Consider the following 55,177-nt stretch of genomic DNA (forward strand, 5'->3'; position numbering starts at 1 on the left):
TCGCGCGAGGTCAAACGGGCGCGGCGCAATGGCAGTTTGCTTGCTTGCACCGTGATCGACCTCGACCACTTCAAGGCCATCAATGACGCCTACGGCCACGACGTGGGCGACGAAGTGCTACGGCGCATGGCCGACGCGCTCAATCGCTGGTTCCGAAGTAGCGATACGGTGTGCCGCTATGGCGGCGAAGAGTTTGTGGTGATCATGCCCGAGCAGTCGGGTGACACAATCAGTGAACGCATGCAGGCACTGCAGGTGCACTTTGCCGACGAGGTGTTCCACGCCGGCTCACGGCGCTTTACGCGCTGCACCTTCTCAGTGGGTGTGGCAGTCGACTCCGGGGACGACATCGATGCCACCGCATTGCTCAAACTGGCCGACAACGCGCTGTACGCCGCCAAGGCCGCCGGCCGGAACCGGGTCGTCGTGGCGGACGATTGACTCGAAGCGCGTCGGCGCTAAGCGGCGTAGCGGTCAGTCGCGCGAATGAGCTGATCCAGAATGCCCGGCTCCGAATAGGCATGACCGGCGCCTTCAATGAGGTGAAAATCGGCTGCCGGCCACGCCTTGTGCAGCGCCCAGGCAGTGCGCAGCGGGCAAGGCATGTCGTATCGGCCGTGCACGATGGTGCCGGGGATACCGTGCAGCATGTGCGCGTCGCGCAGCAACTGGCCGTCTTCTAGCCAGGCCAGGTGCGAGAAATAGTGGTTTTCGATGCGCGCAAAGGCGAGCGCAAAGTGGTCTTCGCCAAAGCCAGCGGCAAAGTCCGCATCGGGCAGCAGTTTGATCGTGCTGCCCTCCCAGGTGCTCCACGCGCGTGCGGCGGCAATCTGCGCCACGGGGTCGTTCCCCGTCAGCCGCTTGCGATAGGCCGCCATCAGGTTGTCACGCTCCGGTTCGGGAATCGGGGCGATAAACGCCTCCCACTTGTCCGGATACATCTCCGAGACGCCGAAGTGGTAGTACCAGTCGAGCTCGGCCTGAGTCACCGTGTAGACGCCGCGCAACACCAGCTCGCTGACGCGATCCGGATGGGTCTCGGCATAGGCCAGCGCCAGCGACGAGCCCCACGATCCACCGAACACCAGCCATTTTTCGACGCCCGCCAATTCGCGCAAACCTTCGATGTCGGCCACCAGATGCCAGGTGGTGTTCGCCTCAAGGCAGGCATGCGGCGTCGACTGCCCGCAACCGCGCTGATCAAACAGCAGCACGTCGTAGCGCGCGGGGTCGAACAGCCGGCGATGATCCGCCGACATCCCCCCGCCTGGGCCCCCGTGCAGAAACACCGCCGGCTTCGCGCCCGGCGTGCCCACGCGCTCGTAGTAGATGCGGTGGCCATCGCCCACGTCGAGGTGGCCGGTGGCATAGGGTTCGATGGCGGGGTAGAGGGTGCGCAGCGAAGTCATGGCGGGACGAGGGCGTGGGTGATGGCGACATTATGTCGCGTGTGCCTGTGCCTGTGCCACCACCAGATAAGCCTGCGAACCGGCGCATTCGGCGCTAAAAATATAGATGAAGGAATCACTTTGCAGGAGGGGGGCCAGCCACCACCGCGCCCCCGTAAGGAGACTGTCATGAGCTTCATCGATTCACCGATCGGCCGCTGCGAGAAGGTGCGCGAAATGGTCTTGCTCGACGAGACTCAGCAGGAATGCGCTTACGAGCACGGCTGCCCACCGGGGCGGGACTGCCCGCTTGAAGGCTGCTTTGCGCGAGTCAGCGGCATGTCTGACGCCCACGCCGAAGCGGTGGCCGGGAAGAAAACCCGCGGATAAGCCGCCTGCGTCACGAGGGCAGACGGCATGTCGGCGCGGTAAAAGTGAACTAGCGGCGGAATTCGTCAAGCGTTTGCCAAACGCGAGGGTAGGGCGGATAAGCGAAGCGCATCCGCCATCGGTGCCGCGTCGGTGCCGAGTCGGGCGGACGCCCCGCGCTTATCTGCCTTGCATCAATTCGCCGGGACGTCGATCCCCCGCGCCCCCAGCCAGTGCCGGTCGATCTCCCATGCCACGGTCTTGACGCCCGGCTGCTTCATCACAATGTCGCGCGCCTCGAACTGCAGGCTTGCCAGTTCCTTTTGCGCCGCGATGAAGGCGGCGTCGTTGGTGTCGAGCACGTTGATGTTGGGGTAAAGCACCTTGATGACGCGGGTCACTGACACATCGCGGCTGCGCGGCGTGCTCATCACGGCTTTGCCGTCCTCAACCCGCAGCACGCGGAAGGGATAGGGGTAGGCCTTGAGCGCGGCGCTGCCTTCGGCCGCAATCGCCGCGTTGAGCGTGCGTGCCTGGCTGTCGGGGCGCTGGATGAACCAGTCGACCGCCCAGGCCACGACGATCGCGAGGGCGATCAACTGCCAGGTGCGGAGTTTGAAGCGTGTCTTCATGGGGCGTTTTCCTGCTCACACGGGGGGCTCGTTGGAGCGTGTATGGACCTGCGGTGTCGATGTGCGTTCATCCCGTCGCGGGTGGGCGCCGGTTTACGTTGCGCTACCACGGCTCGGCCGATGGCCGCACATCCTGTTCAAAAGTCCAGGCGCTGCGCGGCTGCCGGTGGAGCTGCCAGTAAACCTCGGCCAGATCGTCCGGCTTGACGACGCCGTCCTCGCCCTTGCTGGCGTAGAGCGCCGGCATGAGTTGGGCGGTGTTGGCGTTTTCAATCAAGCCATCGACCACCACATGCGCGACATGAATGCCTTGCGGCCCCAACTCACGCGCCATGCTCTGTGCCAGCGCGCGCAAGGCGTGCTTGCCGCCGGCAAAGGCCGCAAACCCAATGCCGCCGCGCAGGCTGGCCGAGGCGCCGGTAAAAAGAATCGTGCCGCGCTGGCGGCTCAGCATGCGCTTGGCCACTTCGCGCCCGACCAGAAAACCGGCAAAGGCGCACATCTCCCACACCTTGCGATAGACCTGCGCCGTGGTCTCGGCAATACCGAAGCGCACGTTGCCGCCCACGTTGAAAACGGTCACCGTAATGGGCCCCAGAGTGGCCTCCACGTGTTCGATGAGCTCAATCACCTGCTGCTCGTCGCGCGCGTCGGAGTGTATGGCGGTGGCGTCCGCGCCGAGCGCCTGAACGTCGCGCACCAGTGATTCCATGTCGCCCCGACGGCGAGTCGCCACAATGTCGTAGCCCTCGCGCGCAAAGCGCTTGGCTATCGCCGCGCCGAGGTGGTCACCCGCGCCGACGATGAGCGCGATGGGTCGGGTATTGCTTGCCATGCTCAGTCTCCTGTGTCTGCGTGCGTGTCGTGCGGCACGCCTGTCATACCGCAGACCTTACGCCGTTTCAGTTCACCATGCCGGCGGCCAGCTTCTCCTGATCAATCTCCGCGCGCGCCTGTCGCACCACACTGGTGGACGCGGTCAGTGCCAATCCGGCCACCACGGCCGCCACCAGCAAATCGGGCCAGGCCGAGCCGGTGCCGAACACGCCGAATGCGGCCAGCACGATGGCCACGTTCACGATCGCGTCATTGCGGCTGCACAGCCACACCGAGCGCATGTTCGCGTCGCCATCGCGGTAGGCGTAAAGCATGATCGCCACCAATACGTTGGCCGCCAGCGCCACCAACCCGATCACGCCCATGGTGATCGCCTCGGGCGGCACGCCTGCCATCGCCGCCCACAGCGTCTTGCCCAGCACGAACAGCCCGTAGGCGCCCATGGTGAATCCCTTCACCAGCGCCGCCCGCGCCCGCCACAGCAGGCCCATCGACAGCACGGCGAGCGAGATTCCGTAGTTGGCGGCATCGCCGGCAAAGTCCACCGCATCGGCCAGCAGCGACACCGAGCCCGAGCGCATTCCGCCAACGATCTCAACGATGAACATCAGCGCGTTGATCACCAGCGCAATCCACAAGGCCCGCCGGTAACGCGGCCCCACCATCGGCGCCGGTGACCCACACCCATCGTTGCAACAGCCCGCCATTGCCTTCACTCCAGTGTTTCAATATGCCTATTTGAAACCCTGAAGCCACTCCAGGGTCAACCGTCGCAAGCCAAACAAATCAGAGGACAGCCCGATGCGCATCGGAGAACTCGCCCAGTCCTGCTGCGTGGATGCAGACACCATCCGCTTCTATGAGAAACGGGGCCTGTTGCCACCGCCTCAAAGGCAAAGCAACGGCTACCGTAGCTTTGACACCCAGCACGTTGAACGCCTCGCCTTCATCCGCCATTGCCGCGCGCTCGACATGTCGCTGGCCGAGATCCAGCGCCTGCTCGACGCCGGCAGCCACCCCGATGCCGACTGCGGCGACATCAATGCCTTGATCGACAACCACCTCGACACGCTCCGCCAGCGCATCGCCAGCATGCAAGCGCTGGAGCAGCAATTACAGGCACTGCGAAGCCGCTGCGGCGAACATCGCGCGGTGGAGGCCTGTGGAATTCTGAATGAATTGACGGCGGTGGCCATCGGGTCGGTGAGTGATGGCGCGGGCGTCGAGATTGGCCCTGGTGCTGACGATGGCGCCGGAGAGCGATGAATGCCAGGGCGTGTTCCGCGGCGTGGGTGATCGAAAGTTGCAGATCGTCGAGTGTGCGGGTGACGAGGTCAGGTGAGAAGCGCTTGTCGCGCAGTGCGGCGAGCACGCCCCGATCCGTCAGCTCACCCGGACTTCGACCTCCATCCCCGCGAACGCATCTGCTGCGCCCACGTAGCTGCCAGACACCGGCATCAATTGACGGATGTCGCGGGCCACGGCGACCGGCACCAGATTGAATCCGCCGATGCTGCGATTGGTGGGGTCGAAGTTGATCCAGCCCGCGCCAGGTACATACACCTCTGCCCATGCGTGGGTGGATCCGGAGCCCGCGGAACCGGTCGCCGTATTTTGCGGGTCGTACAGATAGCCGGAGACGATCCGGGCGCCCATGTCCAGACTGCGCACGGCTTCGGCGAACAGAACGGCGAAGTCGCGGCACGAACCCCGCCCGCGATCGAGCGATTCGATCGGCGTCTGGGTGCCTTCGCTTTCACGCACTTCGTAGAGCAATGATTCCGACACGCCGTGGCTGATCGCTTTCAGCAATTCGAGCGTGTCGGGCGCGGCGCCGTGCACGAATGATCGGGCCCACTTCTGGACGCGGCCCATCGGGTCAAGGTATTGCTGGATCGCGAGGCCGCCCAGATCTGCGCGATCATCGTTGGAATAGAAGAAGGGGTAGCTGAGGGCAGTCGCCGCGATATTGAAGATCGGCCAGGGGTTGGCGGTGAGATCCAGCGCGAGATTGCTTTCAATCCGCAATGCGTCGGTCTTGCCGGTGAACGATGCCGTCGCGACAGCATTGCCCGAGACATCGTGCGCCCAGGCGATTGTCGCGTCGGGAGACACCTGCACGGCGTGCGACATGAGTTGCAGTTCGCGGCTTTCTCTGGGGCGCAGCATCAGCCGGTGCGGATTCAGGCTGACCGGCGTGCGGTAGTGATAGACCGTTGTATGGCTGATTTGTATTCGAGTCACGGCGGTGCGGCGCTCCTTGTGAGCAAGCAGACTAACACTTTGGCTGCCGTCTCCCGGATGCGGCGATGCGCAATCCTGGGTTGGCGCTTGATTCCGACAGGTCCGGGTGGCGGCGCTGCGGGTCTTTTCCGGGTCACGACCGCCGCTGGCATCTGTGCGGCGGGTTGGGTGGGCGCTGCCGCCGACAATCAAGTGGACCGCGGTGACGGACCTTCGGTGAAATCAATGTCAGTTTTTGCGCTTTGTGTCGGCGGCTGACGGGCGTCCTGGAGTGGCGGCTGCAGGCCGCGCACGCGGATCCGGTGCATTGTCCCCCGCCGCCTGTATCCGCGATCGTAGTTCGTCGGCCGCGTGTTGCGCACGCGCCGACAGCGGCCACTCGGCCCGATGAATCAACCACAAGGTATCGACCACCGTCGGTTCGCCTGCGATGACCTGGATCGCCTCCGGCCGTGCGAAAGCCTGCCGTGCGTAGCGCGGGAGTACGGTGAAACCCAGCCCGAGAGCAACGGGTTCGGGGATGAGGGCGATCTGGTTGGTGAAGCCGGTGCAGCGTAGCGTGCGAATGCCGGGGGCGCCGGGGAAGCGGCGGGTGAGCAGGCGGCTGGCCATGGCGTGGCCGTCGGGGTGGTTGATGAAGCCGAGGGCGTCGAGGTCGGTCCAGGTGCGGGCGGGCACGCCAGCGGGGGCGATGAGTTCGAGCGGCTCTTCGGCGAAGCGGGTGACGGTGAGGCGTGGGTCGTCGGGCTTGAGCGTGACGAGGCCGAGCTCGAAGTGGTTGTCGAGCACCGCGGTGAGCACGTCGTGGTCGGGGGCGAAGCGGTGGCGAATACTGAGGCCGGGGTGGCGTTGCTGGAGGTCGAGTAAATGGGGGTAGAGGGCGAGGCCGATGCTGCCGGGGGTGATGAGGCTGATCTCGCCGCGGGTGGGGTCGTTGTCGCTGAGGCGCCGGTGCAGGCGCGCGTCGGCGGCGCCGACGTCGGTGCAGTAGTCGAGCAGGGCACGGCCGGCGGGGGTGAGTTCGATCTGGCGGGGGCGGCGGATGAGCAGCGGACCGAGCTGCGCTTCGAGCCGCTGTACATGCTGGCTGACGGCGGCCTGGGTGAGGTCGAGGCGCTCGGCGGTTCGGGTGAAGTTGCCCAATTCGGCGAGGGTGCTGAAGCTGCGCAGCCATTGCGGATTTAGCATAATGAACAGTTATCGAAATTATCAGTTATGACTCATTGTTGATTATCGCTGTGCACACCTAGACTGGCTACTGTTCATTCAAACGGAGTTGCCATCATGTCGCACACGTATCCGCGCAGTTTTTCCCACATTGGCCTGTCGGTGACGGATCTCGACGCCGCCGTGAAGTTCTACACTGAGGTGATGGGCTGGTACCTGATCATGCCGCCGACCACCATCACCGAAGACGATTCGGCCATCGGCGTGATGTGCACCGATGTGTTCGGCGCCGATTGGGGTTCGTTCCGCATCGCGCATCTGTCGACGGGCGATCGCATCGGGGTGGAGATTTTCGAATTCCGCAACGCGCAGAAGCCGGACAACAATTTTGAGTACTGGAAGAGCGGCGTCTTCCACTTCTGCGTGCAGGACCCGGACGTGGAAGGCTTGGCCGCGAAAGTGGTGGCGGCCGGCGGAAAGCAGCGCATGCCGGTGCGCGAGTACTTTCCGGGCGAGAAGCCCTACCGCATGGTGTACATGGAAGACCCGTTCGGCAACATCCTGGAGATCTACAGCCACAGCTATGAGCTGACGTATGCGGCCGGGGCGTATCAGAGGTAGGGCCGTGCTTTGGGTGGTGGGGCGGTGGCGGCGGATGACGCTGCGCTCATCCGCCCTACAGCATGAGCGAAGCGGAGGCGGTAACGCTACGCGCGAGTGCGGCGCGGGGCTTTGCGGGTTGGCTCGGCTTGTGTGTTGAAAATGCCCTGCGCGGCGGCCTTGAGGAGTTTCTGGAAGCTGGGGCAGGCGGCGTGGCTGGGGGCGGGGCAGGCGGCGGCGTGGCGCAGGCCGTTGCTGACGGCGCGCAGGCGCTTGATGAGGGCGTCGATCTCGTCCGCCTTGGCCGACAGTAATTGTCGGTCGATGTTGGGCTCGCCGTCCGGCGAGAGCATGGCGTGCACTTCGTCGAGCGATAGGCCGGCGGCCTGGCCGAGGGCGATGAGCGCGAGCTGGTCGAGCACGCCGGGCGCAAAGCGGCGGCGCAGGCCGTCGCGCCCGACCGAATGGATGAGCCCGCGCTTTTCGTAATAGCGCAGCGTCGAGGCGGGCACGCCGGTGCGTTTGGCGACTTCTGCAATGTCCATTCAAGACCCCTTGACTTGAAGTTGACTTCAACTTTTAGAGTGTTCTCTACAAGCCAGTTAGTCAACGATCAAGGAGGTTCTCATGTCACTGCTTCAAGACATTATCAAGGTGGTTTTCATTGGTGCCGGCGCGACCGTGGTCATGGACCTGTGGCTCGCGCTGTTGCGCCGCTTTGGCATCCAGGGGCTGAACTTTGCCCTGCTGGGGCGTTGGGCGGGGCATCTGGGGCGCGGCACGCTGGTGCATCCGGCCATTGCCAAGTCGGCGCCCATTGCGGGCGAGCGTGCGCTGGGCTGGGCGGTGCACTACGCCGTGGGCGTGGTGTTTGCCGCGGTGCTGGTGGCGGCCTTCGGCATGGCGTGGCTGCTGCGCCCAACCCTGTTGCCGGCGTTGCTGTTTGGCGTGGCGACGGTGGTGGCGCCGCTGTTTGTGATGCAGCCGGCCATGGGCGCGGGGTTTGCCGCGTCGAAAACCCCCACGCCGCTGAAGAACTGCGCGCGCAGCGTGGTGAACCATGCGGTGTTTGGCCTGGGCTTGTACCTTTCCGCCGTGCTCGTGGTCGCGCTTGCGCGCTGAGCCGGTGTTCTTCTGACGTTTTGGGAGTTTCCAACATGCATACGATTGCCATTGCCTATCACAGTGCCCACGGCCATACCGAGCATATTGCCCGGCACATTGCCGACGGCGCCCGCACGCTGGCGTGCATCCGGGCCGATCTGCTCCAGGCGGAGGCGCTGACCGCCGCGCCGGATGTGCTGACCGGCTACGACGGCGTGATCCTCGGCTCGCCCACCTATCTGGGCGGCGTATCGGGGCCCTTCAAGTCCTTCATGGACGCGACCGGCCGCCTGTGGCGCACGCAACGGCTGCGCGGCAAGCTCGCCGCTGGCTTTACGGTGTCGTCGCTGCCGGCGGGCGACAAGCAGTCGACGCTGATGTCGATGTTCGTGTTCTGCATGCAGCACGGCATGCTGTGGGCGGGAAACCCGGTGCTGCCCGAGCAGCACGATGGGGTGCCCTATGACGAGGCGGCGAATCGGCTGGGGTCGTGGTCGGGCTTGATGGCGCAGGCCGGGCATGGGGCGGCGGCTGATGCCTTCGTGCCCGGCGACATCAAATCGGCACGGCTGTTCGGGGTGCATTTTGCGCAGGCGCTGCAGCGCCTGGGGGGCACGGTTGGCGTGCGTTCGGAACAGGAGGTGTGCGCATGATTCCCGCAAAATTCGGATCGGCCCTGTTCAGCTTGATTCTGTCGGGCTTGATGTCGCTTATGGTGTCTGGCATCGCGACATTTCGCGCGACGGGCTTTTCGCCCGACTTTCTCGGCCTGTGGGTTGGCGCGTGGCTCACCGCGTGGCTGTTTGCCTTTCCGGCGGTGATGCTGGTGTCGCCGGTGGCGCGGCGGATGGTCGGGGCACTGGTGGCAAAGGCGTGAGACGCATCGCCGGCATGAAAAACCCCACGCGCCCTTGGCGGGCGGCGTGGGGTTGTTGCGTCAGGCTCAGGTGAATCAGGCCAGATCGAAACGGTCGGCGTTCATCACCTTGGTCCAGGCGGCGACAAAGTCCTGCACGAACTTCGCCTTGTTGTCGTCCTGGGCATACACCTCGGCGTAGGCGCGCAGGATCGAGTTGGAGCCGAAGACGAGGTCGACCCGGGTGGCCGTCCATTTGACGGCGCCGGTATTGCGGTCACGAATCTCATACTGATTCTTGCCGGTCGGCTTCCAGGTGTTGGCCATGTCGGTGAGATTGACGAAGAAGTCGTTCGTCAGTGTGCCGACGCGGTCGGTGAAGACGCCGTGCTGACTGCCGCCGTGGTTGGTGCCGAGCACGCGCATGCCGCCGACCAGCGCGGTCATTTCAACCGCGGTGAGGCCCATGAGCTGTGTGCGGTCGAGCAGCAGCTCTTCGGCGCTGACGACGTAGTCACTCTTGAGCCAGTTGCGGTAGCCGTCGTGCAGGGGTTCGAGCACGTCGAAGGATTCGGCGTCGGTCTGCGCGTCGGTGGCGTCGCCGCGGCCCGGAGAGAAGGGCACGCTGACGCTTACGCCGGCAGCCTTGGCGGCCTGCTCGATGCCCACATTGCCTGCCAGCACGATCACGTCGGCCACGCTGGCGCCGCTGCTCTTGGCGATGGGTTCGAGTACGGCCAGCACTTTGGCCAGCCGCGCCGGTTCGTTGCCTGCCCAGTCCTTCTGCGGGGCGAGGCGGATGCGTGCGCCGTTGGCCCCGCCGCGCATGTCAGAGCCGCGATAGGTGCGCGCGCTGTCCCAGGCGGTGGCAACCATGTCGCTGATGCTCAGGCCGCTGGCGGCGATTTTGGCCTTGACGGCGGCCACGTCGTAATCCGTGCTCCCGACCGGCACCGGGTCTTGCCAGATCAGGTCTTCAGCCGGCACTTCGGGGCCGATGTAGCGTGCCTTGGGGCCCATGTCGCGGTGGGTGAGCTTGAACCAGGCACGGGCGAACACGTCGTTGAAGTAGGCCGGGTCTTTATGGAAGCGCTCGGAGATGGCGCGGTAGGCCGGGTCCATCTTCATGGCCATGTCGGCGTCGGTCATGATCACGCGGCTGTGCTGCGCGGGGTCTTCGGCGTCGGGCGGTATGTCGCCTTCGGCGAGGTCGACCGGCTCCCACTGCCAGGCACCGGCGGGGCTCTTTTTCAGCTCCCACTCGTGGTTGAGCAGCATGTCGAAGTAGCCGTTGTCCCACTGGGTCGGGTGGGTGGTCCATGCGCCTTCAAGGCCGCTGGTGACCGCGTCGCGGCCGACGCCGCGGGTGCTGTGGTTCATCCAGCCGAAGCCTTGCTCCTCGACGTCGGCACCTTCCGGGGCGGGGCCGAGCAGCGCGGCGTCGCCGTTACCGTGGGCCTTACCGACCGTGTGACCGCCGGCGGTGAGGGCGACGGTTTCTTCATCGTTCATGGCCATGCGGGCGAAGGTCACGCGCACGTCGTGTGCGGTCTTGAGCGGGTCGGGCTTGCCGTCGACGCCTTCGGGGTTCACATAGATGAGGCCCATCATCACCGCGGCCAGCGGGTTTTCGAGGTCGCGCTCGCCAGAGTAGCGGCTGTTGGGGTTGTCGCTGGGGGCGAGCCATTCCTTTTCGGCGCCCCAGTAGGTGTCCATTTCCGGATGCCAGATGTCCTCGCGGCCAAAGCCGAAACCGAAGGTCTTGAACCCCATCGACTCGTAGGCCACGTTGCCGGCGAGCAGGATGAGGTCCGCCCAGCTGAGCTTGTTGCCGTACTTTTTCTTGATCGGCCAGAGCAGGCGGCGGGCCTTGTCGAGGTTGCCGTTGTCGGGCCAGGAGTTGAGCGGGGCGAAGCGCTGGTTGCCGGTGCCACCGCCCCCACGGCCGTCCGCCGTGCGGTAGGAGCCGGCCGAGTGCCAGGCCATGCGGATCATCAGGCCGCCGTAGTGGCCCCAGTCGGCCGGCCACCAGTCCTGGCTGTCGGTCATCAGCGCGGTGAGGTCGCGCTTGAGCGCGTCGAAATCGAGCGTTTTGACCGCTTCGCGGTAGTTGAAGTCCGCGCCGAGCGGATTGGTTTTGGTGTCGTGCTGGTGAAGAATGTCGAGGTTCAGCGCATTCGGCCACCAGGCCGTGTTGGAAGCCCCGGCGGCTGTTTGGCCGCCGTGCATGACCGGGCATTTGCCGGTTGATGTCGTGTTGTTTGCACTCATGTTCATCTCCTGTCGCGCGTTGTTGTTAGAGGTGCTTGGATGGCGTGCATGCTCGCAAACCATGCCATTCAGTCATGTCTTCAGCTTAGGCTTCTGCGTCTAGGATAAATAGCAATATGTCCTATTGGGTTTGGCTATGGCGGGATAGCAGCCAATAGAAACGTCCCCTGGTGCGGGGGGCGTTATTAGCGACCGTACTGCGGATGGATTCAGGGATGTAGGTTGGGTTGAGCAACGCGAAGCCCAACATACGATGTCCCGAGACGCGCGGATGTTGTGTTGGGCTTCGCTGCGCTCAACCCAACCTACGCACGGGTGCGTACGTCAATCTTTCGACGCGGCGCGCCTAATGAAAAACGCCCCGAAGGGCGTTTTTCATGGGCAATGCGCTGTGGGTATCAGCTCTCGTAGGCGTCCATCGGTACGCATGAGCAGAACAGGTTGCGGTCGCCGTATACATCGTCAATGCGATTGACGCTCGGCCAGAACTTGTTGTCGCCGACCCAGGGCAGCGGGAAGGCGGCCACCTCGCGGGTGTAGGGGCGGTCCCAGTCGCCGATGAGGTCGGCCTGGCTGTGCGGGGCGTGCTTGAGCGGGTTGTTTTCCGCATCCCACTGGCCAGCTTCGATCTTGGCGATTTCGGCGCGGATGCTGATCATGGCGTCGATGAAACGGTCCAGCTCGGCCTGGCTCTCGGATTCGGTCGGCTCGATCATGATCGTGCCGGCCACCGGGAAGCTCATGGTCGGGGCGTGGAAGCCGTAGTCCATCAGCCGCTTGGCGATGTCCACCTCGCTCACGCCGCAGGCGGCCTTGATGGGGCGGATGTCGATGATGCACTCGTGCGCCACGCGGCCGTTCTCGCCGCTGTACACCACCGGGTAGTGGCCCTTGAGGCGGGTGGCGATGTAGTTGGCGTTGAGGATGGCGATTTCGGTGGCGCGCTTGAGGCCGTCGCCGCCCATCATGGCGATGTACATCCAGCTGATCGGCAGGATGCTGGCCGAGCCGTAGGGCGCAGCGCTGACGGCGCTCTGGCCGGCGTGCGGGCCGTCGATTGGCTGCACCACATGGTTGGCCATGAAGGGCGCCAGGTGCGCGGCCAGACCGATGGGGCCCATGCCCGGGCCGCCGCCGCCGTGCGGGATGCAGAAGGTCTTGTGCAGGTTCATGTGGCTGACGTCGGCGCCGATGGTGGCGGGCGAGGTCAGGCCGACCTGGGCGTTCATGTTGGCGCCGTCCATGTACACCTGGCCGCCGTTGGCATGCACGGCATCGCAGATATCGCGGATGCCGGCTTCGAAGACGCCGTGGGTCGAGGGGTAGGTGATCATCAGGCAGGCGAGGTTGGCGCTGTGCTGCTCGGCCTTGGCCTTGAGGTCGGCGACGTCGACGTTGCCATTGTCGTCACACTCGACGGCGACCACTTTCATACGGCACATCTGTGCCGTGGCGGGGTTGGTGCCGTGGGCTGATTTGGGGATCAGGCAGATGTCGCGGTGCTGCTCGCCTCGGCTGTCGTGGTAGCGGCGGATGGCGAGCAGGCCGGCGTATTCGCCCTGCGCACCGGAGTTGGGCTGCATGGAGATGGCGGCAAAGCCGGTGATGGCGCGCAGGTAGGCGTCGAGCGAGCCAATCATTTCCAGATAGCCCTGCGCCTGGTCGATGGGTGCGAAGGGATGGATGTTGCCAAACTCGGGCCAGGTGACCGGGATCATCTCGGCGGTGGCGTTGAGTTTCATGGTGCACGAGCCGAGCGAGATCATCGAGTGATCGAGCGCGAGGTCCTTGTTTTGCAGGCGCTTGAGGTAGCGCAGCATCTCGTGTTCGGTGTGGTGGCTGTTGAATACCGGGTGCGACAGAATCGCGTCGGTGCGGCGCAGCGCATCGGGCAGGGCACCGGCACGGGCGGCCACGACGGCGTCGAGCGCGGCCACGTCGGCGGCTTGGCCGGTGAGCAGTTGCAGCAGGGCGGCGACATCGGCGGCGGTGTGGGTTTCGTCAAAGGCCAGGCCGATGGTGTTGGCGTCGACAAAGCGCAGGTTGTAACCCGCGGCGATGGCGGCGGACAGCACCCCGGCGGTGGCCTCGCCGGTGTTGACGGTCAGCGTGTCGAAGAAGGCACGGTTGAGCGGCGCCATGCCGGCCTGGGTCAGCCCTTCGGCCATGATCGCGGCGAGGCGGTGGATGCGCCCGGCGATGGTGCGCAGGCCGTCCGGGCCGTGATACACGGCGTAGAAGCCGGCCATGTTGGCCAGCAGGACCTGCGAGGTGCAGATGTTGGAGTTGGCCTTTTCGCGGCGGATGTGTTGCTCGCGGGTTTGCAGGGCCATGCGCAGCGCGGTCTTGCCACGGGCGTCGACCGACACGCCGATGATGCGGCCGGGCACCGAGCGCTTGTGCGCGTCGCGGGTGGCAAAGAAGGCGGCGTGCGGGCCACCGAAGCCCATGGGTACGCCGAGACGTTGGGCCGAACCGAGGGCGATGTCGGCACCCATTTCGCCGGGCGACTTGACCAGTACCTGGGCCATCAGATCGCAGGCCACGGCGACCACGGCGCCATTGGCCTTGAGCGCGCTGATGATGTCGGTCAGGTCGACGACTTCGCCGTTCTGGCCGGGGTTTTGCAGCAGCGCGCCGAAGACGTCGGCCTGGGCGGCGTCGGCCGCGGTGCCGAAGACCAGCTCGAAGCCGAACAGCGCGGCGCGGGTGCGCACCACGTCGACTGTCTGCGGCCAGGTGTTGGTGTCGACAAAGAAGGCGTTGCTCTTGCTGCGCGACACACGGCGCGCCATGGCCATGGCTTCGGCGGCGGCGGTGGCTTCGTCGAGCAGCGAGGCGTTTGCCAGTTCAAGCCCGGTGAGGTCGATGACCATCTGCTGGTAGTTGAGCAGGGCTTCGAGGCGGCCTTGGGCGATCTCGGCCTGGTAGGGCGTGTAGGCGGTGTACCAGCCCGGGTTTTCGAGCACGTTGCGCAGGATGACGTTGGGCGTCAGCGTGCCGTAGTAACCCATGCCGATCAGCGATTTCTTGATTACGTTCTTGTCGGCAATGGCCTTGAGCTCGGCCAGGGCAACATGTTCCGGCTTGGCGCTGGCCAGCGGCAGGGGCGCGGCCAGGCGGATGGCCGGCGGCACGGTCTGGCCGATGAGCGCGTCGACGCTGGCGGCGCCGACGGCGTCAAGCATGGACTGGGTTTCAGCCTCGCTCGGGCCGATGTGGCGGTGAATGAAGGCGTCGCGCTGCTCGAGCGTGGACAGGGGGGCAGAGAACGGTGTGATCGACATGGGGCTGGCTTCGCTGTTTTGGGGGGCGCAGGAGTCCATCAGGACTGCGGGCGTGGCGACGCGCTGGCGTGCCACACCCGGGGAGTGCCGGGCTTAGTCGGCAGCGACTTCGGCGTAGGCGGCAGCGTCGAGCAGGGCGTCGACATCCGCAGCGTTGGCGGGCTTGAGCTTGAACAGCCAGTTGGCGTAGGCGTCAGCATTGACCGACTCGGGCGCGTCGAGCGCTTCGTCGTTGGCGGCGACGATTTCGCCCGCGACCGGTGCGTAGATGTCGGAGGCGGCCTTGACCGACTCGACCACGGCGCACTCTTCGCCCGCGGCAACCACGCGACCGGCTTCGGGCAGGTCGAGGAAGACGATGTCACCGAGCGCTTCCTGGGCGTGGTCGGTGATGCCGATGGTGACGGTGCCGTCATCTTCGCGGCGAATCCATTCGTGGCTCTTGGTGTACTTCAGCTCGGCGGGGATGTTCATGGGAATGCGCTCCGGAGAGTTGGATGGGGTCGTGGCCCCCGCAGGGGCCGGGAAAACAAATCAGATGAGAGCCTGGCCGTTGCGGACAAAGGGCAGCTTGACGGTGCGCGCCTTGAGGCGCTTGCCGCGGATGTCGACTTCGACCGTGCTGCCCTCAGCCACGTCGAGCGGCAGGCGGGCAAAGGCGATGGCTTGCTGCAGGGTGGGCGAGAAGGTGCCGCTGGTGGTCTCGCCCTCGCCGGCGTCGGTGAACACCGTCTGGTGGGCGCGCAGCACGCCACGTTCGAGCAGCACCAGGCCGACCATCTTCTGGCTGGCGGGGTGGGTTTCGAGCGCCGCGCGGCCGATGAAGTTGCGGTCGATGTCTTTCATGTCGACGGTCCAGCTCAGGCCGGCGTTGAGCGGCGAGGTGGCGTCGTCCATGTCCTGGCCGTAGAGGTTCATGCCGGCTTCGAGGCGCAGGGTGTCCCGCGCGCCAAGCCCGCAGGGTGCGACGCCGGCGGCGGCAAGTGCATTCCAGAGATCGGCGGCCTGGCTGGCGGGCAGGGTGATCTCAAAGCCGTCTTCGCCGGTGTAGCCGGTGCGGGCGATCAGCATGTCGCCGACCTGGGCGGCGAAGAAGGGCTTGAGTCCGGCGCTGGCCGACTCGGAACCCGGAATGGCATGCCAGGTCTTGGTGCGGGCGTTGGGGCCTTGGACGGCGATCATGGCAAGGTCGCGATGGGCGTCGAGCGTGACATTGGCGCCGATACGGGCGATCTGCTTGCGCATCCAGGCCACGTCCTTGTCGGCGGTGCCGGCGTTGACCACGATGCGGAAGTGGTCGGCGGCAAAGTAATAGACGATGAGGTCGTCAATCACGCCGCCTTCGGCGTTGAGCATGCAGCTGTAGAGCGCTTTGCCAGGCACGGTGAGCTTGGCCACGTCGTTGGCCAGCAGGGTGCGCAAGAAAGGGGTGGCGTCGGCGCCGGTGAGATCGAGTGCGAGCATGTGCGAGACATCGAACATGCCGGCATCGCTGCGCACAGCGTGGTGCTCTTCGATCTGGGAGCCGTAATTGACCGGCATGTCCCAGCCGGCGAAATCGACCATGCGGGCGCCAGCGGCGACGTGAACAGCGTGAAGCGGGGTGACTCGGGCCATGACGGAACTCCTCTTTACCACAGTGTAGGCGACAAAAAAGGGACGGCACACAAGGTGTGGCGTCCCCATCTGTCCGTTCTACCTGAGAGATTCCGCGCGTCTGGCGGGTGCCCCTTCGGTGGATGTGCTGGCTTGTCGGCCCACATCGCTCTCCAGATTCTTGAATTGTCGGCGGTCCATGTTGCCTGAGCGATTCCGGGGGGTTACGCCTTCGGCGGCTCGGCTGACCGAGCACTCTCCCGCACGACGGCGCAACGTTATCACCCGACCGAAAGCGGTGCAAGGCTTTGCTATGATGCCGCCCATGAAACCCAGTCGATTCACTCGCCCAACGCTGCGCGGCCTGCGCATGCATTGCACCCACTGGGGGCGTGACGATGCGCCCTTGTTGATCATGTTGCATGGTTGGGGCGATGCGGGGGCGAGCTTCCAGTTTGTGGTCGATGCATTGAAGGGCGACTGGCATGTGGTGGCGCCCGACTGGCGGGGCTTTGGTGGCAGTGAGTGGGCATCGGGCGGTTACTGGTTTCCCGATTATCTGGCGGATCTGGATGCGCTGGTGAGCGCGCTCTCACCCGAGGCGCCGGTGCATCTGGTAGGGCACAGCATGGGCGGCAACATCGCGTGTTTGTACGCGGGCATCCGCCCGCGGCGGGTGGCGAGCGTGGTGGCGATTGACGCGTTTGGCTTGGCCGACCGGCCGTCCGACGAGGCGCCTGGGCGTTACGAAAAGTGGCTGAACGGACTTGCGGTCACCTCGCCGTGGCGTCTGTATGACAGTTTTGATGCGCTGGCCGAGCGCTTGCGTCGGCGTAATCCACGTCTGGATGCGGGCAAGGCGAGGTTCTTGGCGGGCGTACTGGGGCGGACCTGTGACGATGGCCAAGTGAGTCTGGCGGCCGATCCGGCGCATCAGCGCGTCAATCCGGTGTTGTATCGTCGCGCCGAGGCGGAAGCTTGCTGGCGGCGGGCGAAGGCGCCGGTGATGTGGATCGAGCCGGAAGACGAGACGCTGCGTCAGGAATTGGGTGTGGATGCGGCGCAGATTGCCAACGCAAAAGCCTGTTTTTCAGATTTTAGGGAGCATTTGATCCCGAAAGCGGGTCATAACCTGCATCACGATGTGCCCGAGCAGGTCGCGCAATTGATTGAAAGCTTTGTGCTTGCGGCGCAGAACAGGAGCCCTGTCTGATGCATGCGATGCCCAAGAACCCCGATCTGCATTGCCATTCCACGGTCTCGGACGGCTGGTTGTCGCCGACCGATGTGGTTCGCCGCGCCGCCGCCAATGGCGTCGATTTTCTGGCGCTGACCGATCACGACGAAACCGGTGGTCTGGCCGAGGCACAGATCGCCGCGGCTGAGGCCGGTATCCGTCTGGTGCCGGGCGTGGAGGTGTCGGTGTCCTGGGGTGGCGAGACGATTCATGTCGTGGGCCTGGGCGTCGATGCAGACAATCCGGTGCTGCAAACTGGACTGTCTGGGCTGCGAGCCGGGCGCCATATCCGGGCGCAGCAGATGAGTGACGCGTTGGCCGCGCTGGGCATTCGCGGCGTGCTCGATGGCGCGCTGACATTTGCGCGCAACCCCGCGCTGGTGAGTCGCGCACACTTTGCGCGGCATCTGGTGGCGATCGGCTTGATGCCTAATGTGGATGCGGTGTTCAAGCATTATCTGGTGCGCGGAAAACCCGGGTTTGTTGAAACCCGATGGGCCGATCTGGCCGATGCCGTACAGTGGATTCGGGCCGCCGGTGGCGTGCCGGTGGTGGCACATCCGGGACGCTATCGGCTCTCGGATATCGAGATGGAGCGTCTGCTGGCGCGCTTTGTCGATGCCGGCGGGCAGGGCATCGAGGTGGTGTCGGGGTCGCATTCGGACGCGAAAGTGAGTAAATTCGCCCGCTATGCACGGCGGTTCAATCTGCTGGCATCGCGCGCGTCGGATTTTCACGGCGAGCAGGAAAGCCGGGTCGATCTCGGGCGCTGCGCACTATTGCCAGACGGCGTGGTGCCGGTCTGGTCGAGCTTGATTGATCGTTTTTAATGGAATGTCATGGCTCAGTTTTTTACCGTACACCCTGAACAACCACAGCCGCGCCTGATGCACCAGGCCGCGGAGATCATGCGTCGTGGCGGCCTGGTGGCCTTCCCGACCGATTCGGCCTACGCGCTTGGCGGGCACACGGGCGACGCCGGTTTGCTCGATCGTATTCGCCGTATCCGGAATGTGGACGAGCGCCATCACTTCACGCTGTTGTGCCGCGATCTGTCCGAGATCGGCACCTATGCACGTGTCGACAACGCGCAATACCGTCTGCTCAAGGCCACCACGCCGGGCCCCTACACCTTCATTCTTGAGGCGACCAAAGAACTGCCGCGTCGCTTGCTGCACCCCAAGCGCAAGACCATCGGTCTGCGCGTGCCGGAGCATCCCGTGGTGGCTGCGTTGCTCGAAGCGCTGGGCGAGCCGATTCTGTCGTCGACGCTGATTTTGCCCGGCGATGATCTGCCGATGACCGACGCCGAAGACATCCGCGACCGTCTGAGCAAAGTGGTCGATCTGGTGATCGACAGCGGTGGCTGTCCGGGCGACCCGACCTCGGTGATTGACCTGAGCAGCGGCTCGCCTGAACTGGTGCGCGCCGGTCGCGGCGACCTGTCACCGTTTGGCCTGGATGCCGGCTGAGGCGGTGCGCTCTGTTACAATCGCCCGTTTTCTGACGCCGTGAGCGCATGCAAGAGCTGATCTCCACTGTGGCCATCTGGGCGCTGCCCGTGATTCTGGCCATCACCTTGCACGAAGCCGCGCACGGTTATGTCGCCCGCTATTTTGGCGACCCGACGGCGGATCTCGCCGGCCGTATCAGCCTGAACCCCTTGCGTCATATCGACCCGGTCGGAACCATCCTCGTGCCGGGCGCGATTCTGTTGATGAGCACCCTGGCCGGTGCCGGTGGCATGCTGTTTGGCTGGGCCAAGCCGGTGCCGGTGAGCTTCGGCCGCCTGCGCAATCCCAAGGCCGACATGTTGTGGGTAGCCGCGGCCGGGCCGGGCGCCAACCTGCTCATGGCACTGGCCTGGGCGGCCTTGCTGAAAGTGGCGCTGGTCGCCCCGGCCTCGGCCTACACCTTGCCGATGGCGCAAATGGCCGACGCCGGCATCCAGATCAACCTGATTCTGATGTTGCTCAACCTGCTGCCGATCCCGCCACTCGACGGCGGGCGAATTGCGGTGAGCCTGCTGCCGGCCAACCTGGCATGGAAGTTTGCCCGGCTTGAGCCGTACGGTTTTCCCCTCCTTATCGTGTTGCTGATCTCCGGTGTGCTGGGTCGAATTCTTGGCCCCTTGATCGGTGTTTTCAGTTACTTTCTTGCTGTCATTTTTGGATTCTGAGTTCTCACATGTACGCAGAGCGCGTTCTTTCAGGTATGCGGCCGACCGGCCGACTTCATCTCGGCCACTATCACGGTGTGTTGAAAAACTGGGTCAAGCTGCAGTCCGAGTATCCCTGTCTGTTTTTCGTTGCCGACTGGCATGCCCTGACCACCAACTACGACAGCCCGTTGGTGATCGAAGAAAGTGTGTGGGACATGGTGATCGACTGGCTGGCCGCTGGCGTCGATCCGACCCAGGCCACCATCTTCATCCAGTCGCGCGTGCCCGAGCATGCCGAGTTGCATTTGCTGCTCTCGATGATGTGCCCGCTGGGCTGGCTGGAGCGTGTGCCGACCTATAAAGATCAGCAGGAAAAGCTGTCGGACAAGGATTTGTCCACCTACGGATTCCTCGGTTACCCCTTGTTGCAGTCGGCCGACATCCTGATCTACCGCGCCGACAAGGTGCCCGTGGGTGAAGACCAGGTCCCGCACGTTGAGTTGACCCGCGAGATCGCGCGCCGCTTCAATCACCTCTATGGCCGCGAGCCGGGCTTTGAAGACAAGGCACGCGAAGCGATTAAAAAGCTTGGGCGCAAACGCGCCAATCTCTACGACGAGCTGCGGACCCGCTTCTTGCAAGAAGGCGACACCGAGGCGCAAGAGCAGGCCGAAGCCCTGATTGATGACTCGCAAAGCCTGAGCCATGGCGACCGCGAGCGTTTGTATGGCTTCCTCGACGGTGGCGGCAAGATGATTCTGGCCGAGCCGGGCGCCTTGCTGACCGAAGCCGCGCGTATGCCGGGGCTGGATGGGCAGAAGATGTCCAAGTCTTACGGAAACACCATCTTTTTGCGTGAAGACGCCGAGTCGGTCACCAAAAAGATTCGCACCATGCAGACCGACCCGGCGCGTGTGCGCCGCACCGATCCGGGTGATCCGGAAAAATGCCCGGTCTGGCAGTTTCACAAGATTTACACCGACGCCAGCACGCACGATTGGGTGCAGAAAGGTTGCACGAGCGCGGGCATTGGTTGCCTCGACTGCAAGCAGCCGGTGCTCGAAGCGATCCAGAAAGAGCAGGACGTCATGCGTGAGCGTGCGCAGCCATACTTGGATGATCCGTCCCTGGTGCGCAATATTGTTGCGGATGGCAACGAGCGCGCACGCAAACTGGCGCAGGAAACCATGCGCGATGTTCGCGATGCCATGGGTCTGGGGTATAGCTAAGTTGCCGGGGTAGCCCGATGATTGACTCGGTGTTGCCCGTTGAAACGGCTGAACTACCGCTTGCGCCGGAGGAAACGCCAGCGCAGCGTGCTGCTGTTGCTCGCCTGTATGGCGAGCCCATGCTCAAACTGCCGGCCGATCTGTATATTCCGCCGGAGGCGCTCGAGGTGTTTCTCGACGCCTTCGAGGGGCCGCTGGATTTGCTGTTGTACCTGATCCGAAAAGCGAATATCGATGTCCTCGACATCCCGATGGCGCCGCTGACCGCCCAGTATCTGAAGTATGTTGAGGCGATGCGCCGGCACAATCTGGAGCTGGCCGCGGATTATTTGCTGATTGCGGCGATGCTGCTCGAGATCAAATCGCGGATGTTGTTGCCAAAATCACCACGGGTGATCGAAGAAGAAGACGATCCGCGTGCAGAATTGGTGCGGCGACTGCTAGACTACGAACAGATGAAGCTGGCTGCCCTGAAACTGGACGCCACGCCGCGGGTCGGCCGGGATATTGAATGGGTCGGCATTTTTGTCGCGGAGAAAGTCGTCGAGCGCTTGCCGGACGTTGGCTTGCACGACTTGCAACTGGCCTGGCTGCGGATCACGCGTCAAGCCAAACTGACCCAGCATCACCACATTCGCAAGGAAAGCCTGTCGGTGCGCGAGCACATGAGCCGCATCCTGCGTTGTCTGCACGGTGGTGAGTTTGTGGTTTTCGATACCTTGTTTGACCCGACCAAAGGCGCTGCGCATCTGGTGGTGAGTTTTTTGGCGATGCTCGAACTGGTCAAGGAAAGGCTGGTTCAGATCACGCAAACTGCCGGGTTTTCGCCGATATACGTAAAGCTGAACGATGCAGGAACCGAGCACGCCTGAGGAGTACACCCGGATTCTCGAAGCGGCCTTGCTGTCGGCGAGCGAACCGAGATCGGTTTCGGCCTTGCGACAGTTGTTTGCGGAGGACCCGGGCAGCGACATGGTGCGCCGTCTGCTTGAAGCCTTGCGCGAGCAGTGGCAGGGGCGCGGCGTTGAGCTGGTGCAGATCGCCTCGGGCTGGCGCTTCCAGACCCGGCCGGAGATTCAGGTCTTCCTGGATCGCTTGAAAGACGAAAAGCCGCCGAAATACTCACGGGCGGTGCTCGAGACGCTGGCCATCATTGCCTATCGCCAGCCAGTGACTCGGGGTGACATCGAAGATATTCGCGGCGTTGCGGCATCCACCAACGTTATCAAAACGCTTGAATCGCGTGGCTGGATTGATGCAGTGGGCTATCGGGACACCCCCGGTCGTCCGGCGCTTCTGGCGACGACCCGTCGATTTCTCGACGAGCTTGGGCTGCGAAGCCTGACGGAGTTGCCTCCGTTGACTGAAATTGAAAGGATGATGGATCTTGTCGAACTCCCAGAAACCCAACCCGCAACCGACGCAGAATAACGATTCGAGCAGTGCCGGCGATGCGCCCAAAGAAGGGCGCCGCAGGCGGCCTCGTGGTGAATCGCGCGCGACGGGAGACGGACAGCAAGCGCCGCAGGCGCAAGGTGGTGGTGATCGGCCCGAAGCCGACGGCAACCGGCCGCCGCGCGGCAAATCGCGCAATCGTTCTGGCGGTGGTCGTGGCCCGCGTGGCGACAAGAGCGCAGGAAATTCCGGCGAAGCTCAACAAGCCCCGCAAAGCGGTGGTGAGCGGCCTGAAGCCGACGGCAACCGGCCGCCGCGTGGCAAGTCGCGCAACCGTTCTGGCGGTGGCCGTGGCCCGCGTGGCGACAAGAGCGCGGGAAATTCCGGTGATGGTCAGCAAGCCCCGCGCGGCGGCGGTGACCGGCCCGAAGCCGACGGTAATCGGCCGCCGCGAGGCAACTCACGCAACCGTTCTGGCGGTGGTCGTGGGCCGCGGGGAGAGAAGGGGCAGGGCAATGTTGAAGGCCGGGAAGTGGACGGCAATCGAGAACAACGTGGCAATCAACGCCAGAATGCCGGCGGTGGTCGGGGTCGCCAGCGCTCCGGTGGTGCGTCGGCGGGCGGTGATGGCGCCGAGGTGAACGGCAATGTAGCGCCTCGCGGCGGTCCGCGTCAGCGGCCGTCAGGCGCCGGTGGTGGTCGCGGTGGCAGCGGTAGTCAGCACCGGTCAGGCCCGCAGGGCGAAGCCAACGGGAACGTTGTCGGAGCAGGCCATCAAGGCAAGCCGCGCGCAGCGGCTGGTCGGGGTGGGCAGAGCGCGAAAGGTCAGGGCGGGCGTCGTGTGCCAGAGCAGTTTGCCGTGCCTGAGCGACTGAACAAGGCGCTGGCCTCGATCGGCGTGGCTTCGCGTCGCGAGATTGAAGAAATGATCATCGCGGGGCGTATCTCGGTCAACGAAGAGCCTGCCGCCATTGGCCAGAAAGTGACGCCCACGGATCGTATCCGGGTCAATGGCAAGCTGGTGCAGCTGCGTTTCGAAACCAAGGTGCCTCGGGTGCTGATGTATCACAAACCCGAAGGCGAGATCGTCTCGCGGGACGACCCCGAAGGGCGAACGACGGTTTTCGAGCAATTGCCCAAGTTGCGCCACGGTCGCTGGGTTGCCGTGGGTCGCCTGGATTTCAATACCTCGGGTTTGCTGTTGTTTACTGATGATGGCGCCTTGGCCAATCGGCTGATGCACCCGCGCTACGAAATGGAGCGTGAATACGCCGTACGACTGCTCGGAACCTTGACCGATGAGCAGATCACCTTGCTCAAGAGCGGCATTGAGCTGGGCGACGGCACGGCGCGCTTCACCAGTGTGGTCGATCGCGGCGGCGAAGGCTCAAATCATTGGTATCACGTGGTCTTGTCCGAAGGGCGGAACCGCGAAGTGCGCCGCATGTTCGAAGCGCTTCAATTGACCGTCAGCCGATTGATGCGTGTGCGCTATGGCCCCGTGCTGATGCCCTCGCGTTTGAAGCGGGGTCAGGTCGAAAACCTGGAAGAGGCGCTGGTGTGCCAGCTGGCCGGCATTGAAGCACCCAAAGCGGTGCCGAGCAAAGGGCGCCGTTCGCGACGCTGAAATTGCTTGAGGACATGTAAGTGGTTATAATCGGAGAGTTTTGGTGGCTCCATGCCGCCAAAACACCGATTTCCAGTTGAAACGATGGGGATGGGCGTAAGCCCATTTTTTTATTTTTGGGCGCGAAAATGGATCTGGCAGGCTTTGTTGAACAGGTGGTTACGGGTTTGGGCTACGAGTTGGTTGACGTGGAAATGTCGCCTCGTGCCCGGCTGTTGCGCGTACTCATCGATGTGCCGCGAGGCATCACGGTGGACGATTGCGCCACCGTCAGCAATCAACTGACCCGGGTCTTTGAAGTCGAGAATATCGACTACGACCGTCTGGAAGTGTCTTCGCCCGGCCTGGATCGCCCGCTCAAGAAAGCGGCCGATTTCGAGCGCTTTGCGGGCGAGACCATCCAGTTGCGCACGCATCTGCCATTGAACAACGGGAATCAACGAAATTTTTCAGGCGTGCTGAAGGGCTTTGCTGACGGGAAGGTGTTGCTGGCGCAAGATGCTGGCGTGCTGGAAATCCCGCTCGAGGAAGTCGAGAAAGCACGTCTGGTGCCCCAATTTTGAGCTTCGGTCTGGAGGTTTGATTACATGAGCCGCGAAATTCTGCTGCTTGTCGACGCACTGGCGCGTGAAAAGAATGTTTCGAAGGACATCGTGTTCGCTGCGCTGGAGTTGGCGCTCGCCTCTGCCACCAAGAAACGCATTCACGATGATGCCGATGTGCGCGTGACGATCGACCGTGAGACGGGCGATTACGAGTCCTTCCGTCGCTGGGAGGTTCTGCCCGATGCAGAGGTAGAGAATGATGAGGCCCAGATGGGTCTGATCGATGCACGTGAAGAGGTCTCCGACATTGAAGTCGGCGAGTTCATCGAAGAGCCGCTGGAGCCGATCGACTTCGGCCGGATCGGCGCGCAGGCGGCCAAGCAGGTCATTCTGCAGAAGATCCGCGACGCCGAGCGTGAGCAAGTGCTCAACGACTTCCTTGAGCGCAAGGAATTCCTGGTCAGCGGCACGATCAAGCGGATGGAGCGCGGCAACGCGATCATCGAGGTCGGTCGTCTGGAGGCCTTGTTGCCGCGTGATCAGATGATTCAGAAGGAAAACCTGCGCATTGGTGATCGCGTCAAGGCCTACTTGCTGCGCATTGACCGCAATGCCCGCGGGCCGCAACTGATCCTGTCGCGCACCGCGCCGGAATTCCTGATGAAGCTGTTCGAACTTGAAGTGCCTGAGATCGAAGACGGCTTGCTGGAAACCAAGGCGTGTGCGCGTGACCCCGGGCTGCGTGCAAAAATCGCCGTTCAGGCGCACGATCAGCGGATCGATCCGATCGGCACTTGCGTCGGTTTGCGCGGTTCGCGCGTCACCGCAGTGCGTAACGAAATCGGCGGCGAGCAGATTGACATCATCGTCTGGTCGCCGGATCCGGCCCAGTTTGTGATTGCCGCGTTGCAACCGGCCGAAGTGAGTTCAATCGTCGTTGACGAAGAAACCCACGCCATGGATGTGGTGGTCGACGAAAACAATCTGGCGATCGCCATCGGCCGTAGTGGTCAGAACGTCAAGCTGGCGTCTGAACTCACTGGCTGGTCGATCAATCTGATGAGCGAGGAAGAGTCAGCGCAGCGTGCGGATGTCGAGCGCGGTGGCTTGCGTACCTTGTTCATGGAGCGTCTGGACGTGGACGAAGAAGTGGCTGACATTCTTATCGATGAAGGCTTTACTTCTCTGGAAGAGATTGCCTACGTGCCGCTGTCCGAGATGCTTGAAATTGAAGCGTTTGATGAAGATACGGTCAACGAATTGCGCAACCGTGCGCGAAACGTCCTGCTGACCGAAGCGATTGTGACTGAAGAGAAGCTGGAAACCGTTTCCGAAGACTTGATCGGCCTGGATGGCATGGACAAGGATCTGGCGGCGGCTCTGGCAAGCCATGGGGTGCGGACACGCGATGAACTCGCGGATCTGGCGACCGACGAACTGGTGGAGATGACCGGGATCGATGAGTCCCGTGCTGTTGCGCTGATTACCGTCGCGCGCGCGCACTGGTTCGAGTAAGGCAAGGGGGGAAGATGGAACAAATTACAGTGACACAGTTTGCCGGCGAGCTGAAAATGCCGGCAGCCTTGCTGCTCGAGCAGTTGAACAAGGCCGGTGTGAGTATTGCGGATGCAAATGGTCAGCTGACCGAGCAAGACAAGACCAAGCTGCTGGACTACCTGCGGCGTTCGCATGGCGAAGACAAGACCAAATCCAAGATCACGCTGACCCGCAAGGAAACCAGCGAAATCAAGGCAACGGACTCGACCGGTCGCGCACGCACGGTTCAAGTGGAAGTGCGTAAAAAGCGCGTTTTCGTGAAGCGTGATGAACTCGTGGCCGAAGCCGAGGCCCGCAAAGACACCGAGGCGGAAGTGGCGCCGGAAGTCGACGCTGATGCTGTTGCTGGTATCGAACCCCCCGTGCTTGAAGCCGAACCGACGAAAGTTGTCGAGCCGGTGGCTGCTGAGCCTGTCGTTGAAGTCGTCGAGCCCGTGGTTGAAGTGCCTGAGCCGGTTGTTGCCGCTGAAGAGGCGCCCGCCGCCGTCGAGGCAGAAAAGGCCCCTGAGCCTGCTGCGCCTGAGGCGCCGGTGAGTGAGTTGCCCGCTGCGGTCAAGAGCGAACCGGTCAAAGGCAAAACGGCCAAGGCGGACGAACCGGCTGATAAGGCTGCGCCCGCCACGACAACCAAGCGTCGCGTTCGCCGTGTTCAGATTTCTGAGCTGCTCGATCCCGCCGAAATCCAGGCTCGGGAGAACGAGTCTCGCCGGCATTCCGATCTGCTGGCTCGACAAGTGGCCGATCGTCAGGCGCGCGAAGAGCGCGAAGCGGCGGCACGTGCTTCTGCAGAGCGTGCCAAACTCGAAGCTGCCGAAGGTGCCAAGGCCAAAGCCAAAGGTGCGGATGCTCATACGCTGCATAAACCGCAGAAAGAAGAGGCCGGTCGCAAGGACGCCAACGCTGGCGAGGGCGCAAAGCGCCGCACGCTGAAAACACGTGGCGCCGACACGCCGGCAGGTACGACCAGCAACTGGCGTGGTGGCAAGCGCAGCGGCGGTGGTCGTAATTCCCGCAATCAGCGTGATCAGCAGCAGACCAGTACCAACTTCAAGGCGCCGGTGGATCCGGTGGTGCACGACGTGCATGTCCCCGAGACGATTTCCGTTGCCGACCTCGCGCACAAGATGGCGATCAAGGCGACGGAGGTTATCAAGGCGCTGATGAAGATGGGGTCGATGGTAACCATCAACCAGGTGCTTGATCAGGAAACGGCAATGATCATCGTCGAGGAAATGGGCCACAAGGCGCATGCCGCGAAGCTCGATGATCCTGACGCCTTCCTAGAAGAGTCCGAAGATCACAAAGACGTCCCGCTGGAGCCGCGTGCGCCGGTGGTGACCGTCATGGGTCACGTCGATCACGGTAAAACCTCCTTGCTTGACCGGATTCGTGTTGCCAAGGTCGCCTCGGGCGAAGCCGGTGGTATTACCCAGCACATCGGCGCCTACCACGTCGAAACTGATCGCGGCATGATCACTTTCCTGGATACCCCGGGTCACGAGGCCTTTACGGCGATGCGTGCACGTGGTGCCAAGGCGACCGATATCGTGGTCCTGGTGGTTGCCGCCGACGACGGCGTGATGCCGCAAACCAAGGAAGCGATTCACCACGCGCAAGCCGCCGGTGTGCCGCTGGTGGTAGCGGTCAACAAGATCGACAAGCCCGAAGCCAACCCCGAGCGTGTCAAGCAGGAACTGGTGGCAGAAGGCGTGGTGCCGGAAGAGTACGGCGGCGAGGCGATGTTCGTGTCCGTGTCGGCCAAGACCGGCATAGGTATCGACGCGCTGCTCGAAGCCATTTTGCTGCAGGCTGAAGTGCTTGAGCTGAATGCGCAGTACGAGGCGCCCGCCAAGGGTCTGATCGTTGAGGCGCGCCTGGATAAAGGCCGTGGTGCGGTGGCATCGCTGCTGGTGCAGTCAGGCACCTTGCGCAAGGGTGATGTGATGCTGGTCGGTGCGACCTTTGGTCGTATCCGCGCCATGCTGGATGAAAACGGTAAGCCGGTCGAATCGGCAGGTCCGTCGATTCCGGTGGAGATTCTCGGTCTGTCGGATGTGCCGGCCGCCGGCGACGAAGCCATTGTGCTCGCCGATGAACGCAAGGCGCGCGAAATTGCGTTGTTCCGTCAAGGCAAGTTCCGCGACGTCAAGCTGGCCAAGCAACAGGCGTCCAAGCTTGAAAACATGCTTGAGCAAATGTCCGAAGGCGAAGTCAAAACGCTGCCGCTCATCATCAAGGCAGACGTTCAAGGCTCGCAGGAAGCGCTGGTGCACGCCTTGCAGAAGTTGTCGACCGACGAAGTGCGCGTCAAGGTTATTCACGGTGCGGTCGGTGCCATTACCGAATCCGACGTGAACCTGGCACAGGCGTCCGGCGGCGTGATCATCGGCTTCAATACTCGTGCCGATGCCAAGGCGCGCAATCTGGCCGAGAATTTCGGTGTGGACCTGCGTTACTACAACATCATTTACGACGCTGTCGATGAAGTGAAGTCGGCGTTGTCGGGCATGTTGGCGCCGGAGAAGCGCGAAGAAGTGATCGGTATGGTCGAAGTCCGTCAGGTCTTCACCGTGTCGAAGGTCGGTACCATCGCGGGTTGCTATGTGCTCGAAGGTATCGTCAAGCGCGGCTCCAAAGTGCGTCTGCTCCGCAACAACGTGGTGGTTCACACCGGCGAACTGGAGTCGCTCAAGCGCTTCAAGGACGATGTGAAAGAAGTGAAGTCGGCGTTCGAGTGCGGTCTGTCGCTCAAGAACTTCAACGATCTTCAGGAAGGTGACCACCTGGAAATCTTCGAAGTGCGCGAAGTCGCGCGTTCGCTGTAATCCGGAGTTCGAATGGCGAAGGATTATTCACGGGCAATGCGGGTCGGCGAGCAGATGCGTCGCGAGCTGGCCGAGTTGCTGCGAATGGAGGTGAAAGATCCGAGGATCGGCTTCATCTCCCTGACCGAAGTGCATGTGACGCCGGATTTCGCGCACGCCAAGGTCTACTTCACATCGATGACCGGTGCCGAAGGCGTGGATGAAATCCTCGCCGGTTTGCGCCGTGCATCGGGCTTCCTGCGTCGCGAGCTTGCGCGCCGGATCCGGATTCACTCCTCGCCCGAGTTGCATTTTATTTATGACGCTTCCGTTGAACGTGGTGCGCAGTTGTCGGCCTTGATCGACAAGGCGGTGCACGAAGACGAAGCGCGTTCCAAGTCGTCGGATGAAGAAGACTGAACGGCCACCTCGTCGGCGCGATCCGGTCGATGGGGTGTTGTTGCTGGATAAGCCTCAGGGCATCAGTTCCAACGCCGCATTGCAGCGCGCCAGAAACGCGCTGGGTGCCGCAAAAGCCGGGCATACCGGCACGCTGGACCCGATGGCAACCGGCTTGCTGCCACTGGCCTTTGGCGAGTCGACAAAGTTCTCTCAGGCCTTGCTCGATGCCGACAAAGGCTACGAGGCGACTGTCAAACTCGGCGTGACCACCACCACGGGCGATGCCGAAGGCGAGCTCGTCATGTCTCAGGATGTGGCGTTCAGTGCTGAGCAGATCATCGCGGCAGCGATGGTGTTCATCGGTGAGATGGAGCAGTTGCCACCGATGTTTTCGGCGCTCAAGCATGCTGGCAAGCCGCTATATGCCTACGCTCGCGAAGGCATCGACATCGAGCGAAAGCGTCGGCGTATCGTGATTTATTCGCTTGATTGCGAGCCGACGGCGCCCGATGTGTTTGTGATGCGTGTGCGTTGCAGCAAAGGGACTTATATTCGCACTTTGGCGGAAGATATCGGCGCCAGCCTGGGATGTGGCGCACATTTGACGGCCTTGCGGCGTACTTCGATTGGTGCATTTTCTATCGAAAACGCGGTGTCGCTGGATGCCGTGGAGGCGGAGAGTATTGAGTCCGCTCGTGCGATGCTGCAGCCAATTGATTGCCTGATCGGTGAGCTTCCGTGTTTGCCGTTGGACGCGGCGCAGGCGCGCCAGCTTTGCCATGGGCAGACGGTCGCACTGGAGCACCGTGTGGCGGGGTCTTACCGGGTCTATCAATCAGCACGCTTTCTGGGCCTCGGCGAGGTCGATGAAGGTGGTGTTCTATCGTCGCGGCGCTTGGTCGTCACGGCGTGATCGTGTATCTTCGACGATCAAAACCGTCGTAGAAACTTGAACTTACGGTGGGGCATCGTTATAATCCCCGCTTTTCCGAAAACCAGAATTCAACCAAAGAGTAACGTTACATGGCTCTCGATACAGCACAGACAGCGCAGATTGTTGGTGATTTCCAGCGCGCACCGGGCGATACGGGGTCTCCTGAAGTTCAGGTGGCACTGCTGACTGCCCGCATCAATGGCCTGACCGGCCACTTCAAAGCGAACGCAAAGGATCATCACTCCCGCCGCGGTCTGCTCAAGATGGTGAGCTTGCGTCGTAAGCTGCTTGATTACCTGAAGCGCACGAATGCCGATGCATACCGTGCTCTGATTGAGCGCCTCGGTCTGCGTAAGTAAGCGGATGGTGCCCATGGCGACTGCGTCAGCAGCGTCTGCCAGCCGCATTGAAAGCCGGTGTGAGCCTTGCGGCCGCGCCGGCTTTTGTCATTGTCTCTCCCGATTTCACTCAAAGCGCAAAGAAACCCGGCAGTTGTCGCCTGCTGCCTAACTTGAAAGGAAAGTGCCTTGCCTAACGCAATCAAGAAATCATTCGCGTACGGTGCTCATACCGTCACGCTCGAAACGGGCGAAGTCGCTCGTCAAGCCGGCGGTGCAGTCATCGTCAATATCGATGACACCGTGGTGCTCGCCACTGTTGTCGCCGCCAAGTCGGCCCGTCCGGGTCAGGACTTTTTCCCGCTGACCGTCGACTATCAGGAAAAGACCTATTCTGCCGGCAAGATCCCCGGTGGCTTTTTCAAGCGCGAGGGTCGTCCCTCCGAGAAAGAGATCCTGACCTGCCGTCTGGTTGATCGTCCGATCCGTCCGCTGTTCCCGGAAGGCTTCTACAATGAAGTTCAGGTCATCCTGACCGTGCTCTCGCTGAACCCGGAAGTTGATCCGGACATCCCGGCAATGATCGGCGCGTCCGCCGCGCTGGCGATTTCCGGCGTGCCCTTCAATGGCCCGATCGGCGCCTGCCGCGTCGGCTACATCGACGGTCAGTACATCCTGAACCCGACCACGACACAGTTGGCCGAGAGCAAGCTGAATCTCGTGGTCGCCGGCACCCAGGCCGCCGTACTGATGGTTGAATCCGAAGCCCAGCAGCTGTCCGAAGAAGTCATGCTCGGCGCTGTGGTGTTTGGTCACGAGCAGATGGCAGCGGCCATCAACGCCATCAACGAGCTGGTTGAAGTCGCTGGTAAGCCCGCCTGGGATTGGCAGGCGCCGCCGGCCAACGAGGCTCTGATCGCACGCTTGAACGAAGCCGTGCAAGCCGACATTGATGCCGCATTCAACGTGACCGACAAGCAGGCACGGACCGCTCAGATCAACGACGTTCGCAAGAAAGCCATCGCGCTGGTGTGCGACGGCAGCGACGACGCGCCGACCGAGAACGAAGTCAAAGATCTGCTGCACAACATGGAAGCGTCCGTGGTTCGCGGTCGCATCCTGAGTGGCGCGCCGCGTATCGACGGCCGCGACACCCGCACCGTTCGCCCGATCGACATTCGCACCGGCGTGCTGCCCCGTGCCCACGGTTCGGCACTGTTCACCCGGGGTGAAACTCAGGCGCTGGTCGTTGCCACGCTGGGTACCAGCCGTGACGAGCAGATCATCGACGCGCTGGCCGGTGAGTACCGCGACCGCTTCCTGCTGCACTACAACTTCCCGCCGTTCGCTACCGGCGAAACCGGCCGTGTCGGTACGCCGAAGCGCCGCGAAATCGGCCACGGCCGCCTCGCCAAGCGCGCGCTGGCTGCTGTGCTGCCGACGGCTGAAGACTTTGCCTACACCGTGCGTGTGGTGTCGGAAATCACCGAATCCAACGGCTCCAGCTCGATGGCGTCGGTGTGCGGTGGTTCGCTGGCCATGATGGACGCCGGCGTGCCGTTGAGCGACCACGTGGCAGGTATCGCCATGGGCCTGATCAAGGACGGCAACCGCTTCGCCGTGCTGACCGACATCCTCGGTGACGAAGATCACCTCGGCGACATGGACTTCAAGGTTGCCGGTACCGAGAACGGTGTGACGGCACTGCAGATGGACATCAAGATCCAGGGCATCACCAAGGAAATCATGCAGGTCGCGCTGGCCCAGGCCAAGGAAGGCCGGGATCACATCCTGAACCTGATGAAGCAGTCGCTTGATTCGCACCGCGGTGAAGTGTCTGAATTCGCACCGCGCATGATCACCATGAAGATCAATCCGGAAAAAATCCGCGACGTGATCGGCAAGGGCGGTTCGGTGATTCGCGCGCTGCAGGAAGAGACCGGCACGGTCATCGAAATTCAGGACGACGGCAACATCACCATCTCGTCAGTCAGCGTCGAAGGCGCAAAAGCCGCTCAGGCCAAGATCGAAGCCATTACGGTCGAAGTCGAAGTCGGCAAGGTCTACGAAGGCGCCGTGGTGCGCATTCTGGACTTCGGTGCCATTGTGAACGTACTGCCGGGTCGCGATGGCCTGCTGCACGTATCGCAGATCGCCAACGAGCGGGTCGAGAAGGTGACCGACTACGTCAACGAAGGCGATGTGGTGAAAGTCAAAGTGCTGGAGACGGACGACCGTGGTCGTATCCGTTTGAGCATGAAGGCCGTCCAAAACGAAACCGCCGAGTAATCGACGGTCGGACATGAAAAGAGGCACCCGCGGGTGCCTCTTTTTTTATCTGCGGCCGCTTGAACGGCGATGCGAAAAACGCCCGGGAGGCTTATTTGGCCACTTGGCGTTCGCGCATTTCCTCAAGGGTCTTGCAGTCGATGCACATGGTCGCCGTCGGACGCGCTTCCAGGCGCTTCAGGCCGATTTCGACGCCACAGCTATCGCAATAGCCATATTCACCGGATTCGATGCGGCCCAGGGCCTCGTCGATCTTTTTGATGAGTTTGCGCTCACGGTCCCGGTTGCGCAGTTCAAGCGCAATATCGGACTCCTGACTGGCGCGGTCATTGGGATCGGCGAACACGGTCGCTTCGTCCTGCATGGTGTGAACTGTCCGCTCGATATCGTCCATCAGCTCGGACTTCACACTACTGAGGATTTCGCGAAAATGCGCCTGCTGTTTCTCGCTCATATATTCTTCACCTTTGGTGGGAACATAAGGCGGGAACTGTTTGTGCAGTGTGTCGTCAGCCATGCCGTCGTACTCGTGGATGTGTGAAGGCGATTTAATAGCAGAAAGCAGCAGGGGCCGCAAGTAAAGCGCGTTTGCCGGTGAAAACGGTACTAAAAAATGTGTTTGACGCCTTTCCAGAGTCTGTGTAATATTCGCGCCTTCTCGGGGTGTAGCGCAGTCCGGTAGCGCGCTTGCTTTGGGAGCAAGATGTCGGGGGTTCGAATCCCTCCACCCCGACCAGGCTCACCCCGATTGCCCGGCGAATCTGCCCGTAGCTCAATTGGATAGAGCACCGGCCTTCTAAGCCGGGGGTTGCAGGTTCGATCCCTGCCGGGCAGACCAGGTTATTTAGCCGGTGCGAAAGCGCCGGTGACAGAAAGTGGCGGCATTAGCTCAGTTGGTAGAGCATTGGATTGTGATTCCAAGGGTCACCGGTTCGAAACCGGTATGTCGCCCCAAAAACAAAAAGGCCTCCGCGAATGCGGAGGCCTTTTTCTTTGCTGCCCGCGTGTCGGTATTTTTCTGGTTGCCGTGCGTCAAGACAGAAGGCGGGTCCGGTGTTTATCATCGGTACATGATCTCCGCGTCCACGCACTCCCAATTGACCCTGCGCCTGAAGCGCATTCTCGATCAGCTCTCGGAGGGGTTGGTCGAGCGCGACACCTTGGCACGACGCGTTCTGCTGGCTGCACTTGCCGGTGAGCATTCGCTGCTGATCGGCCCGCCGGGCACGGCCAAGAGCGCCCTGGCCCGACGCTTGCACCTGGCGTTTTCGGACGGTCGGTATTTCGAACGTTTGCTCACCCGGTTCTCGGTGCCCGAGGAGTTGTTCGGCCCCTTGTCGATCAGCGCACTGGAACAGGATCGCTATGAGCGGCATGTTGCCGGTTTTTTGCCCGATGCCAGCATTGCCTTCATTGATGAAGTGTTCAAGGCCAACAGCGCCATTCTCAACGCCTTGCTGACGCTCTTGAACGAGCGTGAGTTCGACAACGGTGCGGGGCGGATTCGCTGTCCGCTGGTGTCGGTGGTCGGCGCCACCAATGCGGTGCCGGACGATGAAGTGGCCGAGGCGTTTTTTGATCGATTCCTGATGCGCTTGCCGGTCGAGCCAGTCAGTGCGGGGCAGTTCGCCCAGTTGCTCGCCTCACCAGCCGATACCGGGATGGCACCGTTCGCCGAGCGCTTCTCGCGCGAGGATCTCGCGTGGCTGGCTTCAGTTACCGCCGAGGTGCGCGTTCCCGATACCGTCATCGCCTTGCTGGGGCAGCTTCGCAGTGCGCTGGACGAGATGACGGTGAGTGTGTCGGACCGGCGCTGGGTCAAAGTGGTGTACTTGCTCAAGACCGCCGCGGCGACTGAGGCGCGTGCTGACGTGTCGATGTGGGACCTGTCCTTGTTACCCGCGTGTCTCGGTGCCGATCGTGAATCGCAACATCAGATCGCGGCCTGGCTGCTCGACCGTCTGGGGATTCGGATGGCCATCTCACCGCCTCGCCTCACCCGCGTGGTCGAGGCCTTCGAGGCGCAGTTGGCGGCTGAACTCAAGGCTAATGACCTGGACTATGACGCCGACGGCCGTCTGCGCTTCTCGGCCGGCGATCTGGCGCACGAGGTGGGAGACGCCAAGGGCGGGGCGGGCGCATTGCGGATGACCTATCAGCGCAAGCGCCGTTACGGCGAGGTGCACATCGAGGCGCGCACTGCGCAAGTCGATGCGCTGATTGCGCGTATCGCGCGCTATGCGGCCGAGGTGCAGGCCCAGGCCGCGGATCTCGCGCAATACGCCGCCGCGAGCTTGTGGATGGATCCCGCCTTCGCGGATGCCGCCCGGAATCGTCTTGACGGCACGGTGCTGGCGATTGCCGCGCTTCGCGAGCGTGCGATGACGGCGCGGGCCGGCTTCGAGGCGCTACCGCGACTGGCCGACGGACAAGGCTCTGCGCCCGACCCCGTCGTTCACGACGCCTGGGACGATTGAGGTCTCCGATGCCGGCGGCCGAGGCGGTCACTGCGCTGATGTTCTCCGCGCTGGAAGACAAGCTCGCCGCGCTGGAAACGCTGCCGCGTAGTCTGTGGCTGGGCGGCTTGACGCATTCGCGGGGTGAGCTCGAATCCCGCCTGTCGGCGCTTGATGAGTTACGGACGCAACTCGCGCAAGGCACGCTGTCCGATGCGCCGGCATGGCGCTGGCCGGGCGATCCATTGGCCGCGCCGCTGGTGGCGGTATTCGAACAACTCGAACTGGCGCGCCACTGCCAGCGTGAGGCGGCGCTGGCCGACACCGTGCTGATGAGTGCGCTGTTTCATCTCGATCTCATCGTCGACTATCAGGACCGCGGTGCCAGCGCGACCCAGGCCGAACAGATGGCCATCGACGCGTTTTCCGCCGACTGGCGTGACCGTTGCGGGGTGATGGACGAGTTGGCGGCGGCGCTCGGGCAGGTGCCCGACCTGGCCGACAACGACCGCTGGGACCTGCTGGCCGGCTTGCTGCGCAGCACCAGTTGGCAGGCCGTCCTGCAGGCGCGAGGTTTGATTGAACAACTGCCTGAACTCGCCAAGGTGATTCGGGGCCTGGGCCGGGCGCAAGCGGCTCGTCAGCCCGACACCGACAGCGCCCGACAAACCGACATCCAGCGCGCGGCACAAGCCACGCGTCAGTTCTCACGCAGCGTGCGTGTCCCCGACCTGCCCGGCGAAACCCGCGGTATTCAACGCTCGGACCGCATCAGCCGCATGCTGCCGGTGGAATCTGTCCTGCTCGGGCACCCCAAGCTCCGTCTGGTCTGGCATGCCCGACGTGCCGAGCGTGCCTTGCTGACCTACGAAGACGACGACCGGATGTCGGAGGTGGTGCACGAAGTCAGCACGGTATATTTGCCGACGCCTGCGCCCACACCGGCGCCGCGCCCCGAGATGGGGCCGATGCTCATTTGCGTCGATACCTCCGGCTCCATGCAAGGTGGTGCCGAGGCGGTGGCCAAGGCGGTGGTGCTGGAGGCGGCGCGCAGTGCGCATGCGCAGCGGCGAGATTGCCGGGTGTTTGCGTTTGGCGGGCCTGGCGAGGTGCTGGAAATTCAGCTGTCGATGGATGTGGACGGCGTGATGCGCCTGACGCAGTTTCTCGGTCAGGCCTTCCGTGGTGGCACCGATATTGGCGGGCCGCTCGAGCACTGCCTGGATGCGGTCGCTACGGCGCAGTGGGCGCAGGCCGACCTGCTGCTCGCCACCGATGGCGCGTTTGGCGCAACGCCGGCGCTGGCCGAGCGACTGGCCAGCGTAAAAGCGCATACCGGCTTGCGCGTGCAAGGCGTGCTGATCGGCGACCGGGAGACAGTGGGTCTGCTCGAATTGTCGGACGCGATCTTCTGGGTACGCGACTGGCGGCGATTCGGCCCCAGCGATGCCGAATCGCCGGTCCACAGCAAGAGTCTTACCGCCGAGTACTTCCCCGGGGCGCTCAGAACGCCCGAGAACCGGCGTTCGACGGTGTCGGGTGGTGAGGCCTCGCAAGCGGTGCGTGCGGGCCAGCACGCGGCACCAGCGCCGTCTTCAAAGGAGCGACCATGAGTTTTGCCAACGACTACCTGAAGCAACTCGAACAGATCGCCGCACGGCACCCGCTGCCACGCGTCCGTGCATTGCATTTGCCGCCGCTTGAAGCGGCTGGCAGCAAGAATGGCGAGTTCTGCGCGATCGAGCTCGAGGACGGCGCGCTGGGGCTGTCGTATGTGCTGCTCGACGATACGTTGCGCCAACTGATCGACCGACGCGATGGCTTGGGCGTGGTCGGTGCCGAGGCCATGACGCTGGCTCGGGCGTATGTCGCGGGTGAAGGCGTCGCGCGTACGCTCGGTTTTGCCGCCGCCAATGCGATCACCCGGCATTTTCTTGACCGGGCCGGTTACGCGCCGCCTGACAGCGCGGATTCCATTGGTGGCCTGCAGCCCGAGGCCGGCGACCGTATCGGCATGATCGGCTTCTTCCGGCCGCTGGCCGATCGCATCGTGGCGTCGGGTGCGGGTTTGGTCGTGGTGGAGTTGAATGCCGATCTGGCCGGGTCGCAGGCGGGGTATGAAGTCACCACGGATGCCTCGGCGCTGGCCGACTGCAACAAGGTGTTGTCGACCAGCACGATCCTGCTCAATGACACGCTCGAGCGCATGCTGACGTTGTGCGAGCGGGCCACCCGCATCGCCTTGATCGGCCCCAGCGCCGGCTGCCTGCCGGATGCCTTGTTTGCGCGTGGCGTGAGTTCGCTGGGCGGCAGCTGGGTGACGGACCATGACGGCTTCATCGCCGCGCTGGCGGCGGGTGAGGGCTGGAGCCGCCATGCGCGCAAGTGCGCCGTGACACCGGCCGGCTGGCCAGGCTTCGAGCGGCTGCTCTTCAGCGTTTAGGCGGGGTTCGAGACTTCGATCAGGTTGCCGTCGGGGTCGCGGAAATACACCGACAGGATCGGCCCGGTGGCGCCGGTGCGCGGGATCGGCCCGTCGAGCACCGCGACGCCGCAGTCGGCCAAGTGGGCGATCACCTCGGTCAGCGGTGTGCTGCTAATGAAGCACAGGTCGGCGCTACCGGGCAGCGGCGCCTTGGCATGTGGTTGCAGCTCGGCGTGATGCTGATGCAGGTTGATCTTCTGGTGGCCGAAGGCGAGCGCGATGCGGCCGCCGCCAAAGACGACTTTCTCCATCTTTATGACGCGTGTGTAGAAGTCGCAACTCGCGGCGATGTCGGCGACCGTCAGTACAAGATGGTCGAGGTGACTGATACGCATCATATTTCTCGTGTTTCTCCGTCGATGATGAAGCCGATGGTGCGCCGGGGTGCTTCGGGCTCCACCTTGGCCACATAGCACAGCAACTGGATCGAGGATTGGTGCGCGAGCAGCATGCAGGGCGCGCCGTTGAGCGTGCCTTCGACCCGGATACCGTGAAAACTCTCTTCGGCCAGCAAGCTGACGTTGATCTGCACGCCGCCATGCAGGATGGCCAGGATCGCCGGTTGTGCGTCGTCGGGCACCTGGGTGCGCCATTCGGTCACGGTGTCGGCCAGGCGGCGCATCAGGGCACCGGCCGACTGATAGAGATTCTGCTCGGCCGGATGCGTCGGCTTGGCCGGTGCGGCTTGTGGCACGCCGGCGCCGGGCGGCACGGGGCATTGCATGACCTGGGGCTTGGCGGTGCGGATGCGGGCGATCATTTCGTCCGGGCCCACGGCGATGGTGGTGGTGTCGTTCCTGGGCGGTGTCGGGGGCGATGACATGGCGTATCAGAATCCTCTCAGCAGCTCGGTAATGATCTGTTCGATCAGTGCGATCAGCTCGGGCACGGTGCGGCGAAGCACCACGAACACCAGCAGCGCGATGGCGATCCAGATGGCCAGACGACTCAGCCCGCTGCCGCCCGTGTCGCGCGGCAGACGGCGTACACCGGTGGCGAGGGCGGTGGTTTTCGAGTGGTCCGGGTCGGGGGTGGCCCGGTGGGTGTGCATTGCGTGGGTGTGTGCGGGTGGGGTGTTACGGGTTTTCGGGTTCATGAATTCGGCGAGCTTCCCGGTCAGTTGAATCGCATGTTTGCCATGGTTCAGCAGGGCGGCTGTGCCGTCGTGTTGTTGCGTGGTGTCGTGTTTGGGCAGCCACACCAGTCCGCCGCCAAAAACTGGATGCATCTGGACCGCATGGCCCGTGGCGTATTCGACCACACGGATGCAGTTGGTAGCGCGGGCGCCGTTGATGACGGCACTGCCCCAACCGGAGCGGTTCACGACCGGGCCAGCGTCGGCGGGCAAGCGGTCGGTCATGCGCGATACCCGGCGCAGCACGCGCATGATCACACGCCAGATCATGACAAATACAAACAGGCTGAAGATCAGCCCGAAGGGGATGGAGAAGTGGTTCATGGGCCAGGAGTCAGGCAACGGAAGAGCCAGCCTAGCCGAGCCAGCGGGCCGAGGGCAAGCCGGCGCGCGTACAATCCGCTTTTGCTATTGCGGCGCGCCACCTGGGCTGCCGAACCGACGATCGAGACCGATGTGAAAAACGCCCGCATGTGTATGACGCTATACCCGACCTGTTTGCGGAGGCCGGCATGACCGAATCCGAACAGCCGATGATTGAATGGACCGTAGGTACGCGCACCCACAGCGCGCAGTGGCGCTCCGAGCGGGGCGCGCCGCCGCCGCGCCGGGTGGTGACGGCTGACGACACCATGAGCGCCGACACCGCCTACCGGCTGGCCTGCGAGGGCACGGCCTTGCTGTGGAAGGGCGACTATCACAATGCACGCCAGCTTCTGCAGGCGATGAGCCGGCGCGTGCAGCGCAGCCGGCGGGGGCCGTCGGACGACAAGTCGATCGCCGAGCGCTTTCATCTGCATCGTCAGGCGCAGGCGCAGCAGGCGCGCACCTTGGGCATGGTGCTGGTGCCGGTGGCGGCGGGACATCGTGTGTCGCTGCGGCGCGCGCCGGATGTGGCCGAGGCCTGCACGAGCGTGTTTGGCGCGGCCAAGGTCGACTATGCCATCTCGCTGCGTGAACTGCTTGGCCTGGTGGGGGCGTATCAGTGGCGCCTCAAGGGCGTGAGCGTGCCCGCGCTGGACGCCACGATTACGCCGCACTACGGCGTGTTTTCGCCGATTCGGGGTGAGTATGTGGATCTGGTTGCGCAGGCGCCGTTGCCGGCCACCACGCTGGCCTTTGACATTGGCACCGGCTCCGGTGTGCTGGCGGCCGTGCTGGTCAAGCGCGGCGTGAAGCAGGTGGTGGCGACCGATACCGATTCGCGGGCGCTGGCGTGTGCGCTGGACAACCTGACCCAGCTCGGTGTGGCCAAGCAAGTTGCGCTGCAGAAGATGGATCTGTTCCCCGAAGGCCGCGCGCCCTTGGTGGTGTGCAATCCGCCCTGGGTGCCGGCGCGGCCGTCTGCACCCATCGAATCAGCGGTGTACGACCCCGACAGCCTGATGTTGCGTGGCTTTCTGGCCGGGCTGGCCGAGCATCTCACGCCGGACGGCGAGGGCTGGCTGATCTTGTCGGATCTGGCCGAGCGTCTGGGCCTGCGTACGCGCGAAGAATTGCTGGCCTGGATCGACGCCGCCGGCCTGAGCGTTCGCGATCGCCACGAGATCCGTCCGCGCCATGCCAAGGCGCAGGACTCGGATGATCCGCTACATGTCGCTCGCGCGGCTGAAATGACGACGCTGTGGCGTTTGGTGGCGAAGCCCGACTAAAGGTCTATTGCCAGTCGACGGTGGCGGCGAGCAGATAGCCCGCGCCATACACCGTCTTGATCAGCTTGGCGTGCTGGGGGTCTTCGTCCAGCCGCCGACGCAGGCGGGAGATGCGCAGGTCGATGCTGCGGTCGAGCGCGCACACGTCCCGCCCGTCGAGCAGCTGGTCGCGCGAGAGGATCTGGTTGGCGTGCTCGAGCAGTACGGTCAGCAGTTGTCCTTCGGCCTGGCTGAGGGTCGTTTCGACGCCGGTCGGGCTGACCAGCGAAAACGTTGCCAGATCAAAACGCCAGTTTGCGAAACGCGCAATTTTGGGCGTGGCCAGCGGCGATACGACGTTGGCTTGATAACGCCGATAGACGCTGCGCACGCGGGCAATCAGCTCGCGCGGCTCGAAAGGTTTGGTGACGTAGTCGTCAGCACCGAGCTCCAGCCCGAGCACGCGGTCGTGGGTGTCAGCGCGGGCGGTGACGATGAGCAGCCCGAAGCCGTAGCTGGCGCGCAGCTGGCTCACCACTTGCAGTCCGTCCATGTCCGGTAGGCCGAGGTCGAGAATCGTGATGTGCGGTGGCTGGACGCGCAGTTGACGCAGAAAGTCGCTGCCGGTGGAGAAGACCTTGCAGCGAAAATCGAACTTGAGCAGCGTCTTTTCGATCAGTTGCGCCACGCGAAAATCGTCTTCGACAATGTAGATCAGTGGCCGCTTTGCGTCGGTCATGGATGGTCCTCCTTTTGCTGTGCTGGCCAAGTGCTTTCGGTGCCGTGCCGGCGACGCGCTGCGCCGTCGCAGGGAATCTGATTTTCTAGTGCTTCAGCGCCTTGTGCAATGCGTTGGCGAGCGCTTCCCGGCTGAAGGGTTTGGACAGGACGAAGGTGGCGCTGTGTTCATGGTTGCCAGGGTGCTGGGTGGCGTAGCCGCTCATCAGCACCAGCGGTAGTGCCGGGCGGAAACCGCGCACGAAACGCGCTAGCGCGCGGCCATCCATGCCGCCGGGCATGACTATGTCGCTGAGCACGGCGCCAATTGCCGGGATGTGCTCGATCATGTCGGCCGCTTCGTGACCGTTCTCGGCTTCGAGCACTGCGCAGCCCAGCGAGGCGAGTTGCTTTCGCACGATCTTGCGCACTTCGGCGTCGTCTTCTACCAGCAGCACCAGCGTGTTGGCGAGATCGGCGTGGTCGCTGCCGAGAGAGCCATCGGCGCCATTGTCTGGCGCGGCCGGGGCGATGCGTGGGAGCAGTAGTGCAACCGTGGTGCCCACTGCCTGACGGCTGCGGATGCGCACCCCGCCGTTGGATTGCTTGATGAAGCCATACACCATCGACAAGCCCAGGCCGCTGCCGATGCCGAAATTCTTGGTGGTGAAGAAAGGCTCGAAAACGCGCGCCAGAGTCACTCCGTCCATGCCAGTGCCGTTGTCGGTGACGGCAATCTGGACATAGTCACCGGGAGGAATTTCGAGGTCACTGGCGGCGTTAGTGTCGATGGCTTCGAGTGACGACTCGATCATCAGTTGCCCGCCGTTGGGCATTGCGTCGCGGGCGTTCAGCGCCAGGTTCAGCAGCGCGCTCTGGAGCTGGTGCGGATCGGCCAGGGCGATCAGGTCGTCGGCGTGCGAGGTGGTCGATACCGTGATCGCGCGGGGTACCGAGCGGCGGATCAGCCGCGCCATGTTGTGCACCAGCGCGTTGACCTCGACCGCGCACGCCTCGATCGGTTGCTGGCGCGAGAAAGTGAGTAGCCGCTTGATGAGCTCTGCGCCACCTTCGGCGGCGCCCATCGCCGGCTCGACGTACTCGTCCACTTCAGGGGTGTCGGGCAGTGCTTCACGCAGGCCGGTGAGATTGCCCATGATCACTGCCAGCATGTTGTTGAAGTCGTGCGCCAGCCCGCCGGTGAGCTGGCCGATGGCTTCCATTTTTTGCGCTTGGGCAAGCGCGTTGTGGGTGCGTCGCTGCTCGGTGATGTCTACCGAGTGCACGAAGCAGCCGATGACCTTTCCGTCGGGGGTAATGTCCGGCAGCAGCGTGCTGCGCGCGAACATTCGCGCTCCTTCGGCGCCGTCGAGCGCGTATTCGTAGGTTGCCTCCTCGCCCGCCAGCGCGGCGCGTACCTCATTTTCGACGCGTGTAAACAAGGTCTCGCCGATGACTTCGCGGATGGGCTTGTCGGTCATGCTTTCGCTGCTCCAGCCGAACCATTCGGCGTAGCGCTTGTTGCCGTAACGGTAGGTCCAGGTGTGGTCGAAGTAGGCGATGTGGGCGGGGATGGTGTCGGTGATCAGGCGCAGCCGCGCTTCGCTGTTGCGCAGTTGGGTGGCGATCTTCTGGTTGCTTTCGAGCGCGCCGCGCAGCTCCGCGTTGGTGACTGTGAGTTCGTGGGTGCGTGCCGCGATGTGCGCTTCGAGCTCGCTCTGGTGCTGGTCGATCTGGCGGCGCTGTCGGTCGGCCTCGGTGATGTCTGAGTAGAGGGTGATGAACCCGTTGTGCGGTAGCGGAAAACCGCGGATCAGCAGCAGCGTTCCGTTGGGGCGCAGGCGCTGGGTTTCGTGGGGCGAAAAGCTGGCCGCGTCTGCCACACGTTGGGCGACCTGGGCGTCGACGTCGCCGTCGCCGTACTCGCCACGCTCGGCGTTGTAGCGGATGAAGGCTTCAAACGGCGTGCCCGGCACGCCGAGGCGGTCGGGGAAGTCGAGCAGGCGCAGAAAGCTGTGGTTGCAGGTGACGAGGTGCAGCGTGTGATCGAACACGGTGACCCCTTCGTTGATGTGGTCGAGCGCGGCCGAGACCATTTCGCGATAGCGCTGGTCGCTGATCTGCTCGGCGTTGTTGCCAGTCGGAGGGAGGGGGTCGGTCATGGCGCGGGCTAGGGTCGTGAGAGCTGAAGAGAAGCTTGATCTTAGGGGCTGAGCCGGGGGGATTCGGTTGGCGACAAGATTCAGTACATTTTTAACGAAGTTACGACAACTTTTGTTGCCACTCTAATCGACCAAGCCGCCGCCGAGCGGAGCTGTGCCGGATGTTTCCGGCGCCCGGTTGAACCACATGGGTACGAGGAGTCAAAAAGGTGTCGAACAATCCCTATCTGCAGGGGCTGGATAAGAATCCCGCCAATTATGTTGCCCTGTCGCCGCTCAGTTTCATAGAGCGCACGGCCAGTGTGTATCCGGCGCGCACCAGCGTGGTTCACGGCGCGCGCGTTTTTAACTGGTCGCAAACCTATACCCGTTGCCGTCAACTGGCGGGCGCGCTGGCGGCGAAGGGGGTCGCCAAGGGCGACACCGTGGCCGTGATGCTGTCCAATGTGCCGGCGATGTTCGAGGCTCATTTCGGCGTGCCAATGGTCGGTGCGGTGCTCAATACACTTAACACCCGGCTTGATGCTGAAGCGATCGCTTTCATGCTGGGTCATGGCGAAGCCAAAGTGCTGATCACCGATCCGGAGTTCGCCGAGGTGGTCGCTGCGGCGCTTGAGTTGCTCGACGGGCCGAAGCCTTTGGTGATCGATGCGCTCGATCCTGAATATCCCGGCACCACATGCGTCGGTGAGATCGAGTACGAAGACTTCATCGCCGAAGGTGATCCCGACTTTGCCTGGCAACTGCCCGCTGACGAGTGGGATGCCATTGCGCTCAACTACACCTCGGGCACCACCGGCAACCCCAAGGGTGTGGTCTATCATCATCGCGGCGCCTATCTGAACGCCGCTTCCAACATCATCAGCTGGGGCATGCCGGCGCACGCGGTCTATTTGTGGACCCTGCCGATGTTCCACTGCAATGGCTGGTGCTTCCCGTGGACGATGGCGGCCAACGCGGGCGTTAACGTTTGTTTGCGCAAGGTCGATCCGGCGTTGATCTTTGAGCTGATCCGCCGCTACAAGGTCAGCCACATGTGCGGGGCGCCGATCGTCTACGGAATGATGATCAATGCTCCCGAGAAGTTGCGTGAAGGCATTGATCATAAGGTCAGCGGCCTGATCGCCGGCGCGGCACCCCCGGCCGCGATCATCGAGGGAGCCGAGCGCATGGGCTTCGATATCACGCATGTGTATGGGCTGACAGAGACCTACGGCCCGGCCTCGGTGTGTGCCAAGCATCCGGAGTGGGATGCGCTGCCGATCGACCGTCGCGCCGAGCGCAATGGCCGTCAGGGGGTTCGCAACCACATGCAGGAAGCCATCACGGTGCTCGATCCGCTGACCATGGCGCCAGTGCCGGCCGATGGCGAGATGATGGGCGAGATCATGTTCCGCGGCAACATCGTGATGAAGGGTTACCTGAAGAACGAGAAGGCGACGACTGAATCTTTCGACGGCGGCTGGTTCCATACCGGGGATCTGGCGGTGTTGCATCCGGACGGTTACGTGAAGATCAAGGACCGCTCGAAGGACGTGATTATTTCCGGCGGCGAGAACATCTCCTCGCTGGAAGTCGAGGAAGTGCTGTTCCGTCACCCGGCGGTGATGATGGCGGCCGTGGTGGCCAAGCCTGACGACAAGTGGGGCGAGGTGCCGGCGGCCTACATCGAGGTCAAGGAAGACGCGCAGGTGACGGCCGAGGACATCATCGAGCATTGCCGTGGTCATCTGGCCCGTTTCAAGGTGCCCAAGCATATCGAGTTCTGCGTTCTGCCCAAGACATCGACCGGCAAGATCCAGAAGTTCGTATTGCGCGATCAGGCACGCCACAACGCGGAAACCAGCGAAGGAGCGAAGGCATGAAGATCCTCGTTCCGGTCAAGCGCGTGGTTGATTACAACGTCAAGGTGCGGGTCAAGGCTGACCAATCCGGGGTTGAACTGGCCAACGTCAAAATGGCGATGAACCCGTTCGACGAAATCGCCATAGAAGAGGCGGTGCGAATGAAGGAGGCCGGGGTGGCCTCCGAGGTGGTCGCCGTCTCGTGCGGCGTAGCGCAGTGCCAGGAAACCCTGCGCACGGCGATGGCTATCGGTGCCGACCGCGGGATTTTGGTCAGCACAGACGCAGAGCTGCAACCGCTGGCAGTCGCCAAGTTGCTCAAGGCACTGTGTGACAAGGAGTCGCCCGATCTCATCATTCTGGGCAAGCAGGCGATCGACGACGATGCCAATCAAACCGGCCAGATGCTGGCCGCACTGATGAATCTGCCGCAAGCCACCTTTGCCTCGAAAGTCACAGTGGCCGAAGGCAAGGTGAGCGTCATGCGCGAGATCGATGGCGGTCTGGAAACCATTTCGATGCACATGCCGGCGGTGATTACCACCGATCTGCGCCTCAACGAGCCGCGCTACGCAACCCTGCCCAACATCATGAAAGCGAAAAAGAAGCCGCTTGAGACCGTCACCCCTGACGCGCTCGGCGTGGACGTCGCGGCGCGTCTCACTACCGTCAAGGTTTTGGAGCCCGCCGGGCGCAGCGCCGGGGTGATGGTGGCTGACGTGGCGCAGCTGGTCGACAAGCTCAAGAACGAAGCGAAGGTGATCTGACATGCCCATTCTCGTGATTGCAGAACATGACAAGGCCGGTCTCAAGGCCGCCACTCGCAACACCGTCGCCGCCGCCCGCGCGCTCGACGGCGAGCTGCACGTACTGGTTGCCGGTGCCGATTGCGCCGGTGCCTGCGCCGCGACGGCGGCGCTCGAAGGGGTCTCCAAAGTGTTGTGCGCTGATGCCGCGCATTACACCGATCAGGGCGCGGAGAACATTGCCGCACTGATCGTTTCGGTTGCCGGTGCCGGGGGTTACTCCCACCTCCTGGCGCCGGCCACCACTTTTGGAAAGAACGTGATGCCGCGTGTCGCCGCATTGCTCGACGTGGCTCAGGTGTCGGAGATTGTCGCGATCGATTCGGCCGACACCTTCGTGCGCCCGATCTACGCGGGCAACGCGCTGGCAACGGTCAAAAGCAGCGACGCGGTGAAGGTCATCACCGTGCGCACGACGGCCTTCGATCCGGTCGGCGATGGTGGTGCGGCAAGCATCGAGCCGATCACTGCCGGGCCCGATCTGGCGCTGTCGACGCTGGTCAGTCGCGAACTGACCCAATCCGAGCGGCCGGAACTCGGCGCCGCCAGTGTGATCGTCTCGGGCGGTCGAGGGCTGGGTAGCGGCGAGAACTATCACGCCATTCTGGAGCCGCTGGCCGACACGCTGGGCGCGGCGCTGGGCGCCAGTCGCGCGGCAGTCGATGCCGGTTTCGTGCCCAACGATTACCAGGTCGGTCAGACCGGCAAGATCGTCGCTCCGCAACTGTATCTGGCGATTGGCATCTCCGGTGCGATTCAGCACCTGGCCGGGATGAAGGATTCGAAGGTCATCGTGGCGATCAACAAAGATCCTGAAGCGCCCATTTTCCAGATTGCCGATTACGGCCTCGTGGCGGATTTGTTTGACGCCATACCGGCGCTCAACGCCGCGCTGTGACACCCGCTCAACTGACTTCAGGAATTGTGCCATGACGACTTACATTGCCCCGGTACGCGAGATGCTGTTTGCCATGAACGCATTGGCCGGTCTGGAAGAAATCGCCGGCCTGCCCGGCAACGAAGAGATCAGCCCCGACCTGGTCGAAGCCATTCTCGACGAAGCCGGGAAGTTCGCCACCGAAGTGCTGGCCCCGATCAACGCCCCCGGCGACCGTCAGGGCAACACCTGGCGTGACGGCGAGGTGAGCACCGCCGATGGCTTCAAGGAAGCCTACGCGAGCTTCTGCGAAACCGGCTGGAACGGCATGCCGGCGTCCACCGAGTTCGGCGGCCAGGGCCTGCCGGTGACGGTGTCGACCGCAGTGCTGGAGATGTGGAAATCGGCCAACATGTCGTTTTCGTTGTGCCAGATGCTGACCCTTGGCGCGGTTGAGGCCATCGCCCACCACGGCTCGGACGAGCTCAAGAACACCTTCCTGCCCAACATGGTGGCCGGCACGTGGACCGGCACCATGAACCTCACCGAGCCGCAGGCCGGGTCGGACCTCGCCGCGGTGCGCTGCAAGGCCGAGCCGCGTGGCGACGGCAGCTACGCCATCTCCGGGACCAAGATTTTCATCACCTGGGGCGAGCACGACATGGCGGAGAACATCATCCACCTGGTGCTCGCGCGGCTGCCCGATGCGCCGCCGGGGGTGAAGGGGATTTCGTTGTTCGTGGCACCCAAGTTTCTGGTGAACGCCGACGGATCGCTCGGCGCGCGCAACGATCTGGTGTGCGCCTCGATCGAGCACAAGATGGGCATCCACGCCAGCGCCACGGCGGTGATGGCTTTCGGCGAAAAGGACGGCGCGATCGGCTATCTGGTCGGAGAGCCCAATCGCGGGCTGGAGTACATGTTCACAATGATGAACCACGCCCGGCTCAACGTCGGCCTCGAAGGCGTGGGCATTGCCGAGCGCGCCTACCAGCAGGCCGTGGGCTACGCCCGCGATCGTATTCAGGGGCGCATCATTGGTGACAAATCGGGCGACAAGAAGCCGATCCTGCACCACCCCGACGTACGTCGCATGTTGATGGACATGAAGTCGCGCACCGAAGCCACGCGCGCGATTGCCTACTACGTGGCCGGCTGTATGGATCGTGCCAAGAGCCATCCGGACGAGACCGTGCGTGGTGCCAACCAGCGTCGTCTCGAGTTGCTTACGCCGGTGGTCAAGGGCTGGTGTACCGAGGCCGCGCAGGGCGTGACATGGAACGGCATCCAGGTGCATGGCGGGATGGGTTTCATCGAGGAAACCGGTGCCTGCCAGCACATGCGCGACGCGCGTATCACCACGATTTACGAGGGCACGACGGCAATCCAGGCCAACGACCTGATCGGTCGCAAGGTGGCCCGAGAAGGCGGTCACGCCATGCGCGCGCTGCTCGAAGACATGGCCACCACGCGCCGCCAGCTCGACGGCCACGGCGACGCTCAGATGCGCCACATCGGCGCCGCGCTGGGCGGTGGCATGTACGCGCTGGCCGAGGCCACCGACTGGCTGCTGGCCAACTATGACGCGCATCCGCAGGCCGCGGCCGCGGGCGCGGTGCCCTTCCTCAAACTGGCCGGGACGGTCGCCGGGGGGTGGCTGATGGCGCGTTCGGCGCTGGTGGCGTTCGAGCGGTTGGCAGATTCGGACGACGGCTTCTATGCGGCGAAGCTGATTACCGCGCGCTACTTCTCCGAGCACGTGCTGCCCGAGGCCAACAGCTATCGCGATGCGATCGTGAATGGTTCAGAGTCGGTGCTGGCGATGCATGAGGCGCTTTTCTGATGGACGCGCCGATGGCCCGCGAGGTCATGGAATACGACGTGGTGGTGGTCGGCGCCGGGCCGGCCGGCCTGTCGAGCGCGATCCGCCTCAAACAACTGGCTGACGCCGCAGGGCGCGAGTTATCGGTGTGCGTGGTGGAGAAAGGCTCCGAGGTTGGGGCGCACATTCTTTCTGGCGCGGTGATTGAGCCGCGTGCGCTCAACGAGTTGTTGCCAGACTGGAAGGAACGCGGCGCGCCGCTCAATACGCCGGTGACCGAAGACCGCTTTCTGCTGCTCTCAAAACATGGCGCACGCAAGCTGCCGACGCCCCCGCAGATGCACAACGAAGGCAACTACATCGTCAGCCTTGGCAACTTCTGCCGCTGGCTGGGTGAGCAGGCCGAGGCGCTGGGGGTCGAAATCTACCCCGGTTTTGCGGCGGCCGAAGTGCTGTTCGACGACCTCGGTGCGGTGCGCGGCATCGCCACCGGAGACATGGGCCTGAACCGCGACGGTACGCCCGGCCCCAATCACGAACGCGGCATCGAGCTGCATGCGCGCCAGACGGTGTTTTCGGAGGGCTGTCGCGGCTCGCTCAGCAAGGCGGTGATGGCGCGCTTTGACCTGCGCCACAATGCCGATCCGCAAACCTATGGCCTCGGCATCAAGGAGCTGTGGGAGATTGATCCGGCGGTGCACGAGCGCGGCCTCACGGTGCACACCGTCGGTTGGCCGCTGGCCAGCGACACCTACGGTGGATCATTTTTGTATCACCTCGAAGACAATCTGGTGTCGATCGGTTTTGTGGTCGGGCTCGACTACAGCAACCCGCACCTGTCGCCCTACGAGGAGTTTCAGCGCTTCAAGACCCACTCCGAGATCCGTCGCTACCTTGAAGGCGGGCGGCGCATTTCGTATGGCGCACGGGCGCTGTCGGAGGGCGGCTTCCAGTCGCTGCCAAAATTGAGTTTCCCCGGTGGCGTGCTGGTGGGCGACACCGCAGGCTTCCTCAATGTGCCCAAGATCAAGGGCACGCACATGGCGATGAAGTCGGGTATGGAAGCGGCCGATGCGATCTTTGACCATCTGGCCGATGTGCCGGACGGGAGCGGCGAGGTGACCGGCTATGCTGAGCGCCTGCGCGCGAGCTGGCTGTGGGACGAGCTGTATCAGGTGCGCAACATCCGCCCGTCTTTTCGGTGGGGGCTGTGGGGCGGGATCGCCTACAGCGCGATCGACACGTATGTGCTGCGTGGCCGGGCGCCGTGGACACTGAAAAACCATGCCGACCACACCCAGCTGAAGCCGGCGTCGGCGTGTGCGCCGATCGACTACCCGAAGCCGGATGGCAAGCTGAGCTTCGACCGGCTGTCGTCGGTGTTCATCTCGGCCACCAACCACGCCGAGGAGCAGCCCTGCCACCTGCAGCTCAAGGACAGCGCCGCGCCGATCCAGATCAATCTCGCGACCTACAACGCGCCCGAGACGCGGTACTGCCCGGCGGGCGTGTACGAGCTGGTCGAGGCCGACGACGGGCCGCGCATGCAGATCAACGCACAGAACTGCCTGCACTGCAAAACCTGCGACATCAAGGACCCGACCCAGAACATCAACTGGGTAACGCCCGAGGGCGGCGGTGGGCCCAACTATCCAAACATGTGAGCGGGGCGGGTGATGCGTCTCGGCGTATGCGGCGTTCGTGACGAGACGCTTGAATCGGGGTGGTCGGGGCTGTTCGCGACCATGGCGCGGGTGCTGGTGTATTGCGCGCTGGTGCTCGCCGTGCAGGCACCGGAGGTGTTCGGGCTGTAGCGACAAGCTCGCTAAGGTGGTGGCATCAAATGTAATTTTTGCGTCGCTTTCGCGGCGCTGACCAAAGGAGATGAGAACGTGCTGATGAAAAGAGAACACGGGGCCGAGCAGCCTCACTGGCCGCTAGGACCATTCAAGATCCGGCTTCCCTTCGTGCACTACCGTTGGGAATACCCGGAAATGATTCAGGGCCTGATCATGTTTGTGGTCGGCCTGGCGATGATTCCGCTGCTGCAAAAATACCTCGGCATGCCCTACGAGGCTGCGCTGGCCTTCTGCGTGATCGCCGGCGTCGGCTACATGCTGCCGGCGCTGCTGGGGGTGCCGCTGGTGCCAGGCTGGATTACGCCAGCCATCCCGGTGGTGATCCTGTTCCTGCAAGGTTTCGAGCCGGGGCCGGAGGCGATCAAGGCGCTGTTCGCGCTGCAGATCGAGGTCTTTCTCATCTTTCTGGTGCTGGGCATCACCGGCATGGGCAATCGACTGGTGACGGTGATTCCCAACTCGCTCAAGTCCGGCATCATCATCGGCGCCGGTATTGCGGCCATGATGGGTGAGCTGAAAGTGGGCGGCCGTATCGACAACACCCCGATCTCGCTGATCATCGGCTCCATCGTGTCGGCCTATGTGCTGTTCTCGCTGTCCTTCAAGAGCATTGTCGAGAAGAACGTGTGGGCCAAGCGCATCTCCAACTTCGGCATGGTGCCGGGCATGATTCTGGCCATGCTGGTTGGCTGGGCCGTGGGTGAATACCCCATGCCTGACGTGCAGTGGGGCATCACCAATCCCGACTTCGCGCTGATGTGGGACTACCTCGTGTTCAGCACCGGCATGCCCGATGCGAGCACCTTCATGCTGGCATTGCCGACGGCCGTCATTGCCTACGTGATCGCTTTTGGCGACATCGTGGTCGGCTTTACGCTGGTCAAGCGGGTGGATCACCTGCGCGAGGACGAGAAGATCGAGGAGGGCATCACCCGGGTGCACCTGGTCACCGCCATCCGCAACGGCATCCACGCGTTCTTTGCGCCGTGGCCCGGTCTGGCCGGCCCCTTGTGGACGGCGGCCCATGCCACCGTGGCCGAGCGCTATGCGCTGGGTCGCAAGGCGATGGACTCCATCTACTCCGGTGGCGGCACCTTCTGGATCACCGGTTTCTTCGCCCTCTTCATGTTGCCGCTGGTGAGCATCTTCAAGCCGGTGTTGCCAATTGCGCTGTCGCTCACGCTGGTGCTGACCGCCTACATCTGCATCATGGTCGGCATGGAAGAGCTGAAGAACTCGACCGAGCGCGGCGTGGCCGGCATTGTGGCGGTGACGCTGGCGATGCCTGATCCGAAATCGACGGTGTATGCGGTGGTGATCGGCCTGGTGCTGTACTTCCTGATCGAGCGCTCGCATCACATCGGCACGCGCGACAAGGAAGATCTGAGCATCCTGGGTGACAGCACCGCCGACCTCGAAGCCGGCGACACGCACGGGCGCAAGTTGCCGGCCAACTGATCGCAGCCGTCGTTGAATTGCGCCGCCGAACGCCCTCATCCGTGAGGGCGTTTTTTGTCCACGTTCAACACCAACGCGCCCCCGGATCTTGATCGAGATCGGAGGCGCCGCGCGGGTCTTCGGGGTATCCTTGGCCTCCTCAGTCGTAAAACCATTAGGGCGGAAACTACCTTGAAGGTCTTTGGCATTGCCGGGTACTCCGGCTCGGGCAAGACAACGCTCATCGAAAAACTGATTCCTGAAATCCGCTCGCGGGGCTTGGCGGTGTCGGTGATCAAGCACGCGCATCACGGCTTTGATCTCGACCGCCCGGGCAAGGACTCCTGGCGACACCGCGAAGCCGGTGCGCAGGAAGTGCTGATGCTCTCGAGTGGCCGCTGGGTCTTGATGCACGAGTTGCGTGAGACGCCGGAACCCACGCTGGACCAGCAACTGGCGATTCTGTCGCCCTGTGATCTGGTGCTCATCGAAGGCTTCAAGGCCGCGCCGGTGCCCAAGGTCGAGGTCTATCGCCCGGCCAACGGCAAACCGCCGCTATGGACCGACAATCCGCATGTGGTGGCCGTGGCCACCGACGCGGCGACCGATACGCCTTTGCCGACGCTGGATGTGAACGATCCGGTGGCGGTCACTGATTTCATTCTCGACTACAAGATGGAAGACTTTCAGCCATGAGCCTTCTCTCCTTTGAAGACGCACGCACGCAATTGCTGGCGCAGGCCCGGCCGGTGGCTGGCACCGAACTGGTGAGCACGCTCAAGGCTCGCGGTCGCGTGCTGGCCGATGACCTGGTGTCCGAATTCGATGTGCCGCCGCTCGATAATTCCGCGATGGATGGCTACGCCGTGCGCTGCGCCGACATCCCGGCGGCCGGCACACGCCTGCCGGTATCGCAACGCATTCCGGCCGGTGCGGTGGGGCATCCGCTCGCCGCCGGCTCGGTCGCGCGCATCTTTACCGGCGCGCCGATTCCGCCGGGGGCTGACGCCATCGTGATGCAGGAGTTGTGCGAGCGCGAGGGCGACGAGGTCGTCATCAATCATGTGCCGAGCACGGGCGATTCGATCCGCCTGCGCGGCGAAGACATCGCTCTTGGAAAGTCGGTGCTCACCGCCGGCACCCGCCTGCGCGCGCAGGAACTCGGTCTGGCCGCATCGATCGGCATCCCCGCCGTGTCGGTGCATCGCCGTCTCAAGGTGGCGATCTTCTTCACCGGTGACGAACTCGTGATGCCCGGCGAGCCGCTGCGCGAAGGCGCCATCTACAATTCGAACCGTTTTGTACTCAACGCCTTGCTCGATGGCATGGGCTGCGAAGTGACCGACCTGGGCATCGTCGCCGATACACTCGACGCGACCCGCCAGGCGCTGCGCACCGCCGCGCACGGCCACGATGTGATCATCACCTCGGGTGGCGTGTCGGTGGGTGAAGAAGACCATGTCAAACCCGCCGTCGAGGCCGAAGGCTCGCTCAATCTGTGGAACATCGCCATCAAACCGGGCAAGCCGCTGGCCTATGGCCGGGTGGGTGAGGCCGCCTTTATCGGTCTGCCGGGTAATCCGGTGTCTACCTTTGTGACCTTTCTGTTGCTGGTGCGCCCGTTTTTGCTCACGTGTCAGGGTGTGCGCGAGGTGTTGCCGAAGCCGGTGCAACTGCGGGCCGACTTTGACTGGCTCAAGCCGATCAAGCGGCGCGAATTCCTGCGCGTTCAGGTCAATGCCGAGGGCGGCCTGAGCTTGTTCGACAATCAGGGCTCTGGTGTGCTGACGTCCACGGTGTGGGCCGATGGCCTGGCGGAAGTCCCACCGGGCGAACCCATCCGGCGCGGTCAGATGGTCTCCTACACGCCTTTCTCCGATCTTCTGGATTGATTCGCCAATGAATCTGACTATTCTTTATTTCGCCAGCCTTCGCGAGTCGCTGGGCATGGCAAAAGAGGCCGTCGTGTTGCCTGCCGACGTTGGTAACGTTGGCGCGTTGCGCACGCATTTGAGCGCTCGCGGTGAAACTTGGCAGCGACTCGCGCCGGGCCATAATGTGCGGGCAGCCGTCAATCAACACATGGCTGCGGACGAGCAGGTGCTGGCTGCGGGCGACGAAGTGGCATTTTTTCCGCCGGTAACGGGAGGCTGAGGTGATGGAAGTTCGAGTCCAGGAAGCCGATTTTGATGTGGGCGTTGAAACACGGGCCTTGTCGGCCGGGCGTACGGACATCGGCGCGGTCAGTACCTTTTTGGGACTGGTGCGCGGTGCGTCCGACGGCGTGCAGTGCATGACGCTTGAGCATTATCCGGGCATGACCGAGCAGTCGTTGGCCGAGATCGTCGCCGAGGCAAAGCAGCGCTGGAGCTTGCTCGCCGTGCGCGTGATTCATCGCGTGGGGCCGCTCCAGCCGGGCGCGCAGATCGTGTTTGTGGGCGTGGCCAGTGCGCACCGCGGCGAGGCGATTGCGGCCTGCGAGTTCATCATGGACTTTCTCAAGACGCGCGCGCCGTTCTGGAAAAAAGAACAGACACCCGAGGGTAGCCGGTGGGTCGATGCGCGCGACACCGACGATACTGCCGCGGCTCGCTGGCTGGATGTGGAGTCCCGACGCTGAGATGCCGGCGTTTTGATGTAAGGCTGCGTTGTGCCATGACATAAAAAAACGGCGTCCTCGAAAGGACGCCGTTTTCATACCTGGCAGTAAGCCGGGTCGGTATTACTTACGGCGGGCCGGAGCGCGCTTGGCCGGCTGCTGGGCGGCGGCGCCGACCTGCGTGAAGGCCTGGAAGGCTTCGGTCGAGGCACGCGTCATTTGCTCGAAAGCAGCGCGGGCGTTGTCCATGGCACCTTGCACAGCGCCCATGGCGTTCTGGTCGGTGATGGGCATGCCGGTGAACATCTTGTTGATGGCTTCGAACACGTCGTTGCCGCCGGTGGCCAGCTGCTCGCTGACCATCTTGCCGACTTCGGTCTGTGCTTGAGCAGCCACTTCAGCGATTTCGCGGGCGCAAGCGAGCATGCGCTCGGTCGAGGCCTGTGCGTATTCGGTGCGCAGGCGAAGCATGTCTTGC

The 55,177-nt window shown here is 63.3% G+C and carries 56 protein-coding genes, 3 tRNA genes and 1 riboswitch (2 of these 60 cut by a window edge); of the genes, 41 read left to right on the forward strand and 18 right to left on the reverse strand.

Going from position 1 to position 55,177, the window contains the following annotated elements; genetic code table 11:
- On the forward strand, window positions 1-441 hold the final stretch of the coding sequence (locus tag FHP89_RS08535; RefSeq protein ID WP_144173128.1) for a diguanylate cyclase. The gene continues 2,604 nt to the left of window position 1, outside the view; 441 of the gene's 3,045 nt are visible here — the last part of the coding sequence; its start codon lies beyond the left edge, outside the window; its stop codon occupies window positions 439-441.
- A gap of 17 nt (window positions 442-458) precedes the next feature.
- Here FHP89_RS08535 and pip read toward each other — a convergent pair whose 3' ends face one another.
- Entirely contained in the window at window positions 459-1,409 is a 951-nt protein-coding gene (gene pip, locus FHP89_RS08540; RefSeq protein ID WP_144173130.1) for a prolyl aminopeptidase, read from the reverse strand.
- A gap of 168 nt (window positions 1,410-1,577) precedes the next feature.
- Here pip and FHP89_RS08545 point away from each other — a divergent pair, with 168 nt between their 5' ends.
- Complete coding sequence (locus FHP89_RS08545) at window positions 1,578-1,778, forward strand: hypothetical protein (RefSeq protein ID WP_144173132.1); 201 nt, start codon at window positions 1,578-1,580, stop codon at window positions 1,776-1,778.
- A 173-nt stretch (window positions 1,779-1,951) separates the two neighbouring features.
- Here the strand turns inward: FHP89_RS08545 and FHP89_RS08550 are convergent, their stop codons facing one another.
- The 3 genes from FHP89_RS08550 to FHP89_RS08560 form a co-directional block, all read right to left on the reverse strand.
- A complete protein-coding gene (locus FHP89_RS08550) occupies window positions 1,952-2,389 on the reverse strand; it encodes a glutamate-ammonia-ligase adenylyltransferase (RefSeq protein ID WP_144173134.1) in 438 nt (145 codons plus the stop codon).
- Window positions 2,390-2,492: 103 nt separating this feature from the next.
- A complete protein-coding gene (locus FHP89_RS08555; RefSeq protein WP_144173136.1) occupies window positions 2,493-3,224 on the reverse strand; it encodes an SDR family NAD(P)-dependent oxidoreductase in 732 nt (243 codons plus the stop codon).
- Window positions 3,225-3,291: 67 nt separating this feature from the next.
- The gene (locus tag FHP89_RS08560; protein WP_144173138.1) at window positions 3,292-3,933 is read right to left on the reverse strand and encodes a cation transporter; all 642 of its coding nucleotides are present in this window, start codon (window positions 3,931-3,933) and stop codon (window positions 3,292-3,294) included.
- A gap of 94 nt (window positions 3,934-4,027) precedes the next feature.
- Between FHP89_RS08560 and cadR the strand changes: the two genes are divergently transcribed.
- Entirely contained in the window at window positions 4,028-4,492 is a 465-nt protein-coding gene (cadR, locus tag FHP89_RS08565) for a Cd(II)/Pb(II)-responsive transcriptional regulator (RefSeq protein ID WP_144173140.1), read from the forward strand.
- A gap of 117 nt (window positions 4,493-4,609) precedes the next feature.
- Here cadR and FHP89_RS08570 read toward each other — a convergent pair whose 3' ends face one another.
- Window positions 4,610-5,662, reverse strand: coding sequence for a transglutaminase family protein (locus tag FHP89_RS08570; protein ID WP_222105342.1), 1,053 nt, complete (start codon window positions 5,660-5,662; stop codon window positions 4,610-4,612).
- A gap of 36 nt (window positions 5,663-5,698) precedes the next feature.
- Window positions 5,699-6,658 (reverse strand): LysR family transcriptional regulator, encoded by a 960-nt coding sequence (locus tag FHP89_RS08575; RefSeq protein ID WP_144173147.1) that lies wholly within the window; start codon window positions 6,656-6,658, stop codon window positions 5,699-5,701.
- Between the two features lie 96 nt (window positions 6,659-6,754).
- On the opposite strand from FHP89_RS08575, the gene FHP89_RS08580 reads away from it, so the two are divergent.
- Window positions 6,755-7,258 carry a lactoylglutathione lyase family protein gene (locus FHP89_RS08580; protein WP_144173155.1) on the forward strand — a complete coding sequence of 168 codons (504 nt, stop codon included), beginning with the start codon at window positions 6,755-6,757 and terminating at the stop codon, window positions 7,256-7,258.
- Window positions 7,259-7,344: 86 nt separating this feature from the next.
- On the opposite strand, the gene FHP89_RS08585 is transcribed toward FHP89_RS08580, so the two are convergent.
- Window positions 7,345-7,782, reverse strand: coding sequence for a helix-turn-helix domain-containing protein (locus FHP89_RS08585; RefSeq protein ID WP_144173157.1), 438 nt, complete (start codon window positions 7,780-7,782; stop codon window positions 7,345-7,347).
- A gap of 82 nt (window positions 7,783-7,864) precedes the next feature.
- Between FHP89_RS08585 and FHP89_RS08590 the strand changes: the two genes are divergently transcribed.
- The 3 genes from FHP89_RS08590 to FHP89_RS08600 are packed head-to-tail and all read left to right on the forward strand — an operon-like array spanning window position 7,865 to window position 9,218.
- A complete protein-coding gene (locus FHP89_RS08590) occupies window positions 7,865-8,359 on the forward strand; it encodes a DUF2938 domain-containing protein (protein ID WP_144173159.1) in 495 nt (164 codons plus the stop codon).
- A 35-nt stretch (window positions 8,360-8,394) separates the two neighbouring features.
- Window positions 8,395-8,994 (forward strand): flavodoxin family protein, encoded by a 600-nt coding sequence (locus tag FHP89_RS08595; protein ID WP_144173161.1) that lies wholly within the window; start codon window positions 8,395-8,397, stop codon window positions 8,992-8,994.
- The gene (locus FHP89_RS08600; protein ID WP_144173163.1) at window positions 8,991-9,218 is read left to right on the forward strand and encodes a DUF2798 domain-containing protein; all 228 of its coding nucleotides are present in this window, start codon (window positions 8,991-8,993) and stop codon (window positions 9,216-9,218) included. The genes FHP89_RS08595 and FHP89_RS08600 overlap by 4 nt, the downstream gene beginning before the upstream one ends.
- Window positions 9,219-9,293: 75 nt before the next feature.
- On the opposite strand, the gene katG is transcribed toward FHP89_RS08600, so the two are convergent.
- The 4 genes from katG to gcvT form a co-directional block, all read right to left on the reverse strand.
- Window positions 9,294-11,468: a catalase/peroxidase HPI gene (gene katG / locus FHP89_RS08605; protein WP_144173165.1), complete on the reverse strand. Its 2,175-nt coding sequence runs from the start codon at window positions 11,466-11,468 to the stop codon at window positions 9,294-9,296.
- Window positions 11,469-11,866: 398 nt separating this feature from the next.
- On the reverse strand, window positions 11,867-14,755 hold the full coding sequence (gcvP, locus tag FHP89_RS08610) for an aminomethyl-transferring glycine dehydrogenase (RefSeq protein ID WP_144173167.1): 2,889 nt from the start codon (window positions 14,753-14,755) through the stop codon (window positions 11,867-11,869).
- Between the two features lie 93 nt (window positions 14,756-14,848).
- Entirely contained in the window at window positions 14,849-15,229 is a 381-nt protein-coding gene (gene gcvH / locus FHP89_RS08615; protein WP_144173169.1) for a glycine cleavage system protein GcvH, read from the reverse strand.
- Window positions 15,230-15,289: 60 nt separating this feature from the next.
- Complete coding sequence (gene gcvT / locus FHP89_RS08620) at window positions 15,290-16,372, reverse strand: glycine cleavage system aminomethyltransferase GcvT (protein ID WP_144173171.1); 1,083 nt, start codon at window positions 16,370-16,372, stop codon at window positions 15,290-15,292.
- A gap of 163 nt (window positions 16,373-16,535) precedes the next feature.
- Window positions 16,536-16,624, reverse strand: a riboswitch (glycine riboswitch).
- 52 nt (window positions 16,625-16,676) lie between these two features.
- Here gcvT and FHP89_RS08625 point away from each other — a divergent pair.
- The 16 genes from FHP89_RS08625 (at window position 16,677) to pnp (ending at window position 32,869) form a co-directional block, all read left to right on the forward strand.
- Window positions 16,677-17,564, forward strand: a complete 888-nt coding sequence (locus FHP89_RS08625) for an alpha/beta fold hydrolase (protein ID WP_144173173.1) — start codon at window positions 16,677-16,679, stop codon at window positions 17,562-17,564.
- Window positions 17,564-18,418: a 3',5'-nucleoside bisphosphate phosphatase gene (locus FHP89_RS08630; RefSeq protein WP_391525522.1), complete on the forward strand. Its 855-nt coding sequence runs from the start codon at window positions 17,564-17,566 to the stop codon at window positions 18,416-18,418. The genes FHP89_RS08625 and FHP89_RS08630 overlap by 1 nt, the downstream gene beginning before the upstream one ends.
- Before the next feature lie 9 nt (window positions 18,419-18,427).
- A complete protein-coding gene (locus FHP89_RS08635) occupies window positions 18,428-19,060 on the forward strand; it encodes an L-threonylcarbamoyladenylate synthase (protein WP_144173175.1) in 633 nt (210 codons plus the stop codon).
- Window positions 19,061-19,107: 47 nt separating this feature from the next.
- Window positions 19,108-19,767, forward strand: a complete 660-nt coding sequence (locus FHP89_RS08640; RefSeq protein ID WP_144173177.1) for a site-2 protease family protein — start codon at window positions 19,108-19,110, stop codon at window positions 19,765-19,767.
- 8 nt (window positions 19,768-19,775) lie between these two features.
- Window positions 19,776-20,978 carry a tryptophan--tRNA ligase gene (locus FHP89_RS08645; protein ID WP_144173179.1) on the forward strand — a complete coding sequence of 401 codons (1,203 nt, stop codon included), beginning with the start codon at window positions 19,776-19,778 and terminating at the stop codon, window positions 20,976-20,978.
- Window positions 20,979-20,995: 17 nt separating this feature from the next.
- Window positions 20,996-21,850, forward strand: coding sequence for a segregation and condensation protein A (locus tag FHP89_RS08650; protein ID WP_144173181.1), 855 nt, complete (start codon window positions 20,996-20,998; stop codon window positions 21,848-21,850).
- Window positions 21,828-22,409 carry an SMC-Scp complex subunit ScpB gene (gene scpB / locus FHP89_RS08655; protein ID WP_144173183.1) on the forward strand — a complete coding sequence of 194 codons (582 nt, stop codon included), beginning with the start codon at window positions 21,828-21,830 and terminating at the stop codon, window positions 22,407-22,409. The genes FHP89_RS08650 and scpB overlap by 23 nt, the downstream gene beginning before the upstream one ends.
- Before the next feature lie 20 nt (window positions 22,410-22,429).
- Complete coding sequence (locus FHP89_RS08660) at window positions 22,430-23,014, forward strand: hypothetical protein (RefSeq protein WP_144173185.1); 585 nt, start codon at window positions 22,430-22,432, stop codon at window positions 23,012-23,014.
- A 218-nt stretch (window positions 23,015-23,232) separates the two neighbouring features.
- Window positions 23,233-24,000: a pseudouridine synthase gene (locus tag FHP89_RS08665; protein WP_313792161.1), complete on the forward strand. Its 768-nt coding sequence runs from the start codon at window positions 23,233-23,235 to the stop codon at window positions 23,998-24,000.
- Window positions 24,001-24,128: 128 nt separating this feature from the next.
- On the forward strand, window positions 24,129-24,563 hold the full coding sequence (rimP, locus tag FHP89_RS08670) for a ribosome maturation factor RimP (protein ID WP_144173190.1): 435 nt from the start codon (window positions 24,129-24,131) through the stop codon (window positions 24,561-24,563).
- 24 nt (window positions 24,564-24,587) lie between these two features.
- Window positions 24,588-26,060, forward strand: coding sequence for a transcription termination factor NusA (nusA, locus tag FHP89_RS08675; RefSeq protein ID WP_144173192.1), 1,473 nt, complete (start codon window positions 24,588-24,590; stop codon window positions 26,058-26,060).
- A gap of 14 nt (window positions 26,061-26,074) precedes the next feature.
- Complete coding sequence (gene infB / locus FHP89_RS08680) at window positions 26,075-28,927, forward strand: translation initiation factor IF-2 (RefSeq protein WP_144173194.1); 2,853 nt, start codon at window positions 26,075-26,077, stop codon at window positions 28,925-28,927.
- Window positions 28,928-28,939: 12 nt separating this feature from the next.
- A complete protein-coding gene (rbfA, locus tag FHP89_RS08685) occupies window positions 28,940-29,326 on the forward strand; it encodes a 30S ribosome-binding factor RbfA (protein WP_144173196.1) in 387 nt (128 codons plus the stop codon).
- Window positions 29,313-30,221, forward strand: a complete 909-nt coding sequence (gene truB, locus FHP89_RS08690; RefSeq protein ID WP_144173198.1) for a tRNA pseudouridine(55) synthase TruB — start codon at window positions 29,313-29,315, stop codon at window positions 30,219-30,221. The genes rbfA and truB overlap by 14 nt, the downstream gene beginning before the upstream one ends.
- Before the next feature lie 110 nt (window positions 30,222-30,331).
- Complete coding sequence (rpsO, locus tag FHP89_RS08695) at window positions 30,332-30,601, forward strand: 30S ribosomal protein S15 (RefSeq protein ID WP_144173201.1); 270 nt, start codon at window positions 30,332-30,334, stop codon at window positions 30,599-30,601.
- A 168-nt stretch (window positions 30,602-30,769) separates the two neighbouring features.
- Window positions 30,770-32,869, forward strand: coding sequence for a polyribonucleotide nucleotidyltransferase (gene pnp / locus FHP89_RS08700; protein WP_144173203.1), 2,100 nt, complete (start codon window positions 30,770-30,772; stop codon window positions 32,867-32,869).
- Window positions 32,870-32,960: 91 nt separating this feature from the next.
- On the opposite strand, the gene dksA is transcribed toward pnp, so the two are convergent.
- Window positions 32,961-33,386, reverse strand: coding sequence for an RNA polymerase-binding protein DksA (dksA, locus tag FHP89_RS08705; RefSeq protein WP_144173206.1), 426 nt, complete (start codon window positions 33,384-33,386; stop codon window positions 32,961-32,963).
- Between the two features lie 142 nt (window positions 33,387-33,528).
- Here dksA and FHP89_RS08710 point away from each other — a divergent pair.
- The 6 genes from FHP89_RS08710 (at window position 33,529) to FHP89_RS08735 (ending at window position 37,768) form a co-directional block, all read left to right on the forward strand.
- Window positions 33,529-33,605: transfer RNA gene (locus tag FHP89_RS08710), tRNA-Pro, on the forward strand.
- A 25-nt stretch (window positions 33,606-33,630) separates the two neighbouring features.
- Window positions 33,631-33,707 (forward strand) — tRNA-Arg (locus FHP89_RS08715).
- A 40-nt stretch (window positions 33,708-33,747) separates the two neighbouring features.
- A tRNA-His gene (locus FHP89_RS08720) sits at window positions 33,748-33,823 on the forward strand.
- A 116-nt stretch (window positions 33,824-33,939) separates the two neighbouring features.
- Window positions 33,940-35,346, forward strand: a complete 1,407-nt coding sequence (locus FHP89_RS08725) for an AAA family ATPase (protein ID WP_144173208.1) — start codon at window positions 33,940-33,942, stop codon at window positions 35,344-35,346.
- Window positions 35,347-35,354: 8 nt separating this feature from the next.
- Entirely contained in the window at window positions 35,355-36,938 is a 1,584-nt protein-coding gene (locus tag FHP89_RS08730) for a VWA domain-containing protein (RefSeq protein WP_144173210.1), read from the forward strand.
- Window positions 36,935-37,768, forward strand: a complete 834-nt coding sequence (locus tag FHP89_RS08735; protein ID WP_144173212.1) for a Rossmann-like domain-containing protein — start codon at window positions 36,935-36,937, stop codon at window positions 37,766-37,768. Before FHP89_RS08730 ends, FHP89_RS08735 begins: the two co-directional genes overlap by 4 nt.
- Here FHP89_RS08735 and FHP89_RS08740 read toward each other — a convergent pair.
- Genes FHP89_RS08740 through FHP89_RS08750 form a run of 3 tightly spaced genes read right to left on the reverse strand, consistent with a single transcriptional unit; the run spans window position 37,765 to window position 39,269 of the window.
- Window positions 37,765-38,145, reverse strand: coding sequence for a VOC family protein (locus tag FHP89_RS08740; protein ID WP_144173214.1), 381 nt, complete (start codon window positions 38,143-38,145; stop codon window positions 37,765-37,767). The two genes, FHP89_RS08735 and FHP89_RS08740, sit on opposite strands and share 4 nt — an antisense overlap.
- Window positions 38,145-38,633, reverse strand: a complete 489-nt coding sequence (locus FHP89_RS08745) for a hypothetical protein (protein WP_144173216.1) — start codon at window positions 38,631-38,633, stop codon at window positions 38,145-38,147. The genes FHP89_RS08740 and FHP89_RS08745 overlap by 1 nt, the downstream gene beginning before the upstream one ends.
- 6 nt (window positions 38,634-38,639) lie before the next feature.
- Window positions 38,640-39,269 (reverse strand): hypothetical protein, encoded by a 630-nt coding sequence (locus tag FHP89_RS08750; protein WP_144173218.1) that lies wholly within the window; start codon window positions 39,267-39,269, stop codon window positions 38,640-38,642.
- Window positions 39,270-39,457: 188 nt separating this feature from the next.
- Between FHP89_RS08750 and FHP89_RS08755 the strand changes: the two genes are divergently transcribed.
- Window positions 39,458-40,597, forward strand: a complete 1,140-nt coding sequence (locus FHP89_RS08755) for a 50S ribosomal protein L11 methyltransferase (protein ID WP_144173220.1) — start codon at window positions 39,458-39,460, stop codon at window positions 40,595-40,597.
- 4 nt (window positions 40,598-40,601) lie between these two features.
- Here the strand turns inward: FHP89_RS08755 and FHP89_RS08760 are convergent, their stop codons facing one another.
- Together FHP89_RS08760 and FHP89_RS08765 are read right to left on the reverse strand one after the other, a co-directional pair.
- A complete protein-coding gene (locus tag FHP89_RS08760) occupies window positions 40,602-41,315 on the reverse strand; it encodes a response regulator transcription factor (RefSeq protein WP_186300181.1) in 714 nt (237 codons plus the stop codon).
- 85 nt (window positions 41,316-41,400) lie between these two features.
- Window positions 41,401-43,455 (reverse strand): PAS-domain containing protein, encoded by a 2,055-nt coding sequence (locus FHP89_RS08765; protein WP_144173222.1) that lies wholly within the window; start codon window positions 43,453-43,455, stop codon window positions 41,401-41,403.
- A gap of 209 nt (window positions 43,456-43,664) precedes the next feature.
- Between FHP89_RS08765 and FHP89_RS08770 the strand changes: the two genes are divergently transcribed.
- The 11 genes from FHP89_RS08770 to moaE all read left to right on the forward strand — a co-directional run bounded on the left by FHP89_RS08770 (window position 43,665) and on the right by moaE (window position 54,720).
- Window positions 43,665-45,320: an acyl-CoA synthetase gene (locus FHP89_RS08770; protein WP_144173224.1), complete on the forward strand. Its 1,656-nt coding sequence runs from the start codon at window positions 43,665-43,667 to the stop codon at window positions 45,318-45,320.
- Window positions 45,317-46,066, forward strand: coding sequence for an electron transfer flavoprotein subunit beta/FixA family protein (locus tag FHP89_RS08775; protein ID WP_144173226.1), 750 nt, complete (start codon window positions 45,317-45,319; stop codon window positions 46,064-46,066). Before FHP89_RS08770 ends, FHP89_RS08775 begins: the two co-directional genes overlap by 4 nt.
- A gap of 1 nt (window position 46,067) precedes the next feature.
- Window positions 46,068-47,003, forward strand: a complete 936-nt coding sequence (locus FHP89_RS08780; protein WP_144173228.1) for an electron transfer flavoprotein subunit alpha/FixB family protein — start codon at window positions 46,068-46,070, stop codon at window positions 47,001-47,003.
- Between the two features lie 31 nt (window positions 47,004-47,034).
- A complete protein-coding gene (locus FHP89_RS08785) occupies window positions 47,035-48,825 on the forward strand; it encodes an acyl-CoA dehydrogenase (protein ID WP_144173230.1) in 1,791 nt (596 codons plus the stop codon).
- Between the two features lie 11 nt (window positions 48,826-48,836).
- Window positions 48,837-50,468 carry an electron transfer flavoprotein-ubiquinone oxidoreductase gene (locus FHP89_RS08790; RefSeq protein WP_144173784.1) on the forward strand — a complete coding sequence of 544 codons (1,632 nt, stop codon included), beginning with the start codon at window positions 48,837-48,839 and terminating at the stop codon, window positions 50,466-50,468.
- 12 nt (window positions 50,469-50,480) lie between these two features.
- A complete protein-coding gene (locus tag FHP89_RS20925; protein WP_186300182.1) occupies window positions 50,481-50,618 on the forward strand; it encodes a hypothetical protein in 138 nt (45 codons plus the stop codon).
- A gap of 84 nt (window positions 50,619-50,702) precedes the next feature.
- Window positions 50,703-52,121 (forward strand): solute carrier family 23 protein, encoded by a 1,419-nt coding sequence (locus tag FHP89_RS08795; RefSeq protein ID WP_260851530.1) that lies wholly within the window; start codon window positions 50,703-50,705, stop codon window positions 52,119-52,121.
- Between the two features lie 171 nt (window positions 52,122-52,292).
- Complete coding sequence (mobB, locus tag FHP89_RS08800) at window positions 52,293-52,796, forward strand: molybdopterin-guanine dinucleotide biosynthesis protein B (RefSeq protein ID WP_144173234.1); 504 nt, start codon at window positions 52,293-52,295, stop codon at window positions 52,794-52,796.
- Entirely contained in the window at window positions 52,793-53,992 is a 1,200-nt protein-coding gene (locus FHP89_RS08805; protein ID WP_144173236.1) for a molybdopterin molybdotransferase MoeA, read from the forward strand. Before mobB ends, FHP89_RS08805 begins: the two co-directional genes overlap by 4 nt.
- Before the next feature lie 7 nt (window positions 53,993-53,999).
- The gene (gene moaD, locus FHP89_RS08810; protein ID WP_144173239.1) at window positions 54,000-54,254 is read left to right on the forward strand and encodes a molybdopterin converting factor subunit 1; all 255 of its coding nucleotides are present in this window, start codon (window positions 54,000-54,002) and stop codon (window positions 54,252-54,254) included.
- Between the two features lie 4 nt (window positions 54,255-54,258).
- On the forward strand, window positions 54,259-54,720 hold the full coding sequence (gene moaE, locus FHP89_RS08815) for a molybdopterin synthase catalytic subunit MoaE (RefSeq protein WP_144173241.1): 462 nt from the start codon (window positions 54,259-54,261) through the stop codon (window positions 54,718-54,720).
- 102 nt (window positions 54,721-54,822) lie between these two features.
- On the opposite strand, the gene FHP89_RS08820 is transcribed toward moaE, so the two are convergent.
- Window positions 54,823-55,177, reverse strand: partial view of a phasin family protein gene (locus FHP89_RS08820; protein WP_144173243.1) — the 3' portion only. It continues 182 nt past the right edge of the window; the window shows 355 of its 537 coding nt (coding positions 183-537); its start codon lies off the right edge, out of view; its stop codon occupies window positions 54,823-54,825.

The organism is Denitromonas ohlonensis, from assembly GCF_007625205.1.
GTDB lineage: Bacteria > Pseudomonadota > Gammaproteobacteria > Burkholderiales > Rhodocyclaceae > Nitrogeniibacter > Nitrogeniibacter ohlonensis.

What these genes read in the sequence shown, in the direction of transcription:
- pip (WP_144173130.1), bottom strand. Translation starts at nt 1,409, where the DNA reads ATGACTTCGCTGCGCACCCTCTACCCCGCCATCGAACCCTATGCCACC.
- FHP89_RS08545 (WP_144173132.1), top strand. Translation starts at nt 1,578, where the DNA reads ATGAGCTTCATCGATTCACCGATCGGCCGCTGCGAGAAGGTGCGCGAA.
- FHP89_RS08550 (WP_144173134.1), bottom strand. Translation starts at nt 2,389, where the DNA reads ATGAAGACACGCTTCAAACTCCGCACCTGGCAGTTGATCGCCCTCGCG.
- FHP89_RS08555 (WP_144173136.1), bottom strand. Translation starts at nt 3,224, where the DNA reads ATGGCAAGCAATACCCGACCCATCGCGCTCATCGTCGGCGCGGGTGAC.
- FHP89_RS08560 (WP_144173138.1), bottom strand. Translation starts at nt 3,933, where the DNA reads ATGGCGGGCTGTTGCAACGATGGGTGTGGGTCACCGGCGCCGATGGTG.
- cadR (WP_144173140.1), top strand. Translation starts at nt 4,028, where the DNA reads ATGCGCATCGGAGAACTCGCCCAGTCCTGCTGCGTGGATGCAGACACC.
- FHP89_RS08575 (WP_144173147.1), bottom strand. Translation starts at nt 6,658, where the DNA reads ATGCTAAATCCGCAATGGCTGCGCAGCTTCAGCACCCTCGCCGAATTG.
- FHP89_RS08580 (WP_144173155.1), top strand. Translation starts at nt 6,755, where the DNA reads ATGTCGCACACGTATCCGCGCAGTTTTTCCCACATTGGCCTGTCGGTG.
- FHP89_RS08585 (WP_144173157.1), bottom strand. Translation starts at nt 7,782, where the DNA reads ATGGACATTGCAGAAGTCGCCAAACGCACCGGCGTGCCCGCCTCGACG.
- FHP89_RS08590 (WP_144173159.1), top strand. Translation starts at nt 7,865, where the DNA reads ATGTCACTGCTTCAAGACATTATCAAGGTGGTTTTCATTGGTGCCGGC.
- FHP89_RS08595 (WP_144173161.1), top strand. Translation starts at nt 8,395, where the DNA reads ATGCATACGATTGCCATTGCCTATCACAGTGCCCACGGCCATACCGAG.
- FHP89_RS08600 (WP_144173163.1), top strand. Translation starts at nt 8,991, where the DNA reads ATGATTCCCGCAAAATTCGGATCGGCCCTGTTCAGCTTGATTCTGTCG.
- katG (WP_144173165.1), bottom strand. Translation starts at nt 11,468, where the DNA reads ATGAGTGCAAACAACACGACATCAACCGGCAAATGCCCGGTCATGCAC.
- gcvP (WP_144173167.1), bottom strand. Translation starts at nt 14,755, where the DNA reads ATGTCGATCACACCGTTCTCTGCCCCCCTGTCCACGCTCGAGCAGCGC.
- gcvH (WP_144173169.1), bottom strand. Translation starts at nt 15,229, where the DNA reads ATGAACATCCCCGCCGAGCTGAAGTACACCAAGAGCCACGAATGGATT.
- gcvT (WP_144173171.1), bottom strand. Translation starts at nt 16,372, where the DNA reads ATGGCCCGAGTCACCCCGCTTCACGCTGTTCACGTCGCCGCTGGCGCC.
- FHP89_RS08625 (WP_144173173.1), top strand. Translation starts at nt 16,677, where the DNA reads ATGAAACCCAGTCGATTCACTCGCCCAACGCTGCGCGGCCTGCGCATG.
- FHP89_RS08630 (WP_391525522.1), top strand. Translation starts at nt 17,564, where the DNA reads ATGCATGCGATGCCCAAGAACCCCGATCTGCATTGCCATTCCACGGTC.
- FHP89_RS08635 (WP_144173175.1), top strand. Translation starts at nt 18,428, where the DNA reads ATGGCTCAGTTTTTTACCGTACACCCTGAACAACCACAGCCGCGCCTG.
- FHP89_RS08640 (WP_144173177.1), top strand. Translation starts at nt 19,108, where the DNA reads ATGCAAGAGCTGATCTCCACTGTGGCCATCTGGGCGCTGCCCGTGATT.
- FHP89_RS08645 (WP_144173179.1), top strand. Translation starts at nt 19,776, where the DNA reads ATGTACGCAGAGCGCGTTCTTTCAGGTATGCGGCCGACCGGCCGACTT.
- FHP89_RS08650 (WP_144173181.1), top strand. Translation starts at nt 20,996, where the DNA reads ATGATTGACTCGGTGTTGCCCGTTGAAACGGCTGAACTACCGCTTGCG.
- scpB (WP_144173183.1), top strand. Translation starts at nt 21,828, where the DNA reads ATGCAGGAACCGAGCACGCCTGAGGAGTACACCCGGATTCTCGAAGCG.
- FHP89_RS08660 (WP_144173185.1), top strand. Translation starts at nt 22,430, where the DNA reads ATGCGCCCAAAGAAGGGCGCCGCAGGCGGCCTCGTGGTGAATCGCGCG.
- rimP (WP_144173190.1), top strand. Translation starts at nt 24,129, where the DNA reads ATGGATCTGGCAGGCTTTGTTGAACAGGTGGTTACGGGTTTGGGCTAC.
- nusA (WP_144173192.1), top strand. Translation starts at nt 24,588, where the DNA reads ATGAGCCGCGAAATTCTGCTGCTTGTCGACGCACTGGCGCGTGAAAAG.
- infB (WP_144173194.1), top strand. Translation starts at nt 26,075, where the DNA reads ATGGAACAAATTACAGTGACACAGTTTGCCGGCGAGCTGAAAATGCCG.
- rbfA (WP_144173196.1), top strand. Translation starts at nt 28,940, where the DNA reads ATGGCGAAGGATTATTCACGGGCAATGCGGGTCGGCGAGCAGATGCGT.
- truB (WP_144173198.1), top strand. Translation starts at nt 29,313, where the DNA reads ATGAAGAAGACTGAACGGCCACCTCGTCGGCGCGATCCGGTCGATGGG.
- rpsO (WP_144173201.1), top strand. Translation starts at nt 30,332, where the DNA reads ATGGCTCTCGATACAGCACAGACAGCGCAGATTGTTGGTGATTTCCAG.
- dksA (WP_144173206.1), bottom strand. Translation starts at nt 33,386, where the DNA reads ATGGCTGACGACACACTGCACAAACAGTTCCCGCCTTATGTTCCCACC.
- FHP89_RS08725 (WP_144173208.1), top strand. Translation starts at nt 33,940, where the DNA reads ATGATCTCCGCGTCCACGCACTCCCAATTGACCCTGCGCCTGAAGCGC.
- FHP89_RS08730 (WP_144173210.1), top strand. Translation starts at nt 35,355, where the DNA reads ATGCCGGCGGCCGAGGCGGTCACTGCGCTGATGTTCTCCGCGCTGGAA.
- FHP89_RS08735 (WP_144173212.1), top strand. Translation starts at nt 36,935, where the DNA reads ATGAGTTTTGCCAACGACTACCTGAAGCAACTCGAACAGATCGCCGCA.
- FHP89_RS08740 (WP_144173214.1), bottom strand. Translation starts at nt 38,145, where the DNA reads ATGCGTATCAGTCACCTCGACCATCTTGTACTGACGGTCGCCGACATC.
- FHP89_RS08745 (WP_144173216.1), bottom strand. Translation starts at nt 38,633, where the DNA reads ATGTCATCGCCCCCGACACCGCCCAGGAACGACACCACCACCATCGCC.
- FHP89_RS08750 (WP_144173218.1), bottom strand. Translation starts at nt 39,269, where the DNA reads ATGAACCACTTCTCCATCCCCTTCGGGCTGATCTTCAGCCTGTTTGTA.
- FHP89_RS08755 (WP_144173220.1), top strand. Translation starts at nt 39,458, where the DNA reads ATGACCGAATCCGAACAGCCGATGATTGAATGGACCGTAGGTACGCGC.
- FHP89_RS08760 (WP_186300181.1), bottom strand. Translation starts at nt 41,315, where the DNA reads ATGACCGACGCAAAGCGGCCACTGATCTACATTGTCGAAGACGATTTT.
- FHP89_RS08765 (WP_144173222.1), bottom strand. Translation starts at nt 43,455, where the DNA reads ATGACCGACCCCCTCCCTCCGACTGGCAACAACGCCGAGCAGATCAGC.
- FHP89_RS08775 (WP_144173226.1), top strand. Translation starts at nt 45,317, where the DNA reads ATGAAGATCCTCGTTCCGGTCAAGCGCGTGGTTGATTACAACGTCAAG.
- FHP89_RS08780 (WP_144173228.1), top strand. Translation starts at nt 46,068, where the DNA reads ATGCCCATTCTCGTGATTGCAGAACATGACAAGGCCGGTCTCAAGGCC.
- FHP89_RS08785 (WP_144173230.1), top strand. Translation starts at nt 47,035, where the DNA reads ATGACGACTTACATTGCCCCGGTACGCGAGATGCTGTTTGCCATGAAC.
- FHP89_RS08790 (WP_144173784.1), top strand. Translation starts at nt 48,837, where the DNA reads ATGGCCCGCGAGGTCATGGAATACGACGTGGTGGTGGTCGGCGCCGGG.
- FHP89_RS20925 (WP_186300182.1), top strand. Translation starts at nt 50,481, where the DNA reads ATGCGTCTCGGCGTATGCGGCGTTCGTGACGAGACGCTTGAATCGGGG.
- FHP89_RS08795 (WP_260851530.1), top strand. Translation starts at nt 50,703, where the DNA reads ATGAAAAGAGAACACGGGGCCGAGCAGCCTCACTGGCCGCTAGGACCA.
- FHP89_RS08805 (WP_144173236.1), top strand. Translation starts at nt 52,793, where the DNA reads ATGAGCCTTCTCTCCTTTGAAGACGCACGCACGCAATTGCTGGCGCAG.
- moaD (WP_144173239.1), top strand. Translation starts at nt 54,000, where the DNA reads ATGAATCTGACTATTCTTTATTTCGCCAGCCTTCGCGAGTCGCTGGGC.
- moaE (WP_144173241.1), top strand. Translation starts at nt 54,259, where the DNA reads ATGGAAGTTCGAGTCCAGGAAGCCGATTTTGATGTGGGCGTTGAAACA.